Source organism: Bacillus sp. AFS037270 (assembly GCF_002585305.1).
The window spans coordinates 59,680-116,586 of sequence record NZ_NUNF01000008.1 but is presented as its reverse complement, the minus strand read 5'-3'; the positions used below and the strand labels follow the sequence as shown (position 1 = coordinate 116,586).

Annotated in this window: 66 protein-coding genes and 3 pseudogenes (2 of these 69 cut by a window edge); 24 read left to right on the top strand and 45 right to left on the bottom strand. The window is 36.1% G+C overall.

Annotated elements, in window-relative coordinates; genetic code table 11:
- On the top strand, positions 1 to 168 hold the end of the coding sequence (locus COD92_RS03805; RefSeq protein WP_098533560.1) for a DUF2383 domain-containing protein. The gene continues 261 nt to the left of window position 1, outside the view; the window shows 168 of its 429 coding nt (coding positions 262–429); the start codon falls outside the window, past its left edge; it ends in the stop codon at positions 166 to 168.
- 111 nt (positions 169 to 279) lie between these two features.
- On the opposite strand, the gene COD92_RS03800 is transcribed toward COD92_RS03805, so the two are convergent.
- The 7 genes and pseudogenes from COD92_RS03800 to nirB form a co-directional block, all read right to left on the bottom strand.
- Positions 280 to 648, bottom strand: coding sequence for a Gp49 family protein (locus tag COD92_RS03800; RefSeq protein ID WP_098533558.1), 369 nt, complete (start codon positions 646 to 648; stop codon positions 280 to 282).
- Between the two features lie 111 nt (positions 649 to 759).
- Positions 760 to 1,011, bottom strand: a pseudogene (locus COD92_RS33245) (DUF4306 domain-containing protein); the annotation flags it as partial.
- Positions 1,012 to 1,109: 98 nt separating this feature from the next.
- Positions 1,110 to 1,528: pseudogene (locus COD92_RS03790) on the bottom strand (DUF1801 domain-containing protein).
- A gap of 229 nt (positions 1,529 to 1,757) precedes the next feature.
- A complete protein-coding gene (cobA, locus tag COD92_RS03785) occupies positions 1,758 to 2,546 on the bottom strand; it encodes a uroporphyrinogen-III C-methyltransferase (RefSeq protein ID WP_098533554.1) in 789 nt (262 codons plus the stop codon).
- An 18-nt stretch (positions 2,547 to 2,564) separates the two neighbouring features.
- On the bottom strand, positions 2,565 to 3,404 hold the full coding sequence (locus COD92_RS03780; protein WP_098533552.1) for a formate/nitrite transporter family protein: 840 nt from the start codon (positions 3,402 to 3,404) through the stop codon (positions 2,565 to 2,567).
- 32 nt (positions 3,405 to 3,436) lie between these two features.
- Positions 3,437 to 3,766 carry a nitrite reductase small subunit NirD gene (gene nirD, locus COD92_RS03775; RefSeq protein ID WP_098533550.1) on the bottom strand — a complete coding sequence of 110 codons (330 nt, stop codon included), beginning with the start codon at positions 3,764 to 3,766 and terminating at the stop codon, positions 3,437 to 3,439.
- A 17-nt stretch (positions 3,767 to 3,783) separates the two neighbouring features.
- Entirely contained in the window at positions 3,784 to 6,192 is a 2,409-nt protein-coding gene (gene nirB, locus COD92_RS03770) for a nitrite reductase large subunit NirB (RefSeq protein ID WP_098533548.1), read from the bottom strand.
- A 274-nt stretch (positions 6,193 to 6,466) separates the two neighbouring features.
- Between nirB and COD92_RS03765 the strand changes: the two genes are divergently transcribed.
- Positions 6,467 to 7,348 carry an aminoglycoside 6-adenylyltransferase gene (locus COD92_RS03765; RefSeq protein ID WP_098533547.1) on the top strand — a complete coding sequence of 294 codons (882 nt, stop codon included), beginning with the start codon at positions 6,467 to 6,469 and terminating at the stop codon, positions 7,346 to 7,348.
- 180 nt (positions 7,349 to 7,528) lie between these two features.
- Positions 7,529 to 8,233, top strand: a complete 705-nt coding sequence (locus tag COD92_RS03760; RefSeq protein ID WP_098533545.1) for a polysaccharide deacetylase family protein — start codon at positions 7,529 to 7,531, stop codon at positions 8,231 to 8,233.
- Between the two features lie 15 nt (positions 8,234 to 8,248).
- Here the strand turns inward: COD92_RS03760 and pdxR are convergent, their stop codons facing one another.
- Positions 8,249 to 9,658, bottom strand: a complete 1,410-nt coding sequence (gene pdxR, locus COD92_RS03755; RefSeq protein WP_098533543.1) for a MocR-like pyridoxine biosynthesis transcription factor PdxR — start codon at positions 9,656 to 9,658, stop codon at positions 8,249 to 8,251.
- A gap of 113 nt (positions 9,659 to 9,771) precedes the next feature.
- Between pdxR and COD92_RS03750 the strand changes: the two genes are divergently transcribed.
- Complete coding sequence (locus COD92_RS03750; protein WP_098533541.1) at positions 9,772 to 10,173, top strand: GNAT family N-acetyltransferase; 402 nt, start codon at positions 9,772 to 9,774, stop codon at positions 10,171 to 10,173.
- A 148-nt stretch (positions 10,174 to 10,321) separates the two neighbouring features.
- On the opposite strand, the gene COD92_RS03745 is transcribed toward COD92_RS03750, so the two are convergent.
- The 5 genes from COD92_RS03745 to COD92_RS03725 all read right to left on the bottom strand — a co-directional run bounded on the left by COD92_RS03745 (position 10,322) and on the right by COD92_RS03725 (position 13,150).
- On the bottom strand, positions 10,322 to 10,789 hold the full coding sequence (locus COD92_RS03745; RefSeq protein WP_098533539.1) for a 2-thiouracil desulfurase family protein: 468 nt from the start codon (positions 10,787 to 10,789) through the stop codon (positions 10,322 to 10,324).
- A 39-nt stretch (positions 10,790 to 10,828) separates the two neighbouring features.
- Positions 10,829 to 11,539: a class I SAM-dependent methyltransferase gene (locus COD92_RS03740; RefSeq protein WP_098533537.1), complete on the bottom strand. Its 711-nt coding sequence runs from the start codon at positions 11,537 to 11,539 to the stop codon at positions 10,829 to 10,831.
- Between the two features lie 88 nt (positions 11,540 to 11,627).
- A complete protein-coding gene (locus COD92_RS03735; protein ID WP_098533535.1) occupies positions 11,628 to 11,921 on the bottom strand; it encodes an antibiotic biosynthesis monooxygenase family protein in 294 nt (97 codons plus the stop codon).
- A gap of 111 nt (positions 11,922 to 12,032) precedes the next feature.
- Positions 12,033 to 12,239, bottom strand: coding sequence for a capping complex subunit for YIEGIA (locus COD92_RS03730; protein ID WP_098533533.1), 207 nt, complete (start codon positions 12,237 to 12,239; stop codon positions 12,033 to 12,035).
- Between the two features lie 2 nt (positions 12,240 to 12,241).
- Entirely contained in the window at positions 12,242 to 13,150 is a 909-nt protein-coding gene (locus COD92_RS03725) for a YIEGIA family protein (RefSeq protein WP_098533531.1), read from the bottom strand.
- 382 nt (positions 13,151 to 13,532) lie between these two features.
- Between COD92_RS03725 and COD92_RS03720 the strand changes: the two genes are divergently transcribed.
- The gene (locus COD92_RS03720) at positions 13,533 to 14,051 is read left to right on the top strand and encodes a DoxX family protein (RefSeq protein WP_098995902.1); all 519 of its coding nucleotides are present in this window, start codon (positions 13,533 to 13,535) and stop codon (positions 14,049 to 14,051) included.
- A gap of 59 nt (positions 14,052 to 14,110) precedes the next feature.
- Here COD92_RS03720 and COD92_RS03715 read toward each other — a convergent pair whose 3' ends face one another.
- Entirely contained in the window at positions 14,111 to 14,611 is a 501-nt protein-coding gene (locus tag COD92_RS03715; protein WP_098527173.1) for a hypothetical protein, read from the bottom strand.
- A complete protein-coding gene (locus COD92_RS03710) occupies positions 14,608 to 15,141 on the bottom strand; it encodes a hypothetical protein (protein WP_255286483.1) in 534 nt (177 codons plus the stop codon). Before COD92_RS03710 ends, COD92_RS03715 begins: the two co-directional genes overlap by 4 nt.
- 90 nt (positions 15,142 to 15,231) lie before the next feature.
- Between COD92_RS03710 and COD92_RS03705 the strand changes: the two genes are divergently transcribed.
- Positions 15,232 to 16,110, top strand: a complete 879-nt coding sequence (locus COD92_RS03705) for a processed acidic surface protein (protein WP_098527172.1) — start codon at positions 15,232 to 15,234, stop codon at positions 16,108 to 16,110.
- A 152-nt stretch (positions 16,111 to 16,262) separates the two neighbouring features.
- Here the strand turns inward: COD92_RS03705 and COD92_RS32640 are convergent, their stop codons facing one another.
- Entirely contained in the window at positions 16,263 to 16,394 is a 132-nt protein-coding gene (locus COD92_RS32640; protein WP_255295239.1) for a hypothetical protein, read from the bottom strand.
- Positions 16,395 to 16,624: 230 nt separating this feature from the next.
- On the opposite strand from COD92_RS32640, the gene COD92_RS03700 reads away from it, so the two are divergent.
- Positions 16,625 to 18,016 carry an amino acid permease gene (locus tag COD92_RS03700; protein ID WP_098527171.1) on the top strand — a complete coding sequence of 464 codons (1,392 nt, stop codon included), beginning with the start codon at positions 16,625 to 16,627 and terminating at the stop codon, positions 18,014 to 18,016.
- 67 nt (positions 18,017 to 18,083) lie between these two features.
- Here the strand turns inward: COD92_RS03700 and COD92_RS03695 are convergent, their stop codons facing one another.
- From COD92_RS03695 to COD92_RS03680, 4 genes are all read right to left on the bottom strand, one after another.
- Positions 18,084 to 18,419, bottom strand: coding sequence for a tripartite tricarboxylate transporter substrate-binding protein (locus tag COD92_RS03695; RefSeq protein WP_176541016.1), 336 nt, complete (start codon positions 18,417 to 18,419; stop codon positions 18,084 to 18,086).
- Positions 18,420 to 18,757: 338 nt separating this feature from the next.
- Positions 18,758 to 19,876, bottom strand: a complete 1,119-nt coding sequence (proB, locus tag COD92_RS03690) for a glutamate 5-kinase (RefSeq protein WP_098527169.1) — start codon at positions 19,874 to 19,876, stop codon at positions 18,758 to 18,760.
- A gap of 10 nt (positions 19,877 to 19,886) precedes the next feature.
- Entirely contained in the window at positions 19,887 to 20,729 is an 843-nt protein-coding gene (gene proC, locus COD92_RS03685) for a pyrroline-5-carboxylate reductase (RefSeq protein ID WP_098527168.1), read from the bottom strand.
- A 15-nt stretch (positions 20,730 to 20,744) separates the two neighbouring features.
- Entirely contained in the window at positions 20,745 to 20,954 is a 210-nt protein-coding gene (locus COD92_RS03680) for a Fur-regulated basic protein FbpA (protein ID WP_480254290.1), read from the bottom strand.
- A gap of 337 nt (positions 20,955 to 21,291) precedes the next feature.
- On the opposite strand from COD92_RS03680, the gene COD92_RS03675 reads away from it, so the two are divergent.
- Entirely contained in the window at positions 21,292 to 21,852 is a 561-nt protein-coding gene (locus COD92_RS03675; protein WP_098527166.1) for a DUF421 domain-containing protein, read from the top strand.
- 116 nt (positions 21,853 to 21,968) lie between these two features.
- Here the strand turns inward: COD92_RS03675 and COD92_RS03670 are convergent, their stop codons facing one another.
- On the bottom strand, positions 21,969 to 23,066 hold the full coding sequence (locus COD92_RS03670) for a GerAB/ArcD/ProY family transporter (RefSeq protein WP_098527165.1): 1,098 nt from the start codon (positions 23,064 to 23,066) through the stop codon (positions 21,969 to 21,971).
- 188 nt (positions 23,067 to 23,254) lie between these two features.
- Between COD92_RS03670 and COD92_RS31775 the strand changes: the two genes are divergently transcribed.
- A complete protein-coding gene (locus COD92_RS31775) occupies positions 23,255 to 23,401 on the top strand; it encodes a hypothetical protein (RefSeq protein ID WP_176541015.1) in 147 nt (48 codons plus the stop codon).
- Positions 23,402 to 23,604: 203 nt separating this feature from the next.
- Here COD92_RS31775 and COD92_RS03665 read toward each other — a convergent pair whose 3' ends face one another.
- Positions 23,605 to 24,111, bottom strand: coding sequence for a CBO0543 family protein (locus COD92_RS03665; protein ID WP_098527164.1), 507 nt, complete (start codon positions 24,109 to 24,111; stop codon positions 23,605 to 23,607).
- A 260-nt stretch (positions 24,112 to 24,371) separates the two neighbouring features.
- Here COD92_RS03665 and COD92_RS03660 point away from each other — a divergent pair, with 260 nt between their 5' ends.
- Entirely contained in the window at positions 24,372 to 25,376 is a 1,005-nt protein-coding gene (locus COD92_RS03660; protein WP_098995901.1) for a DUF3231 family protein, read from the top strand.
- A 91-nt stretch (positions 25,377 to 25,467) separates the two neighbouring features.
- On the opposite strand, the gene COD92_RS03655 is transcribed toward COD92_RS03660, so the two are convergent.
- The 3 genes and pseudogenes from COD92_RS03655 to COD92_RS03645 form a co-directional block, all read right to left on the bottom strand.
- A complete protein-coding gene (locus COD92_RS03655) occupies positions 25,468 to 26,016 on the bottom strand; it encodes a Gmad2 immunoglobulin-like domain-containing protein (RefSeq protein WP_098527162.1) in 549 nt (182 codons plus the stop codon).
- A 138-nt stretch (positions 26,017 to 26,154) separates the two neighbouring features.
- Positions 26,155 to 26,667, bottom strand: a complete 513-nt coding sequence (locus COD92_RS03650; RefSeq protein ID WP_098527161.1) for a DUF3189 family protein — start codon at positions 26,665 to 26,667, stop codon at positions 26,155 to 26,157.
- Between the two features lie 184 nt (positions 26,668 to 26,851).
- Positions 26,852 to 27,091, bottom strand: a pseudogene (locus COD92_RS03645) (DUF2935 domain-containing protein); the annotation flags it as partial.
- Positions 27,092 to 27,271: 180 nt separating this feature from the next.
- Between COD92_RS03645 and COD92_RS03640 the strand changes: the two are divergent.
- From COD92_RS03640 to COD92_RS03630, 3 genes are all read left to right on the top strand, one after another.
- Positions 27,272 to 27,601, top strand: coding sequence for a hypothetical protein (locus COD92_RS03640; protein ID WP_098527160.1), 330 nt, complete (start codon positions 27,272 to 27,274; stop codon positions 27,599 to 27,601).
- 72 nt (positions 27,602 to 27,673) lie between these two features.
- A complete protein-coding gene (locus COD92_RS03635; RefSeq protein WP_098527159.1) occupies positions 27,674 to 27,958 on the top strand; it encodes a hypothetical protein in 285 nt (94 codons plus the stop codon).
- Positions 27,959 to 28,016: 58 nt separating this feature from the next.
- Positions 28,017 to 28,370, top strand: a complete 354-nt coding sequence (locus tag COD92_RS03630) for a hypothetical protein (RefSeq protein WP_098527158.1) — start codon at positions 28,017 to 28,019, stop codon at positions 28,368 to 28,370.
- A 73-nt stretch (positions 28,371 to 28,443) separates the two neighbouring features.
- Here the strand turns inward: COD92_RS03630 and COD92_RS03625 are convergent, their stop codons facing one another.
- The gene (locus COD92_RS03625) at positions 28,444 to 28,680 is read right to left on the bottom strand and encodes a hypothetical protein (RefSeq protein ID WP_098527157.1); all 237 of its coding nucleotides are present in this window, start codon (positions 28,678 to 28,680) and stop codon (positions 28,444 to 28,446) included.
- Between the two features lie 288 nt (positions 28,681 to 28,968).
- Between COD92_RS03625 and COD92_RS03620 the strand changes: the two genes are divergently transcribed.
- A complete protein-coding gene (locus tag COD92_RS03620; RefSeq protein WP_098527156.1) occupies positions 28,969 to 29,838 on the top strand; it encodes a cation diffusion facilitator family transporter in 870 nt (289 codons plus the stop codon).
- 179 nt (positions 29,839 to 30,017) lie between these two features.
- Here the strand turns inward: COD92_RS03620 and COD92_RS03615 are convergent, their stop codons facing one another.
- The 5 genes from COD92_RS03615 to COD92_RS03595 all read right to left on the bottom strand — a co-directional run bounded on the left by COD92_RS03615 (position 30,018) and on the right by COD92_RS03595 (position 34,707).
- Entirely contained in the window at positions 30,018 to 30,392 is a 375-nt protein-coding gene (locus COD92_RS03615) for a hypothetical protein (protein ID WP_098527155.1), read from the bottom strand.
- Positions 30,389 to 31,891, bottom strand: a complete 1,503-nt coding sequence (locus COD92_RS03610) for an FTR1 family iron permease (protein WP_098527154.1) — start codon at positions 31,889 to 31,891, stop codon at positions 30,389 to 30,391. The genes COD92_RS03615 and COD92_RS03610 overlap by 4 nt, the downstream gene beginning before the upstream one ends.
- 270 nt (positions 31,892 to 32,161) lie before the next feature.
- Entirely contained in the window at positions 32,162 to 33,064 is a 903-nt protein-coding gene (locus tag COD92_RS03605; RefSeq protein ID WP_098527153.1) for a cupin domain-containing protein, read from the bottom strand.
- Between the two features lie 276 nt (positions 33,065 to 33,340).
- Positions 33,341 to 33,841: a CBO0543 family protein gene (locus tag COD92_RS03600; protein WP_098527152.1), complete on the bottom strand. Its 501-nt coding sequence runs from the start codon at positions 33,839 to 33,841 to the stop codon at positions 33,341 to 33,343.
- A 392-nt stretch (positions 33,842 to 34,233) separates the two neighbouring features.
- A complete protein-coding gene (locus tag COD92_RS03595) occupies positions 34,234 to 34,707 on the bottom strand; it encodes a hypothetical protein (RefSeq protein ID WP_098527151.1) in 474 nt (157 codons plus the stop codon).
- Between the two features lie 397 nt (positions 34,708 to 35,104).
- Between COD92_RS03595 and COD92_RS03590 the strand changes: the two genes are divergently transcribed.
- From COD92_RS03590 to COD92_RS03580, 3 genes are all read left to right on the top strand, one after another.
- Complete coding sequence (locus COD92_RS03590; protein WP_098527150.1) at positions 35,105 to 35,332, top strand: DUF1858 domain-containing protein; 228 nt, start codon at positions 35,105 to 35,107, stop codon at positions 35,330 to 35,332.
- 13 nt (positions 35,333 to 35,345) lie between these two features.
- Positions 35,346 to 36,575: a DUF438 domain-containing protein gene (locus tag COD92_RS03585; RefSeq protein WP_098527149.1), complete on the top strand. Its 1,230-nt coding sequence runs from the start codon at positions 35,346 to 35,348 to the stop codon at positions 36,573 to 36,575.
- Positions 36,576 to 36,836: 261 nt separating this feature from the next.
- Positions 36,837 to 37,148 carry a hypothetical protein gene (locus COD92_RS03580; protein ID WP_098527148.1) on the top strand — a complete coding sequence of 104 codons (312 nt, stop codon included), beginning with the start codon at positions 36,837 to 36,839 and terminating at the stop codon, positions 37,146 to 37,148.
- A gap of 332 nt (positions 37,149 to 37,480) precedes the next feature.
- On the opposite strand, the gene COD92_RS03575 is transcribed toward COD92_RS03580, so the two are convergent.
- From COD92_RS03575 to COD92_RS03555, 5 genes are all read right to left on the bottom strand, one after another.
- Positions 37,481 to 38,149 (bottom strand): phosphatase PAP2 family protein, encoded by a 669-nt coding sequence (locus COD92_RS03575; RefSeq protein WP_098527147.1) that lies wholly within the window; start codon positions 38,147 to 38,149, stop codon positions 37,481 to 37,483.
- Positions 38,150 to 38,304: 155 nt separating this feature from the next.
- A complete protein-coding gene (locus COD92_RS03570) occupies positions 38,305 to 38,994 on the bottom strand; it encodes a polysaccharide deacetylase family protein (protein WP_098527146.1) in 690 nt (229 codons plus the stop codon).
- Between the two features lie 55 nt (positions 38,995 to 39,049).
- Complete coding sequence (locus COD92_RS03565; RefSeq protein WP_098527145.1) at positions 39,050 to 39,727, bottom strand: TVP38/TMEM64 family protein; 678 nt, start codon at positions 39,725 to 39,727, stop codon at positions 39,050 to 39,052.
- Between the two features lie 19 nt (positions 39,728 to 39,746).
- Entirely contained in the window at positions 39,747 to 40,922 is a 1,176-nt protein-coding gene (locus tag COD92_RS03560) for an MGDG synthase family glycosyltransferase (protein WP_098527144.1), read from the bottom strand.
- Positions 40,923 to 41,006: 84 nt separating this feature from the next.
- Positions 41,007 to 41,669 carry a phosphatase PAP2 family protein gene (locus tag COD92_RS03555; RefSeq protein ID WP_176541014.1) on the bottom strand — a complete coding sequence of 221 codons (663 nt, stop codon included), beginning with the start codon at positions 41,667 to 41,669 and terminating at the stop codon, positions 41,007 to 41,009.
- A gap of 177 nt (positions 41,670 to 41,846) precedes the next feature.
- Between COD92_RS03555 and COD92_RS03550 the strand changes: the two genes are divergently transcribed.
- Positions 41,847 to 42,563 carry a response regulator transcription factor gene (locus COD92_RS03550; protein WP_098527142.1) on the top strand — a complete coding sequence of 239 codons (717 nt, stop codon included), beginning with the start codon at positions 41,847 to 41,849 and terminating at the stop codon, positions 42,561 to 42,563.
- Positions 42,553 to 44,166, top strand: coding sequence for a HAMP domain-containing sensor histidine kinase (locus tag COD92_RS03545; protein WP_098527141.1), 1,614 nt, complete (start codon positions 42,553 to 42,555; stop codon positions 44,164 to 44,166). The genes COD92_RS03550 and COD92_RS03545 overlap by 11 nt, the downstream gene beginning before the upstream one ends.
- A gap of 45 nt (positions 44,167 to 44,211) precedes the next feature.
- Here the strand turns inward: COD92_RS03545 and COD92_RS03540 are convergent, their stop codons facing one another.
- Complete coding sequence (locus COD92_RS03540; protein WP_255286482.1) at positions 44,212 to 45,093, bottom strand: alkaline phosphatase family protein; 882 nt, start codon at positions 45,091 to 45,093, stop codon at positions 44,212 to 44,214.
- A 116-nt stretch (positions 45,094 to 45,209) separates the two neighbouring features.
- Between COD92_RS03540 and COD92_RS03535 the strand changes: the two genes are divergently transcribed.
- Entirely contained in the window at positions 45,210 to 46,124 is a 915-nt protein-coding gene (locus tag COD92_RS03535) for a VanW family protein (RefSeq protein WP_098527139.1), read from the top strand.
- Positions 46,125 to 46,152: 28 nt separating this feature from the next.
- On the opposite strand, the gene COD92_RS03530 is transcribed toward COD92_RS03535, so the two are convergent.
- Positions 46,153 to 46,449, bottom strand: a complete 297-nt coding sequence (locus COD92_RS03530; protein WP_098527138.1) for a ribosomal protein L7/L12 — start codon at positions 46,447 to 46,449, stop codon at positions 46,153 to 46,155.
- A gap of 270 nt (positions 46,450 to 46,719) precedes the next feature.
- On the opposite strand from COD92_RS03530, the gene COD92_RS03525 reads away from it, so the two are divergent.
- Positions 46,720 to 47,535 (top strand): hypothetical protein, encoded by an 816-nt coding sequence (locus COD92_RS03525; protein ID WP_098527137.1) that lies wholly within the window; start codon positions 46,720 to 46,722, stop codon positions 47,533 to 47,535.
- A 148-nt stretch (positions 47,536 to 47,683) separates the two neighbouring features.
- On the opposite strand, the gene COD92_RS03520 is transcribed toward COD92_RS03525, so the two are convergent.
- From COD92_RS03520 to COD92_RS03495, 6 genes are all read right to left on the bottom strand, one after another.
- Positions 47,684 to 48,328, bottom strand: coding sequence for a YcnI family copper-binding membrane protein (locus tag COD92_RS03520; protein ID WP_098527136.1), 645 nt, complete (start codon positions 48,326 to 48,328; stop codon positions 47,684 to 47,686).
- Positions 48,329 to 48,346: 18 nt separating this feature from the next.
- The gene (locus COD92_RS03515) at positions 48,347 to 49,999 is read right to left on the bottom strand and encodes a copper resistance CopC/CopD family protein (RefSeq protein WP_255286481.1); all 1,653 of its coding nucleotides are present in this window, start codon (positions 49,997 to 49,999) and stop codon (positions 48,347 to 48,349) included.
- A 15-nt stretch (positions 50,000 to 50,014) separates the two neighbouring features.
- A complete protein-coding gene (locus tag COD92_RS03510) occupies positions 50,015 to 50,590 on the bottom strand; it encodes a DeoR family transcriptional regulator (protein ID WP_098527135.1) in 576 nt (191 codons plus the stop codon).
- 270 nt (positions 50,591 to 50,860) lie between these two features.
- Complete coding sequence (locus COD92_RS03505; protein ID WP_176541013.1) at positions 50,861 to 51,709, bottom strand: SPL family radical SAM protein; 849 nt, start codon at positions 51,707 to 51,709, stop codon at positions 50,861 to 50,863.
- 233 nt (positions 51,710 to 51,942) lie between these two features.
- Positions 51,943 to 53,097: a DUF4317 domain-containing protein gene (locus tag COD92_RS03500; protein ID WP_098527134.1), complete on the bottom strand. Its 1,155-nt coding sequence runs from the start codon at positions 53,095 to 53,097 to the stop codon at positions 51,943 to 51,945.
- A gap of 146 nt (positions 53,098 to 53,243) precedes the next feature.
- Entirely contained in the window at positions 53,244 to 54,143 is a 900-nt protein-coding gene (locus COD92_RS03495) for a metal ABC transporter substrate-binding protein (RefSeq protein ID WP_176541017.1), read from the bottom strand.
- A gap of 285 nt (positions 54,144 to 54,428) precedes the next feature.
- Here COD92_RS03495 and COD92_RS03490 point away from each other — a divergent pair, with 285 nt between their 5' ends.
- Positions 54,429 to 55,409, top strand: coding sequence for a permease (locus COD92_RS03490; protein WP_480254360.1), 981 nt, complete (start codon positions 54,429 to 54,431; stop codon positions 55,407 to 55,409).
- A gap of 15 nt (positions 55,410 to 55,424) precedes the next feature.
- Positions 55,425 to 56,351: a TIGR03943 family putative permease subunit gene (locus COD92_RS03485; RefSeq protein ID WP_098527176.1), complete on the top strand. Its 927-nt coding sequence runs from the start codon at positions 55,425 to 55,427 to the stop codon at positions 56,349 to 56,351.
- Positions 56,352 to 56,507: 156 nt separating this feature from the next.
- Here COD92_RS03485 and COD92_RS03480 read toward each other — a convergent pair whose 3' ends face one another.
- Positions 56,508 to 56,687, bottom strand: a complete 180-nt coding sequence (locus COD92_RS03480) for a hypothetical protein (RefSeq protein WP_098527131.1) — start codon at positions 56,685 to 56,687, stop codon at positions 56,508 to 56,510.
- Between the two features lie 179 nt (positions 56,688 to 56,866).
- Here COD92_RS03480 and COD92_RS03475 point away from each other — a divergent pair, with 179 nt between their 5' ends.
- Positions 56,867 to 56,907 carry the start of an HPr family phosphocarrier protein gene (locus COD92_RS03475; RefSeq protein ID WP_176541012.1) on the top strand. The gene runs 199 nt beyond the window's last position, so only the first 41 of its 240 coding nucleotides appear in the window; it begins with the start codon at positions 56,867 to 56,869; its stop codon lies off the right edge, out of view.

Below are 56,907 nucleotides of genomic sequence, written 5' to 3'. Positions count from 1 at the left end.
ACTGATCCTATCTTAGAAGACGCGATACATGGTTTCGAAAAATATGGCGTTCAATATTCAGAGGAGTTAGTTAGAGGTGACTTGGATCCAAAGAGCCGGCAGTTAGCAGAAGAAGTAATTGATAACAACCGCAAACATGCTGAGATTTTACGAAATCATTTAATCTAACAGTGGAAGACCATCATAAAAAATGGTCTCCCGATTAAATATTAGTTCTTCATTTAATTTCTTCTTTCTTACCATTGAATTATAAAAAAACTACCAAACCTTTTCTTGGTATTATACTAAATACGCACCTAGCGCAACCATGGCCTTTTTTAATGCTTGTTCATAGGCTTTATCCTTGCCAATTACCATACGAAAATCAGCTTTGTCTCGGACCGTGGAGCGTCCTTCTACTTCATAACCATTTTCAAAGATTAACAGACATATAGTTGACTTATCGCTCATACGATGAAACTTTTTCTCAACAATCATTTCTTCGAGCTTCCTCCGTTTATCATCTTTAAGTTCAGCCATTCTGGAGTACGGGATTACAACGTGGTCATAAAAATGGTTGTTTTTGCACTTTACGAAAAGTAGTTTTTCGCCAGTTTCTTTTACTTGATTAATCTCTCCACATTTAGGACATATACTTTCAATCACCATTTACGCCATCCCCTTTTTAACTGTGTACATTTGTTCCTAATTTTTAATCAATGCGATTATTTCATATAATATAATGGCCATATAACACATAAATGACAGTTTAATTGAAATTTAATCTTTCTGGACTAAATCTTTTACCATCAATTTGTTACAACAGGAAGTCTTTGAAGGGAATGTTGTATAACTTAAAAAACCCACATTTCTGCACGTTAATTTAAATTTTGGATATATGGATGATCCGGTAAGTATTCCAATTTTATAAATGATTAAAATAAAGATAATACTTGTACTTAATAACATTAAAAATGGGAATAACGGATAAAACTTATCTGCATAAATAAAATAATCTAGTTGATTAATTTGATGTGGATTCTTTTATCCAATTCAATCTCATCCCCTTTCTTCTAAATTAGACGAAACAAAAGTAAAAAAAATTCACTTTTACAAATTTTTTACTTATGTTATTCTGGGTAAGTTTCTTTTAAAAATTTTACAGATTGATTAATTAACTCCTTTAGAACATCGATATCTATATCCGCTACTTTATTAATATACACACAGCCTTTCCCGGAAGTATGTTTACCAAAGTTTATTAAAAGTTCTTCCCGTTTGGTTTCTCCTGGAGCAAAATATAAGCTTATTTTAGCCTTTCTAGGGGAGAAGCCAACTAATGGAGCATCGCCCTCATGGCCAGAAGCATATTTATAGTGATAGGATCAAATCCAATGATACTTGGACCCCACATTTTTGCTGGATAACCGGTTGTTTCTGTAAAAATATCTAGTAGCTGATAGGCATCTTCTCGCTTTTTGGGGTGATCCACATTTTCGATAAACTCAAGGACACAATTATCGGTTTCCTTTGTTTTGAGTTCGTACATTTAAAACACTCCTTTTATCGATGCAGTTGGTTTTTCATAAGAATTCAATATAAAAGTTTGATTTCCTTTTTTAGTTGATTTTTTAAAATAACATATGTGAATTGTTTTTTTACCGACAACATAAGTTATCCAATGTCTGTTAAATTAACCGAAAGTCAAATAAATATGAGTTACATAACAAAAAAGAGGAGAAAATCAGTTTTGATTCTCTCCTCTACTCTACTACCTATTACATTGCCATTACTTCTTCACTTGTTACAATATCAGGTACCGAAGCCTTGCCCTGTAACGAAAGCAATTTTTCACGAAACCGGACCACTTCACCTACCACAATCATGGCCGGGTTCTGTACGCCTTCTTTTTCAACAACATCGCCAATAGAACTCAAGGTTCCTGTAACCGTTCGCTGCTCTACCCATGTCCCCTGCTCAATTACCGCCACAGGTGTATGTTCTGTTTTTCCATGGCTAATCAGTTGCTGACAAATATAAGAAAGGTTGCCAATCCCCATATATATCGCAATCGTATCAACGGCTTTCCCCAAGCTTTCCCAATCAATGTCGGTAGGTTTACCTTTGGAGCAATGGCCTGTTACAACAGCAAATGAATTGCCATATTCCCGGTGTGTAATCGGAATTCCCGCATACGCAGGTGCCGCTATCCCGGCCGTAATACCGGGAACCACTTCAAACTGTAATCCATTCTCCGCTAAAGCTGCGGCCTCTTCGCCACCCCGGCCAAATACAAATGGGTCTCCGCCTTTCAACCGAACAACTGTTTTTCCCTGGCTCGTAAATTGAACTAATAAATCATTAATAATTTCCTGTTTCATTGTATGATGTGTTGGTTGTTTTCCACAAAAGATAATCTCACAATCTCGCTTTGCTTCCCTTAGCAAATCACGGTTCACCAGACGATCATAAAGAATGACATCTGCCATTTGGATGCATTTTAATGCTTTTACCGTAATTAATTCCGGGTCACCAGGACCTGCTCCAACGATATAGGCCTTCCCCATAAAACCGCCTCCTTACTATTACCGGCTTGCTGCTGTTTTCCCTGTTTTGGGTACTTCCAAAATCATCTTTGACGCTGTTTTTCCATGTGTTAAGTATAAGGCTAAACCTGTAAATAGAAATCCTCCAAAAAGATTCCCAACCGTTACTGGAAGTTGATTCCATAACAGCCAATCAGCTAATGTCACGTGTGCACCAAGCATCATTCCGGCTGGTATAACAAACATATTGACAACCGCGTGTTCAAACCCTTGTGCAAAAAAGATTAGGATTGGCAGCCACATGGCGGCGATTTTTCCGCCGACCGACTTAGTGGTCATGGCCATAACTGCCCCCAGAGTAACCATCCAATTACATAACATTGCTTTTACAAAAACAACAATTAATCCGTCTGTACCGAGGTTCTTGTAACCCAATGTTTTGGTTTCCGCTACAGTAATGATTTTTGCTGCGACTGGGTTGTTATTTACATGCCCAAGTTGAGTAATAGCAATGATATATAAAAGTGCGTAGATAATACTTCCTAAAATATGTCCAACAATTACCCATAACCAATTCCTTATCATCTGACCGACAGTAGCCTTTTTCCCCAAGACAGCCACAGGAAGGAGCGCAAAACTTCCGGTGACCAATTCTAGCCCGAGTAGAATGATAATTACAAAGGCCGCTGGAAATAGCACTGCCCCAACAATCCCCATTCCTGTCTGCACTTCGGCTGTAAAGGCTAATGTGGTACCGAATCCAAGCAGAGCACCAGAAAGCGCTCCTCGGATTAATAAATCCCTAACAGGTAATTTTGCTTTGGCTTCCCCAGACTGAATCATACTTTCAATTACTTGATTAGGACTAACTAATGACAACTGCTTCACTCCCTTCACAAGGCAAAGAGTATTTACTTCTCTTCATCTACTAAAATAAACACTTGATCTTCAATAACCTCTACAGGGAAGGATTTGACACATCCTATATCAGGTGCTTGAACTTTCCCATCGGTAACGCAAATTTTCCAATCATGCATGGGACAAAATACAAACTCTCCGCTGACGATCCCCTCCGCAAGGACGCCCCCTTTATGAGGGCATCGGTTTTCAATGGCGCGAATGTCTCCATTCTCTAATCGAAAAACAGCTATTTCCGTATTTCCAATCACCGTTGTTTTCCCTAATTTTTTTGGCATATCCTCTGTATTTCCTATAAAAACTCGCTTAATTGTATCTTCCATAAAAACTGCTCTCCCTTCTATTTAACACCTGTTGGAATTTTTACCGTCTCATAAAGGTCTCTTAAAAGTGTTTTATTCTCAATGGCTTCTTTCCATGGGTCTTGAACAATCGAAAGTGCCTCATCAATACGGAAGTTCAACATTTTTACAGTTTCAGCATCCGAAAGGACTTCCCTTATATGATCTAGTCCAAGTCGATCCACCCAGGCAGAAGTTCTTTCTAAATAATTAGCTGTTTCACGATAATACTGGAGGTATGCCCCAATCATTTCGACAAGCTCATCATCCGTTTTGAACTTGAATAACAAATCAGCTGCACGAAGATGGGTACCGCCATTTCCACCTACATACATTTCCCATGCCCCATCCGTACCAACAACGCCAACGTCTTTAATCCCGCTTTCGGCACAGTTCCTTGGACAAGCGGAGACCGCCATTTTAACTTTATGAGGAGTGTTTAAGCCTTCGAATTTCTTTTCTAATCGGATTCCTAAGCCAATCGAATCTTGTGTACCAAAGCGGCAGTAACTTTCACCAACACAAGTTTTTACAGTTCGAAGTCCTTTCGCATATGCCGCTCCAGATGGCATATCAAGTTCTGCCCAAATCTTCGGTAAATCCTCTTTTTTCACGCCGAGTAAATCAATTCGCTGACCGCCAGTCACCTTAATGGTGCCAACTTGATATTTATCGGCAACGTCCGCAATTTTTCGCAAGTCCTCAGACGTCGTTACTCCGCCATACATTCTCGGTACAACTGAGTAAGTGCCATCCTTTTGGATATTGGCATGCAGCCTCTCATTTACGAAGCGGGCTTCTTTCTCATCCTGATACTCCGTTGGATAAATCATCCCTAGATAGTAATTAAGTGCCGGCTTACACTTGGAACATCCATCTGTTTTCCAGCCTAAGACATTCATAACTTCACGGATATGTGTCAATCGCTTCGTGCGAATTTCCTCTACAATTTCATCGCGTGATAATGTTGTGCAGCTGCAAATCGCTTCTTTTTCATCTGCTTTAAATTGGTCACCCAGTGTACAGGCTAACAAATCGGCCACTAATGATTTACAACCGCCGCATGAACGGGAAGCATTGGTGCAGCCCTTTACTTGGTCGACCGAAGTTAAACCTTGAGTTCGAATCGCTTCAACAATGGTACCTTTGCTGACACCATTACAGCCGCAAATGATTTCTTCATCTGCCATCTCGGCAACAAGACTAACCTCTGACGATTGACTTTTTGAGGTCTCTAAATACTCCTCGATACTTGCACCTTTCTTAATGAGACCTAAGAGTTGATTCCCATCCTTTGTATCGCCAAACAGAACAGCGCCAGCGATTTTCCCATTTTCAATTAGAACTTTTTTATAAACCCCGCTCCAATCATCGTACATTTTATATACCTTTGTATCCTCATCCTCATTGATTTTTCCTGATGAGAATACATCAACACCTGATACTTTTAGTTGAGTTGAAAGGACGGACCCATGATAACCTTCCTCCTCTATTCCGCAAATCCGCTTTGCTAACACTTGGGCCTGCTGATAAAGAGGTGCTACTAAGCCATAGGCCGTACCGCGATGCTCTGCACATTCCCCGACTGCATAAATATCAGGAGTATCCGTTTCTAAATAATCATTCACGACTATTCCGCGGTTAACCGATAGACCGGCTTTTTGAGCTAATTCAATATTAGGCTTAATTCCAACCGCCATGACAACTAAATCTGCTTTAATCTTACTGCCATCTTTAAATTTAACGCCTGTTACATGTTTCTTACCGAGGATCTCAGCGGTATGTTTTTCTAGTAGAAAATTCATTCCCTGTTTTTCTAGTTCCTTTTGTAAAAGTTTCCCTGCGGTACGGTCTAATTGTCGTTCCATCAAGTAGTCGAAGATGTGAATGACGTCGACTTCCATCCCTAAATTTAATAATCCACGAGCGGCTTCAAGTCCAAGTAGTCCGCCACCAATAACGGCGGCCTTTTTATATTGTTTTGAATATTCAATCATTTTTTCGCAGTCTTTGATATTCCGGAAAGCCGTCACGCCTTCTTTATCTGCCCCTGGTAACGGCAGCATGAACGGATTCGATCCGGTTGCAATGATCAATTTGTCATACGGTTCGATTCTTCCTTTATCAGTCATAACCACTTGTCTTTCCTTATCAATGGAAACAACCGTTTCCCCGGTAAAAAGAGTGATTCCGTTGTCCTCATACCACTGATCGTCATTTAATGTGATATCCTTAACGGAAGTACCTCCTTGTAAAACCGTTGATAACTGAATTCGGTTATAGTTTGGATATGGTTCACTTCCAAAAATCGTAATTTCAAAATCTTCCCGGTTAAGTTTCAGCACTTCTTCAATGGCACGAACCCCTGCCATTCCATTTCCTACAAGTATTAGTTTTTGTTTAATCAAGTGTAATTCCCTCCCTAAACTGTTGCATGTGTATTTTATATCACGATGGGAGCTTTAATAACATGAGTTTGGAAGGTTTTCTGCCATACTATTTTCATTGCATTAACTCTCTAAAGCAAGGTGAAATTCAGTCATAACAAGGCTGATAACGATTACATTTTTTGTTAAAATTTTTTTGAGAAAATTGAGACTTTGATCACAGTGTAAAAAAATTAAGAGGACTTTTCACTTTAAAAATAGAAATAGTGATTAAGTAGATGACGAGGTGAAATACATGCGAACGGAAAAAGAAATGTATGAGTTAATGATGGGCATCGCAAAAAAGAACCAGCGAATACGAGCCGTATATATGAATGGCTCACGGACCAATCCAAATGCTCCAAAGGATATTTTTCAGGATTATGATATTGTCTTTGTGGTGACCGAAACAGCTTCTTTCATTAACGAGGTTAACTGGATTGATATTTTTGGAGAATTAATCATGATTCAAGAACCCGATAGAATGGACCAGCTTGCAGGCAAGGAAGTGGACTTTGATAAGTCGTATGGCTATTTAATGCTGTTCCAAGACGGAAATCGGGTCGATTTACACATTGAAACAAAGGAAAGAATGTTAGAGAACTATAAGAATGATTCCTTAACGAAACCCCTTTTGGATAAAGACAACATCCTTCCCAGTATCCCTGCCCCTTCAGACCAAGATTATTGGACTAAAAAGCCTAGCGAGCAAGGCTTTCTGAATTACTGTAATGACTTTTGGTGGTGTCTGCAAAACGTGGCAAAAGGAATCTGGCGTGATGAATTACCTTACGCAAAACAGATGTTTGAAATGTATATCAGACCCAGATTAGATAAAATGGCTGAGTGGTGGATAGGTACGAACCATGATTTTCAAGTATCGCCAGGCAAGATGGGAAAGTACTTTAAACAATACCTGCCTGAATCTTATTGGCGAATGTATGAACAGACGTATTCCGATTATGACTATGAGCACTTTTGGGATTCCATCTTTGTCACATGTAATTTATTTAGAGCTTTAGCGAAAGAAGTAGCGGACCAGTTATTATTCACCTATCAAGATCAAGACGATATCAATATGACTCAATACCTTCAACACATTAGACAGCTGCCAGCGAATGCGAAGAGTATTTTCTAGAAGGAAGCAGCTTTTTACAAAAGGCACAGCTATAAAAGGGGAACCAGAAATTATTGTAGTAAAATCTCTAAATACTATAAGATTACACAAATTTTTGGTATCTCAACGAAGCATTAGGATTATCAAATAAATTCAGACCTTTTCCTCGAATAAATATCAGTAATAAGAAAGGGATTATGTATGAAAAAGAAATTAATATGGATTGGAACTGGTGTTCTGTTGGTTTTCCTGCTATTATTCTGCACTTATAAGTTAATGAATTCAAGAACCTTCCAGCTCTTCGGGGGACTAGCGGATCAGGTGAAAACCAATCAAAAGGTCGTCGCTTTAACCTTTGATGATGGGCCAACAAATAATATCGACAAAATCCTTCCACTGTTAGACCAATACAATGCAAAAGCGACCTTTTTCTTAATTGGTAATGAGATTGAAAAAAATCCGGATGAAGCAAAAAATATTGTAGATGCAGGGCATCAAGTTGGAAATCATACTTTTTCCCATCAGCGGATGATTTTTAAATCCCCTTCTTATATTAAAGCGGAAATAGAAAAAACGGATAAACTCATTCGAAATGCAGGCTATAAAGATGAAATTGATTTCCGGCCTCCGAATGGTAAAAAACTTTTTGGCTTACCTTATTACTTATCTAAACATAATAGAGATACCATCACTTGGAATATCGAACCAGATACTTACTACTCCGCTACATTAGATAAGGTCAATTTTGTAAAGAAGAATGTAACACCTGGATCCATTATCTTGATCCATCCCATGTACGATCAAACGGGCGAAGAATTGAAAACCATTCAAGGTATATTACAATCCCTATCTAAACAAGGGTATAAATTCATTACCGTTAATGAACTTCAAAAATTGAAAGAGTAAAAAAAGGCTTGGAGGTTATCTTAATTTCCAGGCCTTTTTCAATAATTGGATACCTTGTTCTATTTCACTCTCCGTTAACCCGCCAAAGCCCAATAGAATCATAGGACTTTTGTCTGTCATAGCCTGCTGAAAATAAACAGAAGTTGGATAGACTTTCACTTTAAACTCCTTAGCACTTTCAATTAATTGTTTTTCCGACATAGCATTTTGAATACGTAACAATATGTGCAAACCTGAATCATCACCAATAATTGTGGCTTGTCCGCCCAAATACCTCTTTATGGAACTGATCAATGTATGTTGCCTTTTACGGTATACCGTTCTCATCTTATTTAGATGTCTCTCCCAATGTCCCTCTTTCATAAACTGCCATAGTGTATGCTGATGCAAACGAGAAACTGTCTGCTTATAAAGGGAAAAGTGATCGTTATACTTTTGAAGTAAGGTTTGTGGTAACACCATATAGTTAATCCGAATCGAGGGAATCAACGATTTTGAAAATGTGCCTAAATAAATCACTTTATCGTTAGGGTCTAATCCTTGCAAAGAGGGAATCGGTTTTCCTTTATAGCGGAATTCTCCGTCATAATCGTCTTCAATAATGTATCTGCCGTTTCCCTCCGCCCATTTTAATAATTCCATTCTTCTCGTAATGGGCATGACCATTCCAATTGGAAATTGGTGAGAGGGGGTTACATAGGTTATTTGTGCGTGACTATTGGTTAAATGTTTCATGCTAATTCCATCATCATCCAGAGGGATGGGTATCAAGGAAACACCTTGGTCCTTAAAGGCCTCCCTTGTTCGATGATAGCCTGGTTCTTCCATTGAAAAAATAGCATCTCTCCCAATAATCATCGTTAATAACCCAATTAAATATTGCGTTCCTGCCCCTACAATAATTTGTTCTGGTACACACCTTGCTCCTCTTGATTGATATAAATATTTCGCAATTTCTTTCCGAAGCGGGTATTCCCCTAGACACTCACCATTTAAGAAAAATGAACTTTGTTCTTCATAAAGACTTTGAATAGTAAGCCTTCTCCAAATGGTATAGGGAAAATGTTCTAAGGCAATTCGTCCATGGCTAAAATCAACAAGATACGAATCACTTTCCTGTTTATGAACCTTTTTACTGGTGGTTGAGACTATGTTAGGGGTTATTATTAGATCCTGTTGTATTTCTTTTACAAAGATCCCCTTTCGCGGCATACTCTCGACGTACCCTTCTGCTAATAATTGTTGGTACGCCGTTTCCACTGTATTTTGACTCACTCCAAGATGTTGAGCTAGTTTCCGTTTCGGTGGAAGCATGACACCATATCCAATTCTTCCACTTTGTATTTCTTGTTTAAAATATTGATAGAGTTGCAGATATAACGGTTCTCCACTTTTTTTCTCTAAAACTAAGGTGATTTCAATCATCCGTGCTCTCCTTTTCAGTCACTGGCATGGTTAAATATATTATAACTGACCCTTTTGGGCATATCAGCTTTTAATTATAATCAAAAATATAAAAGTTGAAGGGTTGGATAAAAATGTCAGATCTAAACTATAAAGTGAATGCAAAAATCAAAGCTGAAGAATTATCAAGTGTGTTTAAACTGTCAGGACTAAAAAGACCATATGAAGATTTACCTCGTCTAGAAAAAATGATTGAAAATGCCGATATTCTAATTTCAGCTTGGGATGAGGATAAACTTGTAGGAATTGCAAGAGCGATTACGGATTTCAGTTACTGTTGTTATTTATCTGATTTAGCGGTTGATCAGGAGTATCAAAATCGGGGTATTGGCAGGGAATTGGTTCGTTTAGTACAAGAACGGATTGGTGAAGAAGTAACCCTATTGCTGCTGGCCTCCCCAATTGCCATGGAATACTATCCGCATATTGGATTTGATAAGGTTACTAATGGATATATCATACCTCGACAAAAGTAGGGAAAATGAGGCAGGATATTCTACGTAGACTTCTTAGTAGTAAATCATCGCAAAAGCCAATGTAGAAAGGTCTACATTGGCTTACTGCTGCAAAATTAAGCGAAAACCCTTAAGGGATTACACCTCTAGGCGAAAAAGTACAAATAAATTACATTTTTTCACCTAGAATTTCAGCTAGATTTTTCTCAGAAACCACTTCAATATCATTTCTTCTTAGCAGAGCAGCAGTTACCCCTTCCCCAATGATTTTCTCACCTTTAAATTCTCCATTATAAATCATCGAACTTCCACAAGACGGGCTATTTTCCTTCAGGATGACCACTGTTGCATTAAGTTCTTGGGCACTTCTTAGAGTAACATAGGCCCCTTTCACAAATTGTTCAGTTACATCCATGCCTGATTGATTCACGACTTTAGCCTTCCCATCTAGCACGTCTCCGCCGTTACCGCCAATGATCTCTGCTGGTTCTCTTGGGGTTGATAAACCCCCGAGCAATTCTGGACAAACTGTTATAGCCTGTTTCTTCTCAATCAATTCGTGTATTTTCTCATCAAGACAATGACTCCCATTGTACCTAACTTCTAAACCGGCTAAACACGAGCTAACTAAAATCACAAAATCACCTCAATTTCTAAATACAATTTATAAAAAATTTTATTTCGAGCTTTTAATAATTTTTAACATCGAGTTAGCATTTTTTTGAAATTCATAGGGTACCTTCACTTCATCAACAACGCAGCCTTGCATAGTAAGATATTCTATTACTTTATCTAAATGTTCATAACGTTTACCTTCTAAATCCACTAACGGAAATAGGCGAATTTCCTCTTTAGTGACTCTCAATAACTCATCTAGCGTTTTTAGATGAAATTTATAATCTAACCGGTCTGCATACATAAATAGAAAGTGTGCTGATAATAATAAATCAAATTCTTCATCGTTAAACGGTAAATAAGGTAATGTTACTGGAACGTAGCTTTCACTGGATTTCTTCATATCGTTTATATAATCGTTTAGTGCGGATAAACGATGTTTCATAAGGTCTTTGACATCTTTGAAGTAATTCCAATTATAATTCCTCTTTGATTTTTCCATCTGCTCCATTGCGTGTTCAATGTCTTGAAGGCCCTTATTTTTCAAGTCATCAACGGAATAATAATAGGCGATGTCACAAGCTGTTACATTCAAACCGTTTTTACTCCCAACTGCTGTAAAAGAACAGGCTCCTGCTGGACAATCTAATATTTTCTTTCCCTTAAGTTCTTCATTTGAAAGAGAAAACATATCTATATACTCTTCAAATGTTCGTCCGATAAAGACAATTCGTTCCAACTCTAATTTCATACTCTGCTCAGCTCGACTCAACCTAACTCACCTCATTAAAAGAATTAGGTTGATTTTAACACAAAATGTTGGAAATATTAACCTATTATATTATTAATCTGTTATGAGATTAAAGGCGGATTTGATCAAAATGTTCAACGGTTGGAAATGGATCATAAAAATGATGTAATAGTTTTTTCCATTCTTGATATTCTTTTGACTCCCGAAATCCTACTGTATGATCTTCTAACGTTTCCCACTTAACCAAAAGTAAATACTTGCCCTCAACTTCTATACAACGCTGTAATTCGTGAGAGATGTATCCCTTCATAGAAGAAATAATTTCCGATGCTTGCCTGAATGATCCCTCAAATTCCACTTCCATACCTTCCTTTACTTGAAGCATGGCGGCCTCCAAAATCATGTTCTCTCCCCCTAAATAAATTTTTAATCTGCCTATAAGTGTCTTGTCTAACTTATGTATTCATAATAAAGCCTTTATCTTAAATTACAAGATAAAGGCTTTAATCATTTCTTATCCTCTTATAATCAAATAATCGCCTGACGTCATCTTCACCACATCCGCCTTCAGTGCTTTAGCAATGTCAGCTGTCATCGTTTTTTGCTCTTCTTCATCACTAGCCAACAGGGTCAGTTGTTTCCCCCCCAAGATTCGATCCTTATTCAGCGTCACAAGAGCGAGGACATCATAATTCACTTTGGTACCAGCTTCGCGTCCCACCGTTATTCCCTCCCCACCATATTCGATTTCATGACAGCAGGACTTTTCTTACTGCTTTCAAGAAGCGGTGTTTTCTTTACTACTTCTATTAACCCATCAATTTCATTTATAATCGGCACTAAAGCGATCACCACTCGGCCATTATTAAAATCTCGCCGGGTAAAATGATATCGCTTTACACCTAATGTTTTTGTCGCTTCAAATAGCGCTGCCTGCCTTTGGCCAAAGTTCTCAAGGGTGACACGAAAATGCTCTTGCTTTGGATAGATGACCACCGCTCTACCTTCCTCTTGAAACAACTTTGAGGCATTTTCAGTGCCTAGCAGATTTGTGACATAAATTCCGTCCACAAACAGTTCATGATTCTTGACTTCAATTTTTCCTTCTTTTACCTCAGAAATATCACCAATTGTTTTTCCTTTTGAAAAACGTTTCAAGACATAAATTAGAATAAAACCAACGATGGCTCCGGAAATAATATTGATTAAGCTTGATTTACTATCGACAAGTTGAATGGTAATAGCGCAACCTAAAGCAACAAGCAGGGAAAAATAATTTCTGGACTCAAAGGTTTTTGAAATCCCATCAATATAAGCGTCACCTCGATAGGCAAATTCGGTGTTTTCTAAGTCTTTCAAACTTTCCCTTTCAGATTTTCTAACATCTCTAAATTGCTGGATGGCTAAGGTTAAAAATGTCACCGCAATAAAGTTTTTCGTCATTAATGCGGGGATCGCGACAGCTCCTAAAGCTGCTGCAACAAAACCTAATACTAAATGGATTAAGTAACCATTAGGATAACTTGGATACTGTCGGAAATCTTCTTTAATTGTGATTATACGTGCCAATGTCCCAATAATTAGAGACGTTACAATCAGAATGACCTGATCCCTTTCTAACGGACCACCCAATGCAAATCCCCCCCATTTTGCTATTTTTTATTATTGTTAGGAGATTTTCGAAATAATATTAATAAACACAAAGGAAATTTTTGTGAAAACATTATTTCCACAGTTCTAGAAGCAACTTCTCTAACTATTTATAAAATAAATGAAAACATCGAACAAATCCTTTTAGGAATTTATAAGGTTAATAGATTATTCGGAAACAGGCTGCCCCTCTTTTTTTGGGGTTGGTCTGTCATCGTTTGTATTTCAAAAGTTTCGTTCAAATTTCCGTCAAATCATTTTTAACAAATTGTGAATTTATTCACATATCCATGTTATATACCTTCAAAAGGTATATATTATAACCATAAAGAACAAAAACAAAAAAAGAAGGGCGGAATCATTTATGTTTAACAAATTTTTAAGAGAAAATAAAATAGCAGCAGTTATCCTAACTGTTTTACGCTTATATCTTGGTTACTCTTGGATCACAGCAGGAATTGGAAAATTAACTAGCGGCGGATTTGATGCTTCTGGATTCTTAAAAGGAGCGATAGCAAATCCAGTAAAAGGCCCAGACGGTGCAGTCGTTTTTGGCTGGTATGTTGACTTCTTAAAGCACATTGCTCTGCCAAACGTTGACATCTTCAACGTCATTGTACCTGTTGGAGAAACTTTAATCGGTTTAGGCTTAATTCTTGGATGCTTAACAACTACTGCCATGTTCTTTGGTCTAGTGATGAACTTCTCTTTCTTCTTAGCGGGAACTGTATCTCATAACCCAAGAGACATCTTCTTAGGCTTCATCATTCTAACAGCTGGCTATAATGCTGGTAGAATTGGTTTAGACCGCTGGGTGGTACCTTTCTTTAGAAAAATCTCTAAAAAAGAAACTGGTGACGTCAAACATAAAGTCAGCGCATAACTGCTCTAAATTAAAGAGCTGCCATTGGCAGCTCTTTTTTTATCTGTTTCAATTAAAAATTAACTTTTCACCAAAATTTGTTCTCTTTTCTTAACTTGTTCAATAAAAGCACCTGTAGCAGTTTGTACAACTAAAAAAATAGGGAACGAATAAGCTAAATGATAGCCTTTTTGAAGTGTAATAATATCAAGCGAAGTGAACAGCCACTGAGCAGCTACTCCGATTATGGCCCAAGCCACTGTGTAATAAATAAATGTCTTTTTATGTATGTGAAAGGTTTCATAGAAATAAAAAAAGAAAAATCCAAAAGGTCCAAAGTCTAGATAATAAAAAACATCAGCCACTTCATAATGGTTTGAGTCATTGATTCTATAGTAGTCAAGTAATCCTCCACCGATGGTGAAATCAAATAAAATCCCTATCGTTATTCCCCAAAGTAAACCCAGTTTTCTAATTTGTGGGTTAACTCTTCTATGAAATAGAAAATAGGCTATATACGCTACTATCAAAATGATCAATAGAGAAATTTCATTTTTATCAAAACTCTCCCACATTCTCATCGGCTAATCTCCTCACTTTGGTTAGATTTCCGAAAAAATTTTAAGGAATAAAAGGCAATAAGTTGAAGGAAAGCAAAGTATATAAAGTCATTGATGATATTCCATTTTACCCGATGAGTAATATCTAAAACAGCTCCCAATTTCACCAACATAACTAGTATTACTATTGAACAAACTGCAATTAATAAGGATTTTCCAATTGAATTTACTCCCTTAATCAAATTGAGAGTAACAACGTGAATAAACGGAATTCCGATGCTTCTGTGAATCATAAAAGCTGTATAATCTAACGGATGCATAGAAAGTGTGACTAGTCTTAACTCTGCAGAAATAATCCACGAGAAATTTATACTTATAATCAGTATCAGCAAATAAACAAATGAATTTTCTATAAATGAAAGCCTCTTTTTCATTAACGTAAAAATAACGGTGATCAGCCAAGACACAAAGAAATAAAAAGCAAACCCCATGGGAGCACACACTCCAAATTTTTTACTCATAGTATTTTCTTTCGCAGTAGTTTTATTCATATTTCTTCTTCCTATAGGTAATAATTTTCATTCTTAATATCTTAATTACAGGGAAAAATACTATTGCATCACAGATAAAGGAGGTAACCAATGTTCTATATAAAAGCCTTGTTGGTATGCTTGCTTTCATTCCCCTTCCTGTTTAATTTACCAGCAGCAAAAGCTGCTCCTCCTGAAAACGAAATAAATCAATATTTAACCGAACTCGGGTGGACAAAACAGGAATTACTTGATTACTTAGCCTATTATGAAATCCCTTTAGATGATTTCAGCACAGTGGAAGATTTAAAAATGATCATGGGCACCCCGATTAACTCGAAAAACTTACAGGAGTTATTAACGAATTATGATTTAACTGAAAAAGAACTTAACGATTTGTTGGATCATTTCGGAGACTCCTTGACTGAATATAAGTTTATCGAGGATTTGGATGCATCGCTTGACTTCTATGTGAACCATGATAATTATATGGCCGACGTTGAAACAGAGCTTGCAAGGTTGGGCATTACAGAGGAAGAGACAGAGAAGTTCTTTAATTATTTGTCTCTTGTCGAGGAGAACAACAAGAACCAATTAGACCAGATGACCATTCTGGATTCACAAATGGAAAAATTTTATGATGTGGCAGATACATCAGAACTTTCCGATGCAGAATTGAATGAGTTGGTAGAAATTTTGAACCAAACCATTAATTTATATGAGGTTAATGTTAAATTTAGCATTAATAACAAAAATGTAACCTTAAAAGACCTTCTTAAAATGAAGGAAGCTCCCAGCAATTTATTTGCCAGTATTTACAGCAAATCCGGAGAGCTATTAATTGATTTTACTGTCCCAACCGATTTCTTTGATACAGGATATGTTTTAGACGAAGGCGAAGAAATGCTACATGTCGGCGAGCTTTCAGATGAATACGTTGACCACATGCACAATGAAAAGTATGAGAATGCAGATAAAGATATGAAATAATTCTTGGCCAGGCTCGCTTCCAGCAGGAAGAAGCTTGGCTAGGAATTTTTAATTGGTTGATCTGTTATCCCAATACAAAAGAACGGCCAAAATGACCGTTCTCCCTAATTTTTCATATGATGGAATGTTAATAAATTAAATCACCCAAACTATTAAAACCACAGTCTTTTATGATAATCATATTCTGAAGTATCGATACTTTCTTCCCTTTCAGTTTTCGGAGTACACTTTTCACATGGTTCTTCAGACTGGTTATGTTCACATTGTTCGATTAAAAGTTCCATTGGTTGTATCCCCTCTCCTATTAGTTACTTTTTATTATAATGGAAGCGTTTACAAATGTCTTGTGGTTTTTACTGGAAATAATAGTTTACGATTACATTCTGTTTACAAAATCATTAGTTTTAAGTTATTGTTGTATAAATACTTTTTGGAGAACATAGGGTGATTTAAACCCAAAACCTCTTTCTGCAAACTAGGTTGTTACTTTCGAAAGAGAAATAAGGAGGCAACTATGAATCCTTTTTTAAGGAAAAAGTCAATTGATGAACTACAAAATGAAAGTACTGAGAACTCCGGTCTTAAGCGCGTACTGGGACTCTGGCAGCTTACGGCGATTGGTTTAGGCGGCATAATCGGAGTTGGGATTTTCGTGCTTACCGGGGTAGCTGCTGCTGAGCATGCGGGACCTGCTGTTATTTTATCATTTATGATCGCTGGTCTGGCCAGTGCTGCCGCCGCTTTATGTTATGCAGAGTTTGCCGGCTTAATCCCGGTCGCAGGCAGTGCCTATACGTATAGTTATGCAGTATTAGGAGAAGGAGCCGCCTGGCTGATTGGCTGGGATTTGCTTCTCGAGTATACCTTAGTCATTGCCGTTGTGGCGATAGGCTGGTCAGGGTATATGCAAGAAATCTTGACTCAGATTGGCATTCATTTGCCAGTGTGGGCGCAGGGTGCACCAGGAACAGGTGCTGGTCATAGAGTTGACTTGATTTCCATGATCATCAGTTTGGCCATTGCCGGACTACTTACGCTTGGGATGGAATGGGGCGCACGATTTAATAATCTAATGGTTATTATTAAATTAAGTATCGTACTTGTTGTAATCGTGGTTGGTGCATTCTATATAGAACCCGCTAACTGGCATCCCTTTATGCCTTTTGGCTTTCACGGTGTCATGGGTGGTGCTGCCCTAGTCTTCTTTGCTGTATTCGGCTATGATACACTAACGACCGCGGCAGAGGAATCCAAAAATCCGCAGCGTGACTTACCAAGAGCGGTCGTTTTTTCATTAGGTATTGCACTTTGCTTATATATTGGCATGTCCCTTGTGATTACGGGAATGGCTCACTATGATACTCTTAATAATGCTGCACCTATTGCAAAAGCATTTAGTCATGTTGGCTTGCATTGGATTACGTTTATTATCTCTGTAGCTGCAATTGCCGGTATATTATCTGTATTGTTTTCATTTATGCTCGCGGGATCACGGATATGGTTCTCGATGAGCCGTGACGGGTTGCTGCCAAAATGGTTCGCAAAAGTTCATACGAAGTATAAAACACCATATCGACCAACATTAATTATTGGTGCAATTTCCGCCCTGGTTTCAGGATTGACTCCGATTAGTGAAGTGGCGGAACTCGTTAACATAGGCACTTTGTCAGCCTTTATTCTTATTTGTTCATCCATTATGGTATTGCGGAAAAAACGTCCAGAACTCGAAAGAAAATTTCGGACTCCATTTGTACCGGTTATCCCTCTGATTGGGATTGGATTTTCAATCTATCTGATTATTAGTCTACCACCGATTACCTGGATCCGCTTTGTTATCTGGATGGTAATTGGACTCGTAATCTACTTGTTCTATGGAAGACGGAAGAGTAAGTTAACGAATGAATGAGATTAGTTGAGAGCAAAGGGGACGGTTCTCATGCTTCTGAAGCATGAGAACCGTCCCCTTGTTTCCTTTATTTCCGTATCCTTGTCTTTTCAGCCAATTCCGTATACCTCTCCGTTTCTTCCTTCACTGCTTTCGTAAAATCTTTTGAATTTAGATAGGAAGGATCCAATTTAATTTTCTCTAACTCTTTCATAAACTTCTCGTCTTTTTCCATTTTCGCAACCGCTTGATCCCACTTTTTCACAATTTCATCTAGTGTTCCAGCTGCAAACGATATTCCAGTCCACCATTTCACTGTTAATCCTTTAAAGCCTTCCTCCTCCACTGTCGGAACATCCGGGAAAAGTGGATTGCGTTCGGAAGATTGAACGGCAAGAATTTTTAATTTTTCCAGACTCTGCAAGGGAATATAATTCTCCTACTGTGTGAACTGCCAAAATAACATGACCACCAGCGACCTTTGAATATATCCTCTTCTAACTAGTCCTTATGATGGTTAATTAGATGGAAATGTAAAGCGGTCATTTTTCTACAAAAAAGGCCTTGCACGCTCAAGTAGCGACAAGACCTACAGTTGACTGATCGGCAAATTATGTTTGATAGCTTTAGTTATCTCACTTGACCTATTTACGGTCGTTAATGTGAACTACCCCATCGGGTCGTGGGAATAAGCTTTTGAGGGGAGATCCCTATTCTATTTATCGCTGCCTTGTCTCTACTAATAGTCATCCAATCCCTTCATTAAATATTTATTGGTGTAGAAACTCCCAGATGACAAACCAAATGATTACTATTGACCGCAGGCATTGACTCCTTTTCCGAAAGACCTTTAGGATCGGCTAATTGCTCAGAGGAATAGTTAATGATCCCAAGACCAATCTCCTTACCGTTTTGATGTAAAATTTTAACAACCTCACCCTTGTTAAAATGTCCTTTTACATCCTTAATATTAGCCAATTGTAAGCATCCCTTTTTCTCGACAATGACAACTTTTCCTGCTTCATCAACCATCACTTCTCCTTGCGGTCCTGAATGAAAGGCAATCCATTGTTTTTTGGAGTTTAGTCTAATGAATTTCTTGTTTGAAGTAAAATAGGTCCCTTTGGCTTTTTGCACCACAGCATCTCGTAAAATATTCGGTGTCCCTGCTTTTCCTAAAAACGCAGGAATTCCCGATGCCATCGCAATTTTAAAGGCGTCCATTTTAGATTTCATTCCACCGGTTCCAACTGCACTCCCAGAGTCACCTGCCGCCGCCTCTATACTAGGGGTAATTTCATGAACATGCTCCAATCGCTTGGTATGGAGATGTTTACGGGGATCACCATCATAAAGCCCATCTATGTCAGATAAAATAATGAGTATATCCGCATCAATTAGTGCGGCAACTTTGGCAGAAAGGGTATCATTATCACCAAAACGAATGCGATTCACAGTCACCGTGTCGTTCTCATTAATGATGGGGACGATTCCGTGGTCCAATAAAAGATTGATTGTATTTCTGGCATTGTTATAGCGATCTTCATTAAAAAAATCATCTCTAGTGATTAAAATTTGTGAAGCAACATAACCGTGTGAGAGGAAATACTCTGAGTACACTTCCATCAACAAACTCTGTCCAATCGAAGCAGATGCTTGTTTTTCCGGTAAGGTGTTCGGTTTTTCATTTAAGCCAAGTTTACGGTAGCCAGCTGCTACGGCACCTGATGACACCAATAAAACCTCATGGCCTTCATCTTTTAACTGAACAATTTCTTCGACTAATTTTTCTAGCTTCCTGCGGCTGATTTCCCCATGTCGGCTCGTAAGTGAGCTGCTCCCAATTTTTATGACAACTCGCTTTTTCGAGTCAATTGTCATCGAATCACTCCTATTTTTCACTAATCATTTCTTGGATTTGCCAGCTTAATTCTTTTGAGCGTTGTTCGGCTCCCTTAATAGCTTGAAAAATAGCTTTGCCGCCGCCATGGACTTTTAAGGCTTCAAGGCCGGCTGCTGTTGTCCCGTTGGGTGAGGTTACCTTTTCCCGCAATTCTGCAGGTGTTTCATTTTGCTGCATCATCATTTTGGCAGCACCTAAAATGGTCTGTACCCCAATTTGTCTTGCCGTCTTAGCATCAAGCCCGCCTTCTTTTCCTGCCCTTTCAATGTGTTCCATTAGGTAATAAACATAGGCGGGGCCACTTCCGGCAATCCCAGTAAAAATATCCATTTTCCCTTCATCCAATCGGTAAATGGTTCCCATGCAAGATAATAATTCCTCGGCCACCATTACAGAAGCTGCACTTGTATGTTTACCTGATACAAAAGCTGTTGCGGATTCTCCAATCATGGAAGATGTATTGGGCATTACGCGGATGACTTGCTGACCCTCCAACAGGTGATCTTCTATGATTGACGTTGCTATCCCCGCCACGACCGAAATCACTAATTGATGTGGATGTAACTCATTTTTTATCGACCGTAATGCTTCCACTATGTCCTTTGGCTTCATAGCTAGAATGATGATGTCTACTACCTTCAGATTTAAATCTCCTCTTTGATTTCCTCTTACTCCGTATGTCTTCTCTAATTCCGCTAATCTATTTGAATTATTACGGTTGGTAACCAGAATTTGATTAGGTGGAATTCGTTTAGATCTTATCATTCCAGAAATCATCGCCTCAGCCATGGAACCAGCACCAATTAATGCAATTCTCTGTTTGTTTAGCATCCAATCTCTCCTTTCTTATCTAATTATTAATTTTTTATTGTCGGATATGCTTGCGTTATACTCCTGCTCTAATTCGGTTAACGTCCATTCATATAAATGTTTATTATTTTTCTTATATACACCGGATTGAATAAGCTTATTAATGAGGAATTGTCTTTTAGTCTGGACTGCTTTACGTAATAAATTTTCCACTTGAAAGGACCTCCTGTGAAATACTTGTTTCATCTTGATTTGATTTTTTGCTGCATGAAGGAAGGTATGTAACTGGAAGAAAAATTAGAAGTATGAGGTTTGTGGAACCCTTGGCTTAATTACGTTGCGTGGTCTATGCACACTTAAATTGCATAGCTCCCTTCCCATAGATGCCATTATAAAGGAATAATTTTAAGAATTTGTCGATATAACGGTTATTAACTGACTCTTAAAGGAAATGTTATCTTCTCTTAACAAAAGAAAAATGACTGTTTATTTTGAAAAACAATCAGTAAAAAAATGGAGGTTGTGCATTCTTAAATAATGTCTGATGATACTGGAAATCCTATATACAAAATGAGGTGGATAAATGAATATAACATTTCTAGGGGAAGCGTTAGGTTTACTTTTTATAAGTACCCTATTACTCAGGATTGCCGGAAAAAAATCTATGGCTAAAATGACGAATTCCGAAGTCATTATAATCTTAGCGATCGGAACAACGATGGGACATGCGATAAAAGAACATAAATTCTGGCAAATTATAATTATTTTAACTTTTTTCATCCTTTACTTAATTTTGATTCAATCTGTTCAGATGAGGTTTAAAAAAATCCAACGATATTTAATCGGGAGTGCCACTGTCGTCATCCGTGATGGAGAAATTGTTGAAGATAACTTAAAAAAATTACGATTGACAACAGAACAGCTGGAGATGAAACTCCGTCAAAAAGGCATCGCTTATATAGCTAATATAAAAACCGCTACCATTGAATCTGATGGTGGATTAGGCTTTGAACTGATGGAACATGCTCAACCGATTACTCGTAAGGAGATTTCTGATATTTTAAATGAAAAACAGAACGGAAATTCTCATAAGAGTGGAGATCAACAAAAAGACAATTTATTTAATAAAATTCCCGGAATATAATCGTGTCGTTGTTCAGGCCTGCATATGAACTGCCATTTTTCACTAATACATTATCACGATGATGCTGAAAAAATAAGTTTAACAGTAAAAATGGAGGGAAAATATCCCTCCGCAAATTACTTATCTCTTTTACCAAATCGAAAAAAAGCTATAATCAGCAGAGCAATCGGAATAATAATTTGAAATGGTAAATGTAAAATGAATGAAATATACTTCAATCCTTCGTCAATATGTTCGGAAGAATTAGCGGCAATTGTTATAGATCCAAATAAGATTATAACCCCTACAGGAAACACCAGCTTACGATGATCTTCAATCTTGAAGATATCTGCAGCCCCATATACAGCAGAATAAAAAAAGATCGTAATTTTAAAAAAACCAGCTATGATTACATAAAGAATATAGAATACATCTAATCTTTCTAAAAAATTTGAAAAATGGATCCTACTAATGGTAGTTAATAGCGGGAAAGTAGAACGTGTGAAAGAATCTACTCCAAGAACAGAAATATTGACTACAGAAGTAATCACAATATTAATCCCTGCTAATAGCATCCCACCAAGACACACCCATTTTACTTTTTTTTGATTATTAAAAAACGGTAAAAGCATCGTAAAGGTAACCATTTCTCCAAATGGGAAATAAATCGTAGTTTGCATGGAAGCTTTAATGACAGGCACTACTCCATATTCAAATATCGGTTTGATGTTTTCTAAATGGATTAAATCAGAAAACATAATCACCAAAAACCCCGCTAATGCAAACAAATAGATAAAGATAAAAAACAACTCAGAAACTCTTGCAATGACCTCTAGTCCCTTATGAATCGCGTAAATGATCGTTAATAACATTAGTGAATTGATGATAAACAATGGAGTATTGGTATAAATGGATGTTACTAAAAGCTCCCCAAAATCACGCAATATTCTTGTTGCCTGATACATAAAATAAATCACATATAAAAATCCAATAAACCTTCCAATCCATTTTCCCACTAGTATTTGAAGATAACTAGTCAGTGGGACATCAGGGAAGAATTTATAGAGACGATAATATACCCAAAAAAGTACTAGACCGACTGCTAATCCAAGCAAAATACTAATCCAAGCGTCCTGTTTCGCTTGTGATCCTGGAGCAAATAGTATGGCACTACCCATTTCAAACAGGACTACTAAGACAAACATTTGATAGGAATTAATTTTTATTTTTTCCATTAAGAAACTTCCTTTATTTAAAAGCTGCACGGACTATTTTTCTTTCATAACAACTTCTTTATTTTCTCCAAAATCACAAGTTATTAATTACCTTTGATGTTAAATTTCTTGAATAATGGACGTCTGAATAATTATTTATTTTCAAGTAATAATATGGGGGTGAAAATTGAAATTAGGGGGGTTATTTGATGAAATCAAATAATAGGCAGCACGATAATCAACAAAGCAGTAACGAAGAAGTTCAACAATCTAATCAGGAACAGGTAAAAGAAATAACTGATGCCCAAAGAGACGGGATCCGCTACGATTACACCGATTCCTCTGATTTTAAGTGAATGCAAATTGGAATACCGTGTTAGAAAACCTGACAAGTTGTTTGAAATAGAAAGTACTTAAATACTATAATAAATTTGCCTAATACCTTTCTTGAAGGAAACTCCAGGGCTATGCATCCTAGTTTCCTTTCTTTTTTATATTGATTTTGTTACATACATACTGCTATCATTCAAAAACCATTCTAAATGAATGGCTTTTTTTGTTATTTAGCAAACTTAAAAGGAATCTCAAAGTAAATAATTAAGAAAAGGATAATTGGTAATGAGATAATGTAGGCTTTAAAGGGTCTATACTGATGCAGAGCAATGACGGAGAACATGACAATATCAAAATAAAAAGAATACCAAAATTTCCACCCATTCTGATAAGAGATTCTTCCAAACTCCATTAGGACCCATTCAACGAAAATATACATACCAGACCAAACCAATATGTAGAAAAACCGCCTAATCCAGCTTTTAGGAAAGTGAGAAAGAAATAGTAAAATACTAACGGGCATCGTAATAATTGCATAAACCAGGACAACCATTTCATGCCCATATAAGAAATCAGGATGAAACTTCCATAAAGTGTTTTCTTTAACAATATATTCGTACATTAAGCCGCCAGTTGAAATAAAAAACATACTAGCATGATACTCTCTCCAGTTTTTCCAATCAGCCCACTTGAACGAAGCCAAAATGGTTAGAATCGCTATAGCAACATGCATTTACCTACTACCCTCTTCACTGCTTTTAAAATAGTTTTCCTTATTTATCAGGATACCATTCTCCCTTTCATCACATTGATTTAATAAAATTTCAATTAATATTTAGTCCATATTTCATATTGAATAAAAAAATGGGAACATTAGTTAATATTACATAACCATCTGGGCTGAGCTAAACTAATGACAAATGTTCGAGAAAATCAATAATTACAAACTTTCAATAAAAAGGGAAAATATATGATGTCAGGAGGTATATCGGTTTGGAGAAAAAAAACCCTATAAGTGCCTCGGAAGTAGGAACACTATGGCTTACCTATCAAGAAAAAACAATGATCCTTAGAATCTTAGAATATTTTATGACTAAGAGTGATGACCAAGAAGCAAGTAATCTCATGGGCGGGTTGTGGCAGGAATTACATTTCTTTGTTGTTGAAATCGAATCTTTATTTGAAAAGGAAGGAATGGTAATTCCAATTGGTTTTAGAAATGAAGATGTGAACTTGGAAGCCCCAAAACTATACGATAATGGATTTGACATTATGTTTCTTCGTATTCTGAAAGAAGTAAGTATGGGGCTATATACGATAAATATGAATATGGCCTATCGAAAAGATGTGATGGCGATCTATGAAGGACTTACGACAGTCACGCAAAAGATCTATAAATTAACCACCGTTTATTTACTGAATAAAGGAATTTTGACTCTTCCTCCTAATATGACACTGCCAAAAACAACTGAGTTTGTCAAAAGTGATAAATATATGAAAGGGTTTAAACCATTTGGTGACAAAAGATCGTTAAATTCTATTGAGTTAGGGATTATTCATCACGGAATTGAAACAAATAACATTGGTATGCAACTTATTACTGGGTTTGCACAATGTGCTGAAAACAAAAAGGTTAAAAAGTATTTTGTTAAGGGGTTAGAGCTTGCCAAAAAGCAAATCCAAACATATGAAGAAATTTTATTAGAAGCAAATGTACATTTTTCTGCCACTTCCGGAAGTATTGTAACCATCTCAAAAGTTGCCCCTTTTTCTGAAAAATTGATGATGTATTGCATATGCCTATTAAATGGATTTGGTCTTGTTGGGGGCAGCTTTGGGGCAATGTTTAGTCTCAGAAACGATATCAACATGAAAATGTCATTATTAGCAAAGGATATCTATCTTTATGGCCATGAAGGAATAGAATTAATGATGAATAATGGATGGTTTGAGGAACCACCTCAAATGGAAGATAGACCACGTATTATTAATAGTTAGCTGGATTCTACTTTTTTAATGAAATTTCCAAAACACAAAAAGTACCCGTAGCCGTTAGGTTGACAGGTACTTTTTGTGGTGTTATTAAAACTTACTTTGGTTTTGGAATGGGAATTTCTAAAGTGTTTTCTTTTGAACCATCTTTTGCTGAGAAGACAAATAATTCCAGTTTAATTTCATTTGAAGATACTAACTGTTTTTCAAAAGTGAGTTCAAATTCTCCCCATGCAGGCGCCCCGTCTGTTTGGTAATGATTTTGAATTAATATCTTTTCTCCATCATAAAGTACATATTGAAATACTCCTTCAAATACCTGAGCTTTCCCTGTAACAATAAATTTATCCTCTGACTCTGTTACAACTACATCTTTAAACACTTTGTTTTGATAAACCTTTTTCTCAGGTGCAGGTGAAGTTGGTTGGTCTTGGTCTGTTGTTCCCTCCTGAACCGGAGTGGTTGGTTGATTTTGATCGGTTGTTCCACCTTTTACAGGTGAAGTTTGCGGATCTTGGTTCACGCTTCCATCGTGTGCTTGTGAAGTTGGTGAATCTTGATTGGTTGTTTCATCTTGTTGATGATTACACGCTGCTAAACCAAAAATAATAATTAGTCCGGCTAATAAATAAGCAATTTTTTTCAAATTAGTATCCCCCTTTTCTTAATTTTATTCACAAGTTCATTGAAGGATAATGTTTTATTGTTTTCTTTTTATAAGAAGAATATAACAGAAAAATCCAATGAAAAGTTCATTGGACTACTAAAAAATATGTTGGCGCTACTACTTGTACACTTTATTTTCTAAAATAATCACATTTTCATTAAAAGAGGTCCTACCAATCTGTTTCGTGTTTTCAACCAATCGAAAAATATTATCACAGCATTGCTTAGCACCGATCACTAACAATGGTACACCAATAAAGTCAATTTTCAAACCTCTCGAAAAAAATCCTCCAAGTGACATCGGCAATGGAACGGTTGGCGATGTATAAGAGAAAATAATTTTCTCATTAAAATGATATTTCCCTTGTAGTAATAACGTCAGCTCTTTCAATGCTGGTACAACGAGTTTCTCCCGTTTGCATCCAATCGTATAAACGGAGTTGCCATCCTCATCGTCCCCATGATAGAGAAGTTTTCCAAAATCCTTTCTCGTAAGTTTATTAAAATATTTTACATTCAATATTTCTTCGGAGGTTAGTTTTCTTTCGGATTGAGGCAATTGTTTTAAATGATAGGCCGCAGCCAAAGATGTAGTATGTGTCCCACCGTAATCATTATAAATATATATCATAGGAATCATCCTTTAGTCTTTATATATATTTATTATGGGCATAAATTCCATTTCTCATTCGACGGCCATTCGCCTGTTCATATAAACAAAATCAATTACTTTTTAGTTCTACTTTCCATGTAAAACGTGGTTCCTCTAATTAAGGATGGTTCTCTAAATAACCATTACTTTTCATTCGCTGCTTCTCTAATATTCCCTGGTTAAACTTTGTTAAGGTCCTCATAAAATACTCCGCTTCCCGTGCAATGTGATCAACAAGCAATGGGAAATTAAATCCACTAACTTTACAATTTATTATTAATATTAGAAGGTTTCTTTTAAAATCACGAAAACCATGAACTAATTCAATGCTTTCTTCATTTAATTTCCTAACCAATCCTACATTATTTGGTACTTGGTACGCCTTTTTTTCCTGCTGTTCAAAATAGGAAATTTTTATGACATTCGTCAAATAAATTAACCTTATTCCCTTGTATCTTAGGTTCCGATTTAAATTTTATTTTTTTACAGTTTAAAGGGTGTTTGTCCTCGGTAACTTGTCCATACCATTGTACAAATATAGGAATAAAATGCTTATAGAAAAAGGGAAAGGAGTTGATTCAATTTGAGAAGAACAAGAGAATTTGATAATTTCGGAAATCAAAATGTGTTTAGAGGTTCTGCTAGAAATAACAATAACAACAATAACTCAAATGTAGATGTAGATGTTGATAATGAATTTGATAATGAAGTAAGAAACACTTCAGAATCTGAAGCAGAGGCAGATGTACGCAATACAGACAGAAATACAAATGTTGCTAGAGCAACGATCGAAAACTCAGGAAATGCTCGTGTAAATGTTACATTAAACAGCCGCAGCAATGCGCGTGTTAGAAGTGATCAAGAGCAAGATAGTGAGCAAAACCAAGATACTGATGTGGATGTAGATTTTTAAGAGATATTCATATAGACATTGACTCGAAAACTCTAAAAATAAATTACAAAATGGCAAGGAGAGAAAATTAATATGGCAAATTCAAGAAGAAATCGCCGTAATAACACTAACACAAATGTAAATGTTGATGTAAATAATGATTTTGAAAATGATATTCGCAATCGTTCAGAATCAGAGGCAGAGGCAGACGTACGTAATACGGACAGAAATACAAATGTTGCTAGAGCAACAATCAATAACTCAGGAAATTCTCGTGTAGATATTACATTAAACAGCAGAAGCAATGCACGTGTAAGATCTGACCAAGAGCAAGATAACGAGCAAGATCAAACTACTAATGTGGATGTAGATTTCTAATTTAATAATCGAGGGTGGGATAAAAGTATTCCACCCTTTATTAAGATAGGTGGAATATATGGAAAGATATAAGGGTAAGAGCAAGTATACCCCTAGTTGGCTAAACTCAAGCAATACTACAAACTCTTCCGAATCCCGTGCTTTTGAAGAAGAAAATATAAATATAAAAAGCGAAAACATAAACAAGATTGGCCAAAGCGGTAATTCCGACGTAGATGTACATGTTGATGTATTTGTTGATACGACTCCTATAGCATTTGCCATCCTTACTTCCCTACTAGCAACTAAACAAATGTCTACTGAAGAGTTTGATGAGGCGCTAAGACGTCTTAATAAGCTTACTAAGGGAAGCGATTTTAGTATTTCTTCATTTACACCAAATAATGTATCAGATGTAAAATTTTTTAATTGAAACAAAAGAAGAGTGGATGAATTTCCACTCTTTTTTATAAATTTATTAATTTTATAAAATGGTTATTTTAATACTATAAAGTAAAGGTACGTCCAGATAGTAATCTGAAAAGCGCAATAATTAGTGCAATACGAATCGCTAATCTTACACGACGTCCTCTTACTCTAGTTACTAGGATAAGGTGATCTGAACCGACATATTCCAAAGTCCCTGTAAAAGTTTCATTATTTGTGATAACTTCTACTTCTTCACCTACAAGCTCAGATGCAAATCTCACAAAGCTTTGATTACTCATTCTTTGATTACTCATTTTAATAGTCACCTCCTATCATAATGTATATAATGAAAATTTTTATAGGAATGATTGGACATTTGTGGGACAAGCACAAAAAAATTTTAATGGGCATACATTAAGACTATTTTTCTTATAGGAACTTACAAAATGGATCCTTGAATATACATTTTAATTCATCAGAAGTTTCCCCTACGAAACTTTTTTTCAGCCCGATTACTTAGTTAGCATAACGACAAAAGGTTTCTCTAGACCCACTTGATATTTTGTTTCATAATGAAAAAGGATAAAAAGCGGGTGAGAAAAATGGATGAACAGGCATATTTGGATTTAAAACGCGGAGAACGGGGAGCAATAATTAGTATTATTGCTTATATTTGCTTGTCTGCCGTAAAATTGGTTGTTGGATTTATGGCAAATTCTGAGGCGTTAAAAGCGGATGGGTTAAACAATACCACTGATATCATTGCCTCAATCGCTGTACTTGTGGGCTTAAAATTATCCCAGCGCCCCGCTGATGATGACCATCCATATGGGCACTGGAAAGCTGAAACAATTGCCTCGATGGTAGCTTCATTTATTATGTTGTTTGTTGGAATACAGGTGACATATGAAGCGATTACTAGCATTTTTAATGGAATAAATGAAACTCCAGATTTGATTTCTGCATGGACAGGCCTCTTTTGTGCGGTGGTTATGTATTTTGTTTATCGTTATAACAAAAAATTGGCCAGTGAAGTACATAGTCAATCTGTTAGGGCAGCGGCAAAAGATAATCTATCAGATGCCTGGGTCAGCGTAGGAACATTCATTGGAATTATTGGTACACAGTTTGGGCTGCCTTGGCTGGATCCCTTTACTGCTATAATAGTGGGTTTACTTATTTGTAAAACAGGCTGGGAGATTTTTAGAGATGCTTCTCATAATTTGACTGATGGGTTCGATGAAAAATTAATAGAAATATATAAAGAAACAATTAAAAATTGCTATGGTGTAAAAGGTGTAAAAGATATAAAAGCGAGAAATTATGGTAACAACGTAGTGGTGGACATTGTCATATTAGTAAATTCTAATTTAGATATTCGAAGAGCTCATGATATTGCAACCGAGGTGGAGCAGAGATTAATGAATGAACACAACGTTTATGATGTCCATGTCCATGTCGAACCAAATTAAAGATTATAATACGAAAGAGGCAGAAAATACTTCCTCTTTCGTATTTCTGATGCATTAGTTATCAGCTCTTAATATGTTTTCACTTTTTAAAAGGAAGATTATCCTATGTGTGAACGATTTAAAATCACATCAAAAAAGAGACTTATCAAAAAGTCCCTTTTTCCGAGGTTTACGATCATTTACTTTGTTTTTTCATCCAATTCTTTCAATGCATCAGTAAGTTGGTCGTTCAAGTTACCTAATGCTTCTTTATCCAACGTAGCTGCTTCTGAACCTGCAATGGTTGGGTCAAGATACTTCTCAATTTTCTCGTATAAATCTTTGTTATCTTTCTTAACATCATCTTCAAAAGAAGACCATTGATCTTCTAATTGCGGTCCAACTTCTTTAACCTTCGCTTGATCGCCACTATCAATTGCTTTTGACAATTCTTCCGTGGTATCCAACATTTTATTTACTCCATCTGATACCTTACTATTTTCAGAACTACAACCCGCTAATATTAAGGATCCACCAAGTCCGATTGCTAAAACCATAGATGTTATTTTTTTCATGATAACTTCCTACTTTCAATGTTATTTTTGTTTACGGTAATAAGTTTTTTGTTTTTCAATCTTTTAGATAAAATAATTATAACTGCACCTACAACAAGTATTAATTGTGGAATTGTACTTTCCCATGAAGGATAGAGTGCAAAAAACCCTATACTTGGTATGCTAGATGTATTGGTTGTTTGAATTAAACCTGCTAGCTGAAGACTGTGAATTCCCATACCGGTAAACTTAATACAAAGGTAAAATACGATTATACTAGATATCATAAAGAATGGACGCAGTGGTAATTTCAAGCCTACAAATACCATCAAATAAGCCAAAATCCCAAGTATCACAGCTCCAATTAGAAAACCAATTAATAAGGACTGAAGTTTTATTTGACTTGCCATTCCGATGTAAAATAAGACTGTTTCAGTTCCTTCACGAAATACTGCAAGAAAGGCCAGTACTCCTAGTGAAACAAGTTTACCTGTGGTTAAAGCTGTTTGGCTTTTTTCTCGAATATATCGATTCCAATCAGCAATATTGGATTGACTATGCAGCCAATAGCTCATATAAAGTAACATGACTGCTGCAAAAACCCCTGTCCACCCGCCTATAAGGGCATTATTGTTACCAAAAGCTCCGGACGATATGACGAATTTAACTATGATCGCAAGGATTACACTAACTCCGAGTCCTGATAATACACCAGACCAAATCCAGCCTTTTCCCTTACCTTCTCCGGATTTTTTTACAAAAGACATAAGCGCAATCACGACCAGTAATGCTTCTAAACCTTCACGAATTAAAATCATGGCCGCATCCCAATAAGTATATTGAGATTTATTAGCCAGAGGAGTTAAATATTTAACCATGTTATCTATGACTCTATTAGCTTGTTCGTAATTTGGTGGATTATCAGAAAGCATGGCTTGAATGGTAACCAAATCTCTTTCCGAATCACTATATACGGAGGCTGATTGTGCAACGACAACCCCTTCAACGCTTAACCAGCTATCACTAGCATTCTTTATTCCATCAAGTGCTTTCGTTTGATTTTGTTCCTTTATCTCCTTCTTGGTTTCTTGTAAAAGTAAGATAAAATCATCTAAAGTTATGTCCTTTTTCTTATAACCTGCTTCTTTAGGATAACCGCCACTAGCAAATTTTTCGTTAACCGCTTTTAAATCCTGTAAAGCCACTATAACTTGATCTGGTTTTTTAATGGTAAAGGCGTAAACGACCTTTCCCATATTCGATTCAATATCACGATATGCCGTGGCCGAATCAGCTTTAATCCCTTCTTCAATTTGTCTCCATGTTTTGTTAAATTGATCATAAGCCTTTTCTGCTCCCGAAAGGTCCCCTTTAGAAGCTAAATCAAGGGCTTGATCAACTGATACTTCAGCCTTTTTCATATCTTCATTTGAATTTTCAACAGCAAAAACAGGATTATGTACCCCTATTCCGAAGATTAATAGAATGATAGATATCAAAAGTAATAATTTCTTTCCCATAGGGTCCCCCTTAATGTAAATGAGTTTTAATTGATAATGAATTTCAATTTCATCTATTTATATAATATTTCCTTTGATAACGATTGTCAATTAGTGTTTTTATTATTTTTAGAATAATATTTGGTCCATTCTATAATCTCCAAGTGAACCAACAAAAAAAATCGCCGCAGCGATCTTTCAGTAGTTTATGCACTCTAAATGTAATAATAAACTCCTTTATATAACTTGGAGTTGCATAATATTATTTTTTCAACTTATTATCTGTAATTTTTATTCCTCAGCCATGGCTTCGGATTTTGTTACATGAACGGTACCATGCGGATGCTGCGGCGGCGCATAGATTGAGTAAAGTTTTAGCGGGATAGTCCCCGTATTGGTAACATTGTGCCATGTTCCAGCCGGTACCATGATGGCATAGTTGTCATATACTTTTTTCACAAAATCTAATTGATCTTTACGTTTTCCCATTTGAACAACCCCTTGACCTTGTTCAATCCGTAAGAACTGATCAATGACAGGGTGAATTTCCAACCCAATATCTTCTCCCACCTTGATACTCATCAAGGTAACTTGCAAATGTTGTCCTGTCCATAAAGCTGTCCGATAATTATTGTTTTTCTTTGCAGCCTTTTCAATATCGATGACAAAAGGCTCCGGTCCATAATCTTTTAAAACCATTTTATCTTGACCCTTAAATGATTGTAACAATCCCACTCGTTTTGCATGCCCCATCTCGTCTGAAGAAACACGCAAGAATACATCTCGAACGAGTGGATTTTGAGCTAGCAAATAACTATTATTCTGATATTCTTGATACTTCGATAATTCAGCTTCATAAGCCTTTCTCAAACCTTCTTGATAAGAATGAAAAGGTATTTGTTCAATATGGTACTCAGGCTGCCTTCCAGTAAGCATGAAATATATATTAGTAAATTGTTGTAAATGCACTTTTTCATCATCTAAAACATGAAGAATGTCATTTTTTTGCGTTAAATCTGGTGCTATATTGACTAATCGACTATAAAAATCAATTACAGAAGCTTTCCCTTTGATTCCAGCAAGAATCGCTTCACATACCTCTTGATGGTTTCCTTGTTGAGTTCTTGGTATAAAGTTTGAGTTATATGTTGGTGTATTAACGTAGTATGGGTATGCTATAGGGCCCTGATACATTTTCCTCATCCCCTTCACAGTCATTCAAACATATTATATGACTTAAGTCGTGATGGAGTTCTTTTTAAATGCGCCTATCCCAATCTCCCCCCGCATTCGGACAACCATATGCCGTTTTCTGATGCCCTTGTCCTAATTAGCTAACGAAGCAGCCATGTTAGAAATAGTCTTCTTTCTTTTTTAATTGCCGGAAGAAAGACAAATGAACGATATGAATGACGAAAAGAAGTGGATAAGTTAGTGCAGAATAGTTTTTTGGGTTTATATCACCCATTACTATTTTAATGGAATCTCATTAATCAAAATGAGGATTGTTGTGATGGGTATCGAAAATAACATCGTCCATAATGGTTTCTTATAATGCAGCCGCAGCAGTATAAACAAAAGAATATTAAACAAAAACGAATGAAAAATGGTCCAACCATGATGATAAGAAAAAGTCCCGGTCCATAAAAGAATGGCCTCATTTGCTGTATAGATCATTACCCAAATCGCTGTCCACCGAATAGATATAAAAAGATGGGAAGGATACTTGCCCATAAAGATTAAAATTGTACAGGCAAATACAATAAACTCCCCTGCTATACAAATCACTTCGTTTTTAAGTGGCCACGTCGGCTCCAGAGACCACAGTCGATGGGTATAACTGACATAATAATACAGTGCGTCACCGAGAAGAAAATAAAGGATTGTTGAATAGTATTTTGGCCAATTTTTCCAATCCCCCCATCGTATTGCCGCTAAAATCCATGTACTTACCCCTATTATTTCAGCCATTTTTTCTCCTTTTATTAAAAATAGATTAAGCATCCTCTATAAATTAGTAATCCCCATTTCAGGTAAAATTATCCAATTAAGAGTAAAAGATAATGCTAATAATGAAAATCTCCCTTATGTAAATATGTGAATAAAAAACATCAAATTCTAAAAATCAGCACCAATTTAAATGCCTAATTGTTATGTGATTTCTCCTTTTCCATTTTGTCATTTTAATAGACAGACAAAAGAAAAATCCAATGAAATCATCATTGGACTTTAACGGACATTCTATATTAATCATTCAAACTAAAAGGAACTAATGTAACAACTACGTCCTTTCGTGCTAAAATGGGATCCTCTGTTCCCTAATGGATTAGGCGATTTTTGATTATTCTTATCACAAGATATTATTATTTGTAACTTCTTAAAATATCATCCACAGTTGTTTTCATAGCATAGGTCACAGTTTTCTTGTAACGTGCCGCAATAAGTAAGACTCTAATTTGTTCGGAACGAGATAGATTTTTAAAACGGGGCTCTTGTTTCAAAAAGGATCGAACAATGGACCAGCTAGGGGGTAATAACGGAAAATCATCTAGGGGTTGTTTGTTTCGTATACGATGAAGCCAAGATACCATTCGAGGGGAATTACTTTTATCAACTATACAAGGTGCGTAAATGTTTTTGGTGTGTTTTTTTATGGACTCAAATCGATCTTGACCGCTAACAATAATGTAACTGCCATCCTTCTTATTTTTTCTGACAACCAACACAAACATACAATCCCACATTAACCTCTGAAGTTTTTTAATGTGTTCTGTGATTTTCATCGATACATCAGGTTTGATTTTACTAAGAGGAATATACTGTATCGTGAATTTCATACTAAGCCCCCTCCAATTTTATACTTGCACCCTTCTCATTCTCATAAAAATTTGAAATTGTTCGTGGAACAACAATTTTGTAAATGCTGGGGGAATTTTCAAGATTTATTTATTTGTATGAAATAAACGCATGTCACATTCGAATTAAGTACTTATCATGCATTAGAATTTGATAAAAAATACAATTTGGAACATCAACACGTGTAGAAGATTTTCAGGGGAATATTCTTGTCTTACTCTCCCTCTATATGCATCAGGTTGCTGATGAAATTCACATAATTTTAACAACTGCGCTCATTTATTATTTTGTTTGTGATTCCAATCACAATTTTATATGTATACCTGTGTTATATTCCTATTGAGAAGAGTTATCACCCTCTTTCAAGGAGTGAAAACAATGTCAAAAGTATTGAATATTCAACTACCCGTTTATCAATTATGTACCGAGTACCCCGAAATCATCCTGATTATGAAGGAACTTGGTTTTGAGAATATAACAAATCCTAATATGCTAAAATCGGCCGGACGTGTTATGACATTGCCAAATGGATGCCGTATGAAAGGAATACCATTAGAAAAAGTGATTGAGACCTTTGAAAAGAATGGATTTACAATCAACCAATAGAGGAGAATGAATCATGAGTGAAATCATCAATAACCGTGAAAAAGAAACTATTACCCAATCTGAGCGGCAAGCGGTTTTAAAAGAGATTATTAAAGACCTGCACAACGGCAAAAGTGTTGGGGAAGTAAAGGCTCGTTTTGAAGAAGCTGCAGGTAACATTTCTGTGGCAGAGATTTCTAAATTAGAACAAGCACTGATGGAGGAAGAAGGAATTCCGGTCGCAGAAGTGCAGCGTCTATGCTCAGTTCATACGGCGATTTTTAAAGGTTCTATCGAGGAAATACACCGTTCCGATAAGCCCGAAGAGCATCCTGGACACCCCATCCATACCTTTAAATTAGAAAATAAAGAGATTGATAGGTTGGTAAACTTTAAACTGCTGCTCCATTTCGAGCGTTTCGAAAAAGCAGACACTGAGGAAAACAAGTTTAAGTTACTAGAAGATTTAAATCTATTACTAGACATCGACAAACATTACAGCAGGAAAGAGAATCTACTCTTCCCTTACCTAGAAAAGTACGGAATCATGGGCCCTACTCAAGTGATGTGGGGAGTGGATGACGGAATCCGAGCCGCCATAAAAGAGGCAAAAGAGAAAATAACCAACTATAACGGAGATAAACAATCCGTAATCGATGCCTTATATTTTGTCATCCGAGAAGTCAGTGAAATGATCTTTAAAGAGGAAAACATCTTATTTCCAATGGCATTGCAAACCTTAACGGAAGACGAATGGGTGAAAATTGCTCATGAGAGTGATGAAATTGGTTTCTGCTTAACCGAACCGGCAGGTGTATGGAAGCCTGAACGAAAACAGATTGAAGAGAATGCGCTAACCGAAGGATATATTCGGTTGGAAACAGGTATTCTATCGCTTAAACAGCTTGAACTTATGCTAAATCACTTGCCTGTTGATATTACCTTTATCGACCAAGATGATGTTGTTCGCTATTTCTCGCACGGTAAAGAAAGAATCTTTGCTCGTACCAAAGCGGTTATTGGCAGAACGGTTCAAAACTGTCATCCACCAAAGAGTGTTCATGTAGTTGAACAATTATTACAAGAATTTAAAGCAGGTATCAAAGATGGTGAAGATTTTTATATTAAATTTAAAGATAAATACGTGTACATCCGTTACTTTGCTGTCAGGGATGAAGCAGGTGAATATGTAGGAACGCTTGAATTCACGCAAAATATTAGCACGATTCAGGAAATTCAAGGTGAAAAACGTATTCTGAATTAACTTAAATAAATATTAAATAACAAAAGGAAACTGACTCAAAAAACGGGGAATCGACACCTTTTGAGCCAGTTTTTTTATTTGATCATTAATGTTCATTCTAAGAAAATGATTTAATGGATAGACCCATCTTTTCATCAAGACTGACCAACTTTCAAAACCGTATTTTTCATATATAGCTTATAGGAATAATGACTTAAGGATGAAAGAAGGATTTACTTTCCTCCTTTAACTTTTAAAATACTAAGAAGGAGGTTGAGTAACATGCTAAAAAAAGTCATCATCCTTGTCATACTTTTAGCAATTTTATTAGTATTAGTTAAATATCAAGCTTCGGCTCCGGTTAACAACACAAGCATAAAAAGCGATGGCACCAACAAGTACACTACCATAGAATACAAAATAACGAAGTTTAAGGATAACCATTACTATGGTAAAAATGATAACGGAACGGAAATCATTTTTTCTGCAAACAAAGTCACTTCAGATGCTAAGATACATATTGATGATGAGGTTATATGTTATTTTAATAAGAATAATTTGGGTAAAGGATTAGTAAAAGTTGAAAAGAAATAATATCACAAGATTCCAGCTTCATTCTTCATACTCCTTGAAAGAATCATCATAACGCAGGTCCCATTTTTGTCATACCGGATACATCAATAAATAATTCTGCTTCTCCAATGGCAACTAATACATTGTCTGATTTACTGTGTAAGGCTGAGAGAATTTGAAAGTATTCCTTTTAAATTTAATTCGTATAAAAAAACTTAATAAAAATTGCTTAAGGTTACTTGTAATTTTTACTAGTAACCTTTCATTTTATAGAAGTGATACATAAAACATGGGAAGAAACATAGGCTTATATCCTATTTCCAAGGTAGAATGATATTAAACCAATTTTTATGTCAATCAGAGATAAGAGCTTTTTTATGGGACTTATTATGTCTTTCTTGATAGAATTGGAAAACCCAAATAGCTGTAGCCATCCAGAAACCACTTGCGAAATACCCCCCAACAATATCACTAGGATAATGCACACCTAAATAAATTCGACTGACCCCAATGGCAAGGACCATGAAAGAACTAAATAGTATAAGAAAGATCCTTCCCGATTTTCTTGGAATATGACGCCATAATAAAAACGTTATGATCACATAAACGCTGAAGGCATTCATAGCATGTCCACTGGGAAAGCTGTATCCTCCAATATCAATTAAGCGATGTAAGTTGGGCCTAATCCGATGAAAAAAATGTTTTAAAAGTCCATTTAGAGCTGCAGACCCAAATATAGAAACGATAAATAAAATTAATTCCATCCGGTGGTGTAATACCTTATAAAGAAAAAACAATATAGCGATACTCAAGACAATCACAAAGGGTGCAGAACCAATAAAGGTGAAAACTTTCATTACATTTGTCAGGGGTGGTGACTCCATTCCTTGAATAGCTCGGATTACCTTGGTGTCAAAGTGAACGATCTTATGATCGCTGATGAATAAGGACATTAAACTAAATCCGATCATACAGACTGCACTAATGACAAATGCAATGGCAAGATGTGATTTTAATTTCATAAGTAATAATCCTCTTTTTTGTATATAATCGATGAAAAATTGAAATGTGATAACACAATGAACCTCTATACTTTATGATATCAGCTTTTATTAGCTTATCACTATTAATGAAATGAGACAAAAGATGGTTAAACCTACCTTATGTCCTTTTCCTTCTACAACTCATCTATTCTTACACAAGATATCCTACGACTTGATAATTCTTTAAATACTTCCTTTAATGCAGTAATGGTATTGTTCGGTGCATCTACATCAGCCCCGACTGTTTCTCCGCAATCATGAAGAAGGACAACATCCCCCTTTTTAATATCCCGTAACAATCTTTTTTCAACTTTTTCACTGCCGCCTCTACTGCGCCAATCTTCTGCCATTACCGACCAATGGATCATCTTATACTTTTTTATTAGTAGAAAATCAAATAAAGTTAATAATCCCCATGGCGGACGATAGTAAATAGGCCGCTCTCCAGTAATTTTCTCAATAATGGAAGCAGTCTTCGTTAAATGCTGGCGAACCGTCCGAGGCCACATCACCCAGTTAGATTTGTGCACATAATTATGCATGCCAATTAAGTGTCCCTCGGCATGCATTCTATCTATTAACTCTGGGTATTTTTCAGCTTTAGAACCAACGACAAAAAATGTCGCTTTTATTTTATTTTTTTTTAACAAATCCAATAGCTGCGGTGTATAAATGGGATTTGGACCATCATCAAAAGTAAAAGCAACTTTTTCAGAAGTATCTTTCCTCTTTAAAACCCCGATACCTGCACCAGCGGTAAGCAGAAATGGAACTATCCAATAAAGTGCAAGGAAGAACAACACAAGTAAAATAATATTTAACATTTCCTGTCCTCTCCTCTTCGTTTTTGTCTAGTATGGGTTCATATTCATAAATATTTTATATGGACTTATTCCATTTTTTTTTCATGACAATACTTATGACAGAAGACAGAATAAACAGACCGCCGCCAAGCATAAAAGGAATCAATTTCCCATGACGTACCCCTGCAAATAGACAGCTTACAGATATCGTATAAGGCAATATCCCTAAAGCAGTCGACCATGAAAAGGCTCTTTTATTTACTCGCAATATACCTGCCGCATAGTTGATAAAATGATAAGGAACCAATGGTACAAAGCGAATAAGCAAAAGTCCTATATCCCCTTGTTTTTGCAGCCAAACTTGTACTTTTTCCATATATGGTTTTGCCAACGGTTCTATTATAGGTCGAGCAATCCAATTGGCTAGATGATAGGCAAGTAGTGCCCCTAAGATCCCGCCAATCCAAGAATAGATCCCACCTGCAACTGGACCATATATTTCAATAAGAAATAGTGAGACGAATTCGCCGGGAGCAGGTATGACATTTACCACCGTTTGAATCAAAATACCAATGATTATCCCAAATAATCCAAGATTACGAACGGATTCAAGCCATATTTTTGCTGCTCCTGAATGAAGAAAATATATATATAATCCTGTGAAAAGTAAGAAAATAATCAAACTTCCCATCGAAAAAAAACGAGCTCCCATCAACTTTTTACATTTGTTTGATGCTAATATGATATTTTCCATATTTCACCTTCTTCTTAACTTAGTAACCAAACGTACACACTAGTTCAGCCAAACTGTTGTTGGCTTCTTTGGTTTTCATTATTACTTCTGCTGAGGCAAAAGCTGATTCTTTAGGATGAAACTGTTTTGAATTGTCTCTCATCTGTTGAAGTAGATTTTTATTGTTTAATATTTTCGATAAATGATCGATCAAATCTCGATCAGTTGCAGCCTGAAGCGCCACCCCTGAATGAACTAAAAATTTTGCGTTATCCTGTTCTTGTCCAGGAATCGGTTTATAAAGAAGCATCGGCAATTCCATTGCGATTGCTTCAAAAGTAGTCACTCCTCCTGGCTTAGTGATCATAAGATCGGAAATGGCCATTATTTCATGAACATAATTAATATAACCAGTGAGATGAATGCGATGTTTAGAATCCTTTAGCTTTTCCTGTAATTGCATACGAAGTTTATCATTATGTCCACAAACAATAATTAATTGAATTGGGTTTGGTAATGCATCAATCTCCTGAATGGTGGAATTCCCATCCCCAATCATGCCGCAACCGCCTCCCATCACTAAAATGGTAGGAATATGTGGATCTAAATCGTATTTCTCAATAATTTCCTCTCGTTGAAAGAATTGAGAAAATTGCTGTCGAATCGGGATCCCTGTATGTGCAATCCTATTCTCTTCAACCCCTAATTTAATTAGTGAATCACGGACAATATTTGACCCTACGATATATTGATCAGTGAAAGGATATATCCAGCAGCTATGATCAGTATGATCTGTAATGGTTGTAACAGAAGGAATGTCAGTTAACCCTAAAGATTTTAACTTTGACATGACCGCTGCAGCCAAGGGAAACGTGCTGACTACGACCGTTGGCTGTACTTCTTCAATTAACTTAAGCATGCGGCCGACGCCTGTAGATAAAATGGTCTTCATCACATTGGATAGTTTGTTTACTCTTCGTGTTTTTTGATAGATAAAGCCGTACACCTGAGGGAATTTTTTCACGCCCTGCAGATAAATGAAACGGCTAAACTGATTGGAATAAGGATGGACCCATTCCATAAAATCATAAATTACAGGCTCTAATGCCGGATATCTAATCTGTATTGCGTCTTGTAAAGCTTGGGCTACTTGAATATGACCATCACCATAATTACCGGTAAGAATTAAAACTTTTTCTTTATTTTCTGCTTTCATTGTTCTCCACTCCTTTAAATTGTGTGATTTTATCTATGAGTATCGACTGCCCCACATTACCCTGTGGTTAACTCGCAAAAATGGCTATACTGAAAAAGATTTTTTGGCAACAGGTTTTACGGTCCGTTTCGGCATTACTATCCAACTATGCACAAGTTCTACTATTTTAAATAACCATTCAACCAAAACAATTGCGGCTACTACATCCATAATCACATGTTGTTTAATAAACAATGTGGCAAGAATAATAGAAGTTGAGAAACATACGATGCTCCATTTGATCCATCTGTTTGAGAGCGAACTGTTACGTATCGCTCGGATCATTAAGTAACTGCTCATAACGTGAATACTTGGAAAGCAATTGTAAGGTTGATCAATCTGGTAAACATACTGCAAAATTCTTGAAAGGAAATCCTCACCTGTTATCTCAGGGCGTACGGGACCTACCGTTTGATAAAAATAATAAATGATAAAACAAACTAGTAATCCTAGGTCAAAAACAAGAATCGTTTTGAATGCAAGTGTAGAATCTTTGAAACAAAAATATGTTAAGGTTATTGTTAAATAACCAACCCATGCAACGTATGGAACCACAAACAATTTCACAACTGGAATAGCTTTATCTAAACTCGTAACAAGCGTATGAACACCGCGAGAGGGTGTATTTAAATATGGATAAACCAGCATCATCGCTGGTATACTCAGCAAAAAACAAAGCATGCCAACTATTTTCCATTTTCCATTCATTTCCGAACTCCTCCTCGTCTGTTTGTATGTTACAAAAAACTTCTTAAGGAAACCTGCCATTCCTTCTGAAGATTTTCTTAAAAGTAAAAGTAAATCTTAAGAAAAACTTCAGAAATTCTATTGTTTTTTCTTAAGAGGAATAGAGTAAACTTTAGCCATTAGAAAGGAGAGGTTTATATGTCACAAGAAACCATTCTAATTATTGATGATGAAAAAGAAATACGTGATTTAATCGGGATTTATCTTAATAATGAGGGATATAACGTAATGAAAGCAGCAGACGGAATTGAGGGGCTAACAATCCTGGAAGAAAACACTGTTCATTTGGTGGTATTAGACATCATGATGCCTCGTTTAGATGGAATTCAAGCATGTTTAAAAATCAGAGAAAGCAGAAATGTTCCTATTATTATGTTATCAGCCAAATCACAGGATATGGATAAGATTATGGGTTTAACAACAGGAGCGGATGATTATGTTACAAAACCGTTTCAACCTTTGGAATTAGTGGCAAGAATTAAGTCACAGCTCCGTCGTTACCTCCGTTTTAATCAAATGGATGGAAAGCCCCAACCAAATACAGTCCCACAAATGGATGTCTTTTCCATAGATGAGTTAATGATTAACGTTTCTACTCACGAAGTGTCGGTAGAAGGAAGAGAAATAAAACTTACACCAAGAGAATTTGCCATTTTAGAACTTTTGGCTCGCAACCCCGGTGTCGTATTTAGTACAGAAAAAATTTATGAACGGGTATGGAATGAACCCTTTTATGAATCCGAAAATACCGTCATGGTTCACATTCGAAATTTGCGTGAGAAACTTGAGAATAACCCGCGTACACCTCGGTATATTAAAACAGTTTGGGGGGTCGGCTATAAAATTGAACAATAAGAAACAGTTGTCCCTCCTTCCTTCGAGTGACAACTATTTGAATAAACTAGCTCTGTTAGTAAAGACAAGCATACGAATTCAGGTGATATTAGCGTTTGCTTTTTGTATTCTTGTTTCCACGCTTGTCGGTTTAGCAGCAAGCCCCTTCTTTGTTAATGAAGATCGTAGACTTGATTTTACAGAAGGGGTCGTAACGATTGATGAAAGTGCACGAGATTTGGTCAAACAATTTAATCAAATGAATCAAGATATAAACGGACTCGTATTAGATTTAGGAAATGAGGATCCAGCTTTCAAAAAGAAGTTTCTTAAACGTTCTCCTACCTATGCAAAAGGAACCGAGGAATGGGTAACGGTCCCGTACGATAGGAAGTCCGTCTATCAATTAACAAAAACAGAATTTATTCAATATTTAATCAATAAACCTAAAATACAATTCAATCTCAATACACTCATTACCAATTCAGACGGAAAGGTCCTATACAGGGCCAAAGGAATAAGTGATACACAAATCAACCTTGAAAATGTAATGACAAATGCCCAAAAGACTTTGGTTGGAAAAGATCATGATGAACACCCCACTATTACTAAGCTTTATTCGATAACACTAGATGGTGAAAAGAACTATATCATTGTAAGTGGTGTCCCTAAATCCACGACTGTTTATATAAAAGAAACCGGTGTTACTCCCTATCTTCTAGGGCTAGTTACGTTTATTATTTGTTTTTATCTGATCACCAAAAGGAAAATGAAAGAAATTGAGGAGATTGCATTAGGTTTAATGGAAATAGCGAAAGGAAATTTAAACTATAGAATTCGGGAGAAAAGTAAAGATGAGTTGGGGTCTCTTGCAACCAATATCAATTATATGGCTTTCGAATTAAACGAAATGATCGAAAGGCAAAGACAAACGGAAAAATTAAAGGATGAGCTTATCACCAATGTTTCCCATGATTTACGTACGCCGTTAACGTCGATTATGGGTTATTTGAGACTTGTGAAAGACCATCAATACAAGAGCCAAACACAATTAGATGAATACGTGGATATCGCTTACGGAAAATCTGAACAATTAAAAAAATTAATTGAGGATCTTTTTGATTTTACCCGGTTAAATTATGAGGGTGTACAGCTAAAAAAAGAAAAAGTTAGTCTAAATCAAATGATCAGGCAGCTAATGGACGAACTTGACCCTATCGCTAATGATAACAATGTTAAATTTAGTAACGATCTCCCAAAAGAACAAATAATGATGAAAATTGATCCAAATCAAATGGTCCGGGCGTTAGAAAATGTGTTAACGAACGCAATTAAATATAGTACTCCTCCTGGAAACATTTATGTAAAGATGATAAAAAACAAGCAGTCAGTTCAAATTTCTGTTTCAAATCCGTGTGAAACCTTAACCAAAGAAGAGGTTACAAGATTATTTGATCGTTTTTATCGGGTAGATACCTCACGTTCTTCAAATAAGTCTGGAGCTGGATTAGGATTAGCTATAACCAAAAGTATTATTGAACTGCATCGTGGAACAATACATGTCGATTATAAAAATCAAATGATTGAACTAACAATTGTTTTACCTTTTCACGAGGATCAATAGTTTAAGGGCCATCCAAGTAGATGGCCCTTATTGTTAATGCTTTTTTCACTTCCATATTTCTTTGATAGGTTCACTAGTTTTAGCATTGCCTGCATGGGACAGCCTGTATATATCTTCTATAGTTCTTAATAAGTTATAGTGATTAACATCTGAGTCATATAAACCTTTTTTTACCATCGGTCCCACAAAGAAGGTCGGTATGATATTTTTGTCTGATCCTTCATCTTCATCCCAAGTAACAACCAAAAGGCTATTATGGGTTTTTGCCCATTGGACATACGGATCGATGTGTTCTTTTAACCATTGATCAGCTTCCTTGATAGTACCGTCATGCATGTCATTATCAAGGGTTGGAATGACAAACGAGACCGTAGGTAATTGAGAAAAATCTTTCGGGAAATCTTTCATTGATTGATTAGCCTCTGTAGGAATATTTGAGAAGTTAGTCCAAGGATTGTGCTTTCGAGCATATCCGTTTCCAGCCGACTCCCGATCATAGCCGACTGAAGGCAGCCCCTCCGAGTATCCCTTAAAAGTGTATTTCTTTTTAATTAATTCACTTGCAAGGTTGTCAGTAGAGAATTTTGAACGAGGCATTTTATCATTCATTACCCCTTGATTCGATCCTGAAAACAAAGCCAAGTAATTGGGCTGGCTCGGATGTTGGATGGCATGGTAATTGGTAAAATTTGCTCCCTGCTTCATTAATGAATTCATATAGGGTGCGGATGAATTACCTGCAATCTGACTTTTAGAGTGATTTTCTTCCACAACAATCAATATATGGTCAACCTTTGGGAGTGTTGCCTTACTAACCTCCTTGTGAAGGGTATTGTCCGGAAGAGTTTGATTCTTGGGCTCATTTTGATGATTACAAGCACATAATAAAACGATCATCCCTGCAATTAAATGCTTCCATTTATGCATAACGATTTCTCCAACTCCTTCCATTTTAACTTAGAATATTACCATTAATTAATCATCAAGCCACTACATGAAAGGAATATTTCTGCCCATATTAACAAATGGGAGGTTGTCTATATATGAATTTTACTTGGTTACTTGGGCTATTTGTTTTATCTCATCCTGTGAATATGCCAGACCATTTAGCAATCACTAACAATGGGCTGCCTTTATCAGTCAATTATTGTACAGATTTTTCGACGAACATACCTGAATTACCCGTGATTAATACAGAACAATTAAATAAATGTATGGACAATATTGACAAACAAGTAGCTAAAGATCCTAAAAATGCGATGATTGATAAAAGAGGAAATATCTTACCAGAACAAGTAGGATACCGTTTACATCGCCAAATTTTCACAGAAAGAGTTTATTCGCATTATTTTAACAAGGGTACATCTAAATTAGAGCTCCCCTTACAAACCATTTATCCTAAAGTTGATAGTGAATTACTTGAAAATATTCGAAATGCAAAAATCGGAAAATATGTAACATCCTTCAACACCTATAATAAAGAAAGAACGAATAATATTTATCTTGCTACTAATGCTATTAATAATTTTGTGGTTTTTCCAGGAGAAACCTTTTCTTTTAATAAAGTGGTGGGAAAAAGAACCACAGAAAAAGGATATTTGCCCGCCACTGTCATCAAAAGAGGAGAATATTCAGAAGATATCGGTGGAGGAATTTGTCAAGTATCATCTACCCTTTTTAACGCTGTGGATAATGCAGGGTTAAACATTATCAAACGTTTTTCACACAGCAGACAAGTTTCTTATATCCCACCTGGACGAGATGCTACCGTTAGTTGGGATGGACCAGATTTTGTTTTTACAAATAAATACAATCAACCCATTCTGATTCAAGCAAAAACAATAGGAAACAACTTAATGGTAGAAGTCTATTCTTCAGATGTTATTAATTTTAATCCTAAAAAAGTTCCCTACCTTCCTTATGATTTGCATAAAAAAGTAGCTCCGTCTAAAAATTAAAGATGTTAAAATCATCCGATCGTTACACCTATTTTATTCTTTCGCTAGTTAAGGAATCCACATATTCTTTGGATTCCTTTAAACCATGTCCTGTGACCATTCGATATCTTTTAATGGCTTTAATCTTTTTACCGTCTGCAATAAGGCTCATTAATTCAGTTTGTATATCCGCTGTAACTTCATCGGGAACTCCAACTTGTTTAGCAATTTTATTTAATGTGTTGTTTACACGGGCAAGCTCACTTCTTAACTGACTAATTGCACTTATGGTGCTCATTAATAAAGCACCTGCTCCTAAAATTCCCCAAATCACTAAATCATCCATATGCTCCCCCTAGCTATTGTACTAATCTCAATATTATTAAATTGTATAAACGAACAGGAATTGATATCCAAACTATTTCCATTATAAAACATTTCACCTATTATAAACAAAGGATCTAAGTAAGGTCACTTAAATTCTCCCTGAGTTCAGTTTTTCTTCCCCAACAAATCCTACATTTAGTAGTCCCACATTTACTATGCTATGATATAAGTAAACTGAATTTTTTTCTAAACCCTATGTTTTGCAAAATATTTGAGAGGGGTATTTCTTTTGAAAAAAATTTTTTTAGTACCCTTATTCATTAGTTGTTTATTTATATCTGCCTGTGGTGCAGCCAGAGTCCCAATGAATACGGATAGTAAGCATATGATGAATATGAAGCCAGTTAGCGGTAATGAAACACTCTCAGAATGGTCTGCACCAGATAGTATAACAGCTAACCAGCCAGTAACAATCTCGATCCTTATTAAGGACAAACATAATAAGCCGATTAATGAATTTGAAACAGTCAGCACGAAAAAAATGCATTTAGTGGTGGTTAGTAAGGATCTATCTTACTTTGCCCATATTCACCCCACTTTTAAAGGTAATGGACTATTCGAAATTACAACAAAGTTTCCTGCCAGTGGAGATTATAAGCTCATTGCTGAAATGACACCTGTGGGGGCTAGTGATTACAGTATTGAAGATCACTGGATAACGGTACAAGGCACTCCCCCTGCTTCAGTTCCGATAGAACCTGACCCAACGCTTACCAAAATCATTGATGAAACGAAGGTAACACTTTCTTTTGATGAGAAACCTACTGCAAAAAAAAATCTCGATATGAATTTCACCTTATATAATGCTGCATCAAATAAGCCGATAAAAAATTTAAAACCCTACTTAGGTACGGTAGGACATTCGGTTGCAATTGATAAGGACGTAAAACAGTTCATGCATATTCACCCATTATACCCGAAAGCAAAAGGTCCAAAAGTGGTATTCATGACCTACTTCCCAACCAAGGGAGTTTACAAAGTCTGGGGCCAGTTTAACGTCAATGGACATATTCTGACGGTTCCGTTCGTTATTAGCATAAACTAAATAAGAAAAGCGGAAGGCGCCCGCCTATCGGCGACAAGCACAAGACGAGCCGGCNNAGCTGGACAATTCTCGAAGTAAAAAACTTTTATACTTTCTTATCTCATGAAAAAACCTGTTCAACAGATGAACAGGTTTTTCGGGTTTTTAGTTATTTTTTTCGAATGGCAAAGATTAGAGCTGCTAGTGAAAGAACAACAGAAACAATCGATAAGATAAGCGGGAGAGAATTAGATTGTTCAGTATCGGCAGCTTTTGTTTCGTCAGTTTTAGTATCTTCTGTTGCAGCTTGATCATGATGATCATCTGTTGAAGCACCAGCTACAATAGATGTTATAGAATGTGGAGTTTTGGCTGATTCGTCACCTGTCCATTCCACGATACTTCCATCTTTATAATATTGGTAAGCATCCCAAGCGATATCGGCAGCCTTATCAGGGTTCTTCGCCACAAAGGTAAATTGCTGGAATTGACCTGGTAAAATTCCTTCTCCAGTTGCTTCAAAGGTAAATGATTTTACCTTGCCACTGGTGTCTTTATCAGCAGTATACCTCCAGCCAGGGACGGGTTGATATGACATGATCTCCACCCCTGCAGGTGCTTTTAGCGTGAATTTCGTGGTGGGTACTTCTTTTTCAACGGGAACCTTCACCGTATACGTTTCCCATGCCCCAGTGGTTGACGTTTTTGGCATAACGGTCACATGGGCACTTGCCACACTTGAGAATAATAATAAACCTAACACGGTTGGTAAAACCACTTTAGTAATTTTTTTTATCGTTTTTTTCAATTTCATATCTCCTCTATATAGTATTTATTGACTGCCAACAAACACTTTGAAGTCTGTATCAATCGATTCTAAATCCTTGGTTAGGACATGGACATGAACATTCCATCGGCCTGCCATATTGAAATTCATGCCCTTTCCTTGATAAGTGCCTTCCTTGACTTTCACTAATGTTTTCGTGGCTTCCCCCATATCCATCTCTAGAGAGTTAAATGTAAGGGTTGCTTGTTCAACATCCTTAATTGGCTGACCATGTTTGTCTTTTAATGATAAGACAAAGGTATTTTCTCCAATGACATTAGGGGATGCTTCAAAGGTGATTTTACTCTCCTGTTTTACCGTTTTGCTTTCCTTAAATGAACCTGGAGAAGACATGGCAGTTGGTAAATTAGTTAATAATACAGATAGAACTAAAACAACCGCACCAGCCATTAATTCTCCCCATAAAGTGGCTGGCAGTCCTTTTTCCTTATTTCGCTTCCCTTTTACAAAGTTAAATGTTGCAAAAATAATCATGATAACAAGCAGGACTATTTTTGCGGACAATACTCTACCGTAATTAGTCGTTAGAAGTGTTCGAAGATTAGGAATGTATGAAAGACTACCATAAATGCCTGTAAAACTTAACACGATTACTAACAGGATTCCCCACTTGGAAAATTTTCGAATTGAATTCAAATAGAGTCCCTTTGTATCGATTTTTCTACTAAGAGGGATCAATGCAACCAGAACCATTATGCATCCAATCCAGATGGAGGCAGAAAGTAAATGGATAAAATCTACTGAAATTGCAAGAAAAACGTTGATGGAAGAGGCTGCATGACTTGTAAATGACCTGGACAAGAGCAACCCTATTCCGAGAATGAACGAAATCCATACCCATAATGAATGGAATCTTTTTATTATTAGCAAATAGGTAGAGATGAATAGGAAAAACAAACTAGTGATTTGTATGATCCATGTTTTCCCAAAGAGTGTTGTTACTAACATATCACCTAGCACTTTAACCCTTAGAACTTCACTCCATGATAATCCTGATTCTATGGTTGCCTGTAACGGCAAACTCAAAAGAATGCTAATGGATAAAGTAATCAAAGAAAGTTTTAATAATTTACTAAAAGTACTGCTAACCCTAGCATTTTCCCGTAATTCCTTTGGCAAGACAAAAAGATAGAATAAGAGCATTGCTACAAAACACGCATTACTTAAATATTGAAGCCAACGTATCATTATCAAGTCTAATTGAGGCATATATCCTTTTGATTCATTATGTATGCTTGTACTGTCTTGAGTCGAATCGCCATTTCCTACTTGGAATGGAATCACTCCCTCAACAGGATGTCCATCACTAGATACAACCCTCCATTTTATGCTGTATGTGTCGTTAGGCAGATTTTCAGCTAAACCTGTTTCAATAATGGAAGGATTTTTAGGATTTATACGACCGTTTTTCTGATCAACCCGATTCCCCGCTGAATCAAACACCTCTAAAGAATTGAACGACGCCTGGATAGTTTCATCAAATTCAATCGTTACCTTTTGTGGTGCTTGATTTACAATCTCATTTTCATAAGGGGTTGATTTAAGTATGTAAGCATGCGCAGAAGTGAATGAAGGACATAAAAATAGAAAAAGATACAAGACTGCAATAAGCAGGACGCCGCTTTTTATCAGTTTCAACCCAGCTCCTCCTTTCTATTTATGACACCCACAGCCTATATCACCGTTCATTCTTTTTGAAACCTCTTCCACTGCTTGATCAAATCGAAGGATCGTTCCACCAAATCCTTTTTGAAATTGCTCTGCATATTTTAACGAATCAAATGTTAACACCTGAGGTTGACAGCAATTTAAATTAAAATCTGCACCAAATACGAAATAGGCCAATTTGGCACTGATCGTAGTATGCTGCAGAAAGTCACGGCAAATAATTTGAGATACATTTTTTTCAATATCTTTATATCTTAGTAAACCACAGTGCGGACAGCAAAATTGTTCGACTGTTTGATGAATCGTGATGATTTGCATGGGATGCCGATTATTCAATTCCTTTAAACAATAGGTACAAGAATGGAACGAAACTGTTGAATTGGATATTAAGGATATTCCACCTGACGTTTTATTGATCTTATTTTCCTCTAATAGGGGCTTTATATCCCTATATACAGTCATCTCAGAGACATTAAAACGTTTACTAATTTCTGCTATGGAAAGGGTTCCTACTTCAGACAACCAGGTCAATATTTGTTTTTGTCTCTCAACTGGCAGCATTTTAAACCTCCTTTCGTTTTCATAACTCCACAATTATACAATAGAATAGTTTTTTAATATTAACAAGTTATAAATGTGAAATTTATGTGAAAAACATCATTAAAATCACAATTATTAACAAAACAAAAAGCCTCTCTGTTTTTATACAGAAAAGGCACTTAAGAATAATTAACAGCAAGATTACTTTTATCTAATGAATTAAAGATGCTCTTAAATCATTTACACCATTAATTTTAAATATAGTAAGTTATATGTTTAACCAAAATAACATCAATTCTTATTCTTTTTTATTGGGAAGGCTTCTTGCTTAGAAACTCGTATTTTTTCACTATTAAAATACTTATTAAAATATTTTTCCACCCTTACATGTATGTCTTTCTGATACCAATCCGTTAATTGATGTTCTTCAAATAAAAGTGGCATTCCTAATCTTTCTGAACGTTTCCCCATTGCTCCATCCCCAATACTTAGAGTATCAATCCAAATATGATCAACGATTCCAGCCAATGCTTTCGGAAAGTCAGGAGTAAATGGCAAAACAGGTGAGATTGAAGCTTGAGTGGTTATTCCTGCATCATGAACCTCTTTTAAGGCGTTTAACCGCAATTGTATTCCAGGTGCAACTGGAGCGAAAATCTGCCTTATATCATCTCTATCTGTTTCAATAGTCATCGAGACAAGGATTTCACATTTTTCTTTTAATTTTACTAACAAATCTATATCTCTTTTGATGAGGGGGCTTCGTGTTTGGATTTGCAGAAAATCAGGAGGATTCTCCACCATTGCTTCTAATACCCCCCGAGTAATGGCGGCTTTACGTTCTATCGGTTGGTAAGGGTCTGTGGCTGAGGACATAAAAATGTTCACGGGAGTTTTTCTCTTACGAAGTTTTATGATTTCATTTCGGTAATTTTCTGCCGCGTTTGTTTTTATGTCCAGCCATTCGCCCCAAGGAATATCTTTGAATTTTTGGATCGGCATTTCTCTAACATAACAGTACCTGCACGAGAATGCGCAGCCACTATAAGGATTTAAAGAATGCGTAAATCCAACATCTAAGTAACCCTTTGCTTCTGTAAGGATTTTTTTTGCAAGTGTTTCCCTTATTTCCATCCCCATATACATCGCTCCCCTCAAAATAGTTTAACCTAAATTTAGATAGAGAAACACTTTTATAGACTTCAGATAAGAAATGGTAATTTTTTTTAAAACGCTCTTGCACACCTGTTTGGCTTTTTCTACTAATCCAATTTTTCTTTTCAATCTTAAAACAAAAAAGTTGGCCCCTATTATCGTAGAGAAACCAACCAATTCATTATGATTTCATTCAAGGAACCTGTCCCATTGAATGATTAAAGCGTTCTTGTTTCCAGTTTAAATCCTTCGACAACCACATCTTCATCAATCTCTATTAATAGGCACCGTTTCCCGTTGTAAGTAATATATTGTATATTTTTAAGTTCTGTCGGGTCGATGGATAGATCCGCGACCTTTGTATTGATCTTAATGGATTTGGGAAGAACATTGGTGGCTTTGATTTCATAATTTTCATCATCAACAACACTTTTAAAGGCATGTTCTACTTTGGCAGTATCCACATCTTCAACACCACTGACCTCTAAGATCCGTTCAATGTCACGGGAATCCAACATAGGAGCTTCAACTTCTTCACTCTCTGCATTCTCCTGAACGATTTTATCGATTTCCTCATAGACATTCGAAATCACCTTGGAATCTACTTCATCTCCCATGACGATTTTTAAGATTTGTTCGAAGCTGTCTTTATCTTCCTCAGCTGTAATAATTTCTTCACAGTTGAGCACCTCTTCAATAAAGGATGCACTTGGTTGATTACCACCGTGGTAGAGAATATGGTTTACATCAGCCGAATTTTCATTAAAGGCTGGAAACAGAAAGCCTGTTAACGGAGAAGTCAAATTAATAATCGGATCAACTGCGTGATTGGATTTGAATTCTTTCTCAATATAATCAAACAGCAAGGCTTTCTTGGGCTGATCCGTTTTATTGAGACTGCATAGGATAAACTCGCTGGAATAAACCTCATCATCTCCGCCTTCTTCGGATTCCGCATTCCTTTTCCTAGACGGCTTTTGGTATTCTCCACGGATAAACGTTACCACTGTATCAAATTCATACACAGCATGAGTAAACATTTTATCCACGATTTTCAGCATGTTTTCTTGCCATTGTTCAGGTGAGTCGGTTTGTACTCCGTCAAACAGAATCATTTGTGTGCTTTCTTCCACATCACGTTGGAACTTCAGCTCAAACAGTTTGGCATCAAGCTGCCCTGTTAGAACCTTTTTAAAGTTTGTTAAAAACAATTCTTGTGCTTCCTGTTCTAACATTTGAAACGGCTGGCTTATTTGATGATAGATCTCACCTGATTCCTTTTTTACATAAACATTAAAGATTTCTCGGATTTTTAAAAGATAATTGTCTAATTTAAATTGTTTTCGAATATTTGCGATGTCGGTTTTATTCATTATCTCATCTCCCAATCCTGATTATACTGTTCAAATAAGAAAATAGTAATACTTGATATTTATTAAATATACTAACTGAGGAATTAAAAATAGGCTATTCAAAAGGTCTATGAATCACGACACTTTTAAACAGCCCAAATTGACTACTAATCTTGCAAAGAAAGTTTTAATGACTCCAGATTATTTTTCATCACATCAATATAATCTAATCCTTTTTCTTGCTCTTTTTTCGTTAATCCTTCTAATGGATTTAATACTTCCGTTTTAGCACCGATTTCTTTTGCTAAAGTATCCGCCACTTTTGAAGAGGTTAGCTCTTCGAAATAGATAATCTTTACATTTTTCTTCTTTGTTAAATCTGTTAATTCGGCTAATTTTCCTAAGGTTGGTTCAACATCAGGTGATAAGCCAGCAATCGGAATTTGTGTTAACCCATATTGTTTTGCCAAGTAGCCAAAGGCTGCATGTTGTGTTACAAATTCTTTTTTCTTGGCTTTATCAATCGTCTCTTTATATAAGGAATCTAAATCGGTGAGCTCCGAATTTAAAGCGGCTGCATTTTTTTGAAATTTGTCTTTATTTTTTGGATCTGCCTGTTCTAAAGCCTTAGCGATATTGTCAACCTCTTTCTGAGCTAACACAGGAGAAAGCCAAACATGAGGGTCTTTAGACGATGTATGTTCATGATTATCTTCTTCCTCTGAATCTAGTGCATCCATCAATTCTATTCCATTCGAAGCCTCAATTACCTTTAAATTTGGATCATTAATACTCTTAAATACTTTTTCAGTCCACGTTTCAAAGTAACGGCTATTGTAGATAAATAAATCTGAATCTTGAATTTTAGCCATATCATTTGCTGTTGGCTCCCAATCGTGTGGTTCTACACCATTTGGAATTAAGAGTTCAACGTTTGCGGAACTGCCCGCCACTTTTTGAGCAAAATAGTACATCGGATAAAAAGTAGTGACAATTTGCATTTTTTTGGAACCTTCACTCGTTTTTTCACTTTTTGTTGAAGCGGCGTTAGAGCATCCACTTACCATTAAAAGAAAAATAATTAATGGGCTTAAAAGTTTTTTCACGATTCATATACCTCCAAAGTTATGATTAATTAGGAATTATTACGATTTAAAGTGAATAATTATTTTGTATTATTGAAGAATATTAGTTGTTAGCTAATCGTAATTATTACGAATTACATCATATAACGATTAATTATTTATGTCAAATTAAAATTAATTAATGAAATTAAATCAGGAGTCTAGCATATCAATAAGAATAGAAATGAGAGAGTAGGAGGGCAATTTATTGTGACATTTATAAATAGAATGGTGAAAGATAGTCTCGTATTTCTATTATTTTGTTTATTTCTTTTTCTTTTTCTTTTTGCAGAAGAAATAAAAATCATCTCTTTTTTTAGTAGAATCCCCGGTATTTTTTTTAATGTAAATACTATTTTTCTCAGTATTATCTTAGAAGCCATTCCTTTTATTTTACTGGGTGTCTTTGTATCAGCCATTATTCAATCTTTTGTATCCGAAAATGTAATCCGAAGGGTTCTACCTCGTAATGCCTATTTAGCACTTATACCCGCTGCTTTACTTGGAATTATTTTTCCTATCTGTGAGTGCGCCATCGTTCCAGTTGTTCGAAGGTTAATAAAAAAAGGCATGCCTTCGCATGTTGGAGTTGTGTTTATGCTAAGTGCTCCGATTTTAAACCCTGTCGTTTATGCCTCTACTTATTTTGCATTTAAAAGTACACCCTATATAGCCAATGCCAGGATGTTTGTTGGATTTATTAGTTCGATTATCATTGGATTAATCATTTACAGACGCTTTAAAGGGGAAAATATTTTAAAAACAAAGAAGGACGATCATCACCATCACCACCATCAAAGAGGAAATAAACTATTAGAAACTCTCTATCATGCAAGTGATGAATTATTTGATACTGGAAAATATTTATTCTTAGGAGCGTTCCTTGCAAGTCTATTTCAGGCTTTTTTAGACCGTAATGTTCTCTTATCCATAGGGACAAGCACCACCTTTGCACCCGGGGTTATGATGGGTCTGGCTTACGTCCTTTCCGTCTGTTCTTCAGCGGATGCCTTTGTAGCTTCATCATTCGGTTCTACTTTTACAGAAGGTTCTATCCTTGCTTTTCTAGTCTTTGGTCCAATGATCGATATAAAAAATACTTTAATGTTATTCGGTTATTTTAAGAAAAATTTTGTTCTGTTCCTGCTTATGGTTACTCCACTTGTCGTCTATTTTTCCGTCTATCTCTTTCAACTATTTTTTATATAAGAGAGGTGTCCAATGATGAAGCCGCATAAAGATCATGATTTTTCCTTTCATCATCTTCTTCGAGGAATCATTCTAATTGGATTTATGTTGCTTTTATTTAAATTACTTCTAACAAATAATATCTCCCTCTTGATCGCACCAAAAATGATCCATTTTATTTACTTTACTCTCTTTGTTTGTTTAATTCTAGGTGTTCTTTTAATAATAAGAGGAACTTCAGGTAAAGATCATTCTAATCATTGTGATTGTGACGGGGACCACTCCTATCCTACCTCATTTAGTAAGAATCTGTTTCTTTATTTATTGTTTATCATACCTATCACAACAGGATTTCTCTTCTCGAACAATGTTCTCGACAGCTCCGTTGCCATGAACAGAACGATTAAACTAGGAGCAAGTTCTCAAGCAGCAAATCAAGTAAATACTGTAAAAAGCAAACCCAAATCAAACTCATCATCTGATTTGAGTAAAACTAATTCCTCATCAAACACGACAAGTGTATTTGATAATCAACCTGAGCCTCTAACCCAATCAGAATATAATGCATTAAAGGATAAATTATTGAAGGCTAAAATGATTAATATTGACGATGTGCAATATGTTAATATAATGAACATCATTCAGGATAATCTAAAGAATATGATTGGAAAAACCGTAACCACGAAAGGTTTTGTGTATCGGGAAAAAGAATTTATGCAAAACCAAATAATTGTGGCTCGTTTTGGAATCACATGTTGTGTAGCAGACGCTTCCGTATATGGGATGATGGTTAAAGGAGATGTAGCGGTCTTGCCGAAGGATAAATGGGTACAAGTTACAGGAAAGATTGAGCAAACCCAATTTAATGGAGAGGATATTCCTGTTTTAAAAATTGACCAGCTCTCAAAAATCACTCCGCCGAAGCAGCCATATGTGTTTGATGTAGGTATAAAAATCGAGTAGTACTTATGATAAATGGCCTGATTAATACCCGTTTACAAATATTAGTAGGTATAATCAGGCTTTTTATTTTTTTCGAAACGTTTTCGGTGGTAAATGTTTTTTTAAAGTCTCCTACGTAGAGTTTTTTAGAGCTAAGTGCTTCTTCCCTACTTTTATCTACCCTGCATAATTTTCGTTTTCTTCAATAATCGATACCGCACGGATGCTAGCGTTTGTTTGTTGCGCCTGTACCTGGTTCTTCGCATCTTCCATACTTGCAGCATTTACATTCTTGTAAAAAGTGACCCCGCCTAACTCATATTCAACAGAGAAGGTCCTTTGTTTCACTTGATCCATCAAAATCCTCCTTTCTTATTGCTTTTAGTATGGGCTTTTTCAAATGATTAATATTTGCAGGAAAAAGTAATTAATATGTAGAAAATTAATAACATTACTAATAAAGGGGAGGATTTTCAAAAATATTTTTTCAGAAAATTATTATTAACTAAATAGCATTTCACAGGAGAAGAATGAACATGAGAGTGAAGGAAATTAAGGTTAAAAAAAACTTATCTGT

Excerpts from the sequence above, each read along its gene's own strand:
- COD92_RS03800 (WP_098533558.1), bottom strand. The coding sequence starts at position 648 with ATGGTGATTGAAAGTATATGTCCTAAATGTGGAGAGATTAATCAAGTA.
- cobA (WP_098533554.1), bottom strand. The coding sequence starts at position 2,546 with ATGGGGAAGGCCTATATCGTTGGAGCAGGTCCTGGTGACCCGGAATTA.
- nirD (WP_098533550.1), bottom strand. The coding sequence starts at position 3,766 with ATGGAAGATACAATTAAGCGAGTTTTTATAGGAAATACAGAGGATATG.
- COD92_RS03765 (WP_098533547.1), top strand. The coding sequence starts at position 6,467 with ATGCGAACGGAAAAAGAAATGTATGAGTTAATGATGGGCATCGCAAAA.
- COD92_RS03760 (WP_098533545.1), top strand. The coding sequence starts at position 7,529 with ATGAAAAAGAAATTAATATGGATTGGAACTGGTGTTCTGTTGGTTTTC.
- pdxR (WP_098533543.1), bottom strand. The coding sequence starts at position 9,658 with ATGATTGAAATCACCTTAGTTTTAGAGAAAAAAAGTGGAGAACCGTTA.
- COD92_RS03750 (WP_098533541.1), top strand. The coding sequence starts at position 9,772 with ATGTCAGATCTAAACTATAAAGTGAATGCAAAAATCAAAGCTGAAGAA.
- COD92_RS03735 (WP_098533535.1), bottom strand. The coding sequence starts at position 11,921 with ATGATTTTGGAGGCCGCCATGCTTCAAGTAAAGGAAGGTATGGAAGTG.
- COD92_RS03720 (WP_098995902.1), top strand. The coding sequence starts at position 13,533 with ATGTTTAACAAATTTTTAAGAGAAAATAAAATAGCAGCAGTTATCCTA.
- COD92_RS03715 (WP_098527173.1), bottom strand. The coding sequence starts at position 14,611 with ATGAGAATGTGGGAGAGTTTTGATAAAAATGAAATTTCTCTATTGATC.
- COD92_RS03710 (WP_255286483.1), bottom strand. The coding sequence starts at position 15,141 with ATGAATAAAACTACTGCGAAAGAAAATACTATGAGTAAAAAATTTGGA.
- COD92_RS03705 (WP_098527172.1), top strand. The coding sequence starts at position 15,232 with ATGTTCTATATAAAAGCCTTGTTGGTATGCTTGCTTTCATTCCCCTTC.
- COD92_RS32640 (WP_255295239.1), bottom strand. The coding sequence starts at position 16,394 with ATGGAACTTTTAATCGAACAATGTGAACATAACCAGTCTGAAGAACCA.
- COD92_RS03700 (WP_098527171.1), top strand. The coding sequence starts at position 16,625 with ATGAATCCTTTTTTAAGGAAAAAGTCAATTGATGAACTACAAAATGAA.
- proB (WP_098527169.1), bottom strand. The coding sequence starts at position 19,876 with ATGACAATTGACTCGAAAAAGCGAGTTGTCATAAAAATTGGGAGCAGC.
- proC (WP_098527168.1), bottom strand. The coding sequence starts at position 20,729 with ATGCTAAACAAACAGAGAATTGCATTAATTGGTGCTGGTTCCATGGCT.
- COD92_RS03680 (WP_480254290.1), bottom strand. The coding sequence starts at position 20,954 with ATGAAACAAGTATTTCACAGGAGGTCCTTTCAAGTGGAAAATTTATTA.
- COD92_RS03675 (WP_098527166.1), top strand. The coding sequence starts at position 21,292 with ATGAATATAACATTTCTAGGGGAAGCGTTAGGTTTACTTTTTATAAGT.
- COD92_RS03670 (WP_098527165.1), bottom strand. The coding sequence starts at position 23,066 with ATGGAAAAAATAAAAATTAATTCCTATCAAATGTTTGTCTTAGTAGTC.
- COD92_RS31775 (WP_176541015.1), top strand. The coding sequence starts at position 23,255 with ATGAAATCAAATAATAGGCAGCACGATAATCAACAAAGCAGTAACGAA.
- COD92_RS03665 (WP_098527164.1), bottom strand. The coding sequence starts at position 24,111 with ATGCATGTTGCTATAGCGATTCTAACCATTTTGGCTTCGTTCAAGTGG.
- COD92_RS03650 (WP_098527161.1), bottom strand. The coding sequence starts at position 26,667 with ATGATATATATTTATAATGATTACGGTGGGACACATACTACATCTTTG.
- COD92_RS03635 (WP_098527159.1), top strand. The coding sequence starts at position 27,674 with ATGGCAAATTCAAGAAGAAATCGCCGTAATAACACTAACACAAATGTA.
- COD92_RS03630 (WP_098527158.1), top strand. The coding sequence starts at position 28,017 with ATGGAAAGATATAAGGGTAAGAGCAAGTATACCCCTAGTTGGCTAAAC.
- COD92_RS03625 (WP_098527157.1), bottom strand. The coding sequence starts at position 28,680 with ATGAGTAATCAAAGAATGAGTAATCAAAGCTTTGTGAGATTTGCATCT.
- COD92_RS03620 (WP_098527156.1), top strand. The coding sequence starts at position 28,969 with ATGGATGAACAGGCATATTTGGATTTAAAACGCGGAGAACGGGGAGCA.
- COD92_RS03615 (WP_098527155.1), bottom strand. The coding sequence starts at position 30,392 with ATGAAAAAAATAACATCTATGGTTTTAGCAATCGGACTTGGTGGATCC.
- COD92_RS03610 (WP_098527154.1), bottom strand. The coding sequence starts at position 31,891 with ATGGGAAAGAAATTATTACTTTTGATATCTATCATTCTATTAATCTTC.
- COD92_RS03605 (WP_098527153.1), bottom strand. The coding sequence starts at position 33,064 with ATGTATCAGGGCCCTATAGCATACCCATACTACGTTAATACACCAACA.
- COD92_RS03600 (WP_098527152.1), bottom strand. The coding sequence starts at position 33,841 with ATGGCTGAAATAATAGGGGTAAGTACATGGATTTTAGCGGCAATACGA.
- COD92_RS03595 (WP_098527151.1), bottom strand. The coding sequence starts at position 34,707 with ATGAAATTCACGATACAGTATATTCCTCTTAGTAAAATCAAACCTGAT.
- COD92_RS03590 (WP_098527150.1), top strand. The coding sequence starts at position 35,105 with ATGTCAAAAGTATTGAATATTCAACTACCCGTTTATCAATTATGTACC.
- COD92_RS03585 (WP_098527149.1), top strand. The coding sequence starts at position 35,346 with ATGAGTGAAATCATCAATAACCGTGAAAAAGAAACTATTACCCAATCT.
- COD92_RS03580 (WP_098527148.1), top strand. The coding sequence starts at position 36,837 with ATGCTAAAAAAAGTCATCATCCTTGTCATACTTTTAGCAATTTTATTA.
- COD92_RS03575 (WP_098527147.1), bottom strand. The coding sequence starts at position 38,149 with ATGAAATTAAAATCACATCTTGCCATTGCATTTGTCATTAGTGCAGTC.
- COD92_RS03570 (WP_098527146.1), bottom strand. The coding sequence starts at position 38,994 with ATGTTAAATATTATTTTACTTGTGTTGTTCTTCCTTGCACTTTATTGG.
- COD92_RS03565 (WP_098527145.1), bottom strand. The coding sequence starts at position 39,727 with ATGGAAAATATCATATTAGCATCAAACAAATGTAAAAAGTTGATGGGA.
- COD92_RS03560 (WP_098527144.1), bottom strand. The coding sequence starts at position 40,922 with ATGAAAGCAGAAAATAAAGAAAAAGTTTTAATTCTTACCGGTAATTAT.
- COD92_RS03555 (WP_176541014.1), bottom strand. The coding sequence starts at position 41,669 with ATGAATGGAAAATGGAAAATAGTTGGCATGCTTTGTTTTTTGCTGAGT.
- COD92_RS03550 (WP_098527142.1), top strand. The coding sequence starts at position 41,847 with ATGTCACAAGAAACCATTCTAATTATTGATGATGAAAAAGAAATACGT.
- COD92_RS03540 (WP_255286482.1), bottom strand. The coding sequence starts at position 45,093 with ATGCATAAATGGAAGCATTTAATTGCAGGGATGATCGTTTTATTATGT.
- COD92_RS03535 (WP_098527139.1), top strand. The coding sequence starts at position 45,210 with ATGAATTTTACTTGGTTACTTGGGCTATTTGTTTTATCTCATCCTGTG.
- COD92_RS03530 (WP_098527138.1), bottom strand. The coding sequence starts at position 46,449 with ATGGATGATTTAGTGATTTGGGGAATTTTAGGAGCAGGTGCTTTATTA.
- COD92_RS03520 (WP_098527136.1), bottom strand. The coding sequence starts at position 48,328 with ATGAAATTGAAAAAAACGATAAAAAAAATTACTAAAGTGGTTTTACCA.
- COD92_RS03510 (WP_098527135.1), bottom strand. The coding sequence starts at position 50,590 with ATGCTGCCAGTTGAGAGACAAAAACAAATATTGACCTGGTTGTCTGAA.
- COD92_RS03505 (WP_176541013.1), bottom strand. The coding sequence starts at position 51,709 with ATGGGGATGGAAATAAGGGAAACACTTGCAAAAAAAATCCTTACAGAA.
- COD92_RS03500 (WP_098527134.1), bottom strand. The coding sequence starts at position 53,097 with ATGAATAAAACCGACATCGCAAATATTCGAAAACAATTTAAATTAGAC.
- COD92_RS03495 (WP_176541017.1), bottom strand. The coding sequence starts at position 54,143 with ATGGTAAGTGGATGCTCTAACGCCGCTTCAACAAAAAGTGAAAAAACG.
- COD92_RS03490 (WP_480254360.1), top strand. The coding sequence starts at position 54,429 with ATGGTGAAAGATAGTCTCGTATTTCTATTATTTTGTTTATTTCTTTTT.
- COD92_RS03485 (WP_098527176.1), top strand. The coding sequence starts at position 55,425 with ATGAAGCCGCATAAAGATCATGATTTTTCCTTTCATCATCTTCTTCGA.
- COD92_RS03480 (WP_098527131.1), bottom strand. The coding sequence starts at position 56,687 with ATGGATCAAGTGAAACAAAGGACCTTCTCTGTTGAATATGAGTTAGGC.